This window comes from Mycoplasmopsis verecunda, from assembly GCF_033546915.1.
Taxonomy (GTDB): domain Bacteria; phylum Bacillota_I; class Bacilli_A; order Mycoplasmatales; family Metamycoplasmataceae; genus Mycoplasmopsis; species Mycoplasmopsis verecunda.
This window is the reverse complement of record NZ_CP137850.1, coordinates 519042-576712: the sequence shown is the minus strand read 5'-3', so window position 1 is coordinate 576712 and position 57671 is coordinate 519042. Positions and strand designations below refer to the sequence as shown.

Genomic DNA, 57671 nt, shown 5'->3' with positions numbered 1-57671 from the left:
GCTTTTTTTGGTTCCGGAACTAAACAATTACCTATTTTTACATCTAGTCGAATCACGAATTTACTAATTGATATGAATACAATTTATAAAATATCCAAAACTGATTTTGATCAGTATTTTAAAAATGTAAATCACGAAATATTAAGAGATAAAATTTCTGAAATCAATGAACTTGAAATATTGGACACATTTGTGCAATGTGTAAATGAAAATTTAATGAATACTAGGCTTATTACCATAAATTCCACATTTAGAAAAAATATAGATTCTAAATAACAAAAATGTTAAAAAATAGAGTTTTTGTATTAAAATTCTATTGATGAATATGGAAAGATGATATAAGAATAGAAATGTAAGAAATGAAATCAATCAGAACTCTAATGTTTGACTGCTTTCTCAAAGAATTAAGTTATTTCATCAGTCTGTTTTCAAGCAACAGGCTGTTATTTTTGCTTCACATTTATTATTACAAAGCATCTTTTTAATATTATTAGTATTAGGTATAGTATTTGGTTCTCAATATTCTTATAATGTTGTACATAAATTAGAATTTACTAGCTACCAATATTACTGATTTATTTTTATAATAGCCTCATTAATAATTTTTGTATATTACAATATATTTATTTACAAACGAAATAAGGAATTTTATTTTCGATTAAAAAATATATATCATATTGATTCTTATTCACTAGAAAAAATTAAAACACTTATAAAAATTGATAAACACCTAAATATTTTTCCAATACTTAGTTTCGCATATAGATATTTTTATATATTAAGAAAAATTAGACCACAGGATCAATATACTGATATATTAAAAAACATATATTCAATTAATCAATTTATTAATACTAAAATAACTGTAAAAGATGCTAAAAAAGGTTTATTTAAACGAAAAAAATCTACCTATCAAGTAGATGAAGTTTGATTCTTATCTAAAAATATGAATCTATTTAAAAAACATTTATTTAAACAGCAATTCTTTATTTCATTGGCTAAATTTATTTATTTTGCTATTTTTGTATCACTGCTTATTGTAGCTATTATAAATGCTAAATATTACTATGAATATGTAGCCTTAAACGATGTTAAGAAATTTAATCCAGCTAATTACTCTGGTTGATACATGTATTTAGTTTCTGCTATATTAGTAGGATTATTCTATTTATTTTGAACCTTTACCACTACAACACAGTTAAATTATCGTTTAACAAACTATTTAACTACTGATATTTATGATAAAAAACAATATTATAAATTACTAAAACTAAATAATGTAATTAGCTATTTTGTATTAATTGATTTCATTTATAGATGATTTTTTATCTTGAAATATACAAGGCCTATTTATAAATATATAAATTCATTAAAAGATATTCAAACAATAAATCACTTTTTAAATTTAACAAGTGATAGTAAATTTTCACAATGATTAAAAATAAACTTTAGTTTCTCAATTATAGATTTAACAATGTCAAGTGCTTTACTTGGTTTATATTTAATAATAACGGCTTTAACCAAGTTTACTGGATTATCGAAATTAGGATTAAGCTTTGAATATGTCTTTTACATAATTTTTGCTATCTTTTTCCCATTTTTCAAAGCTATATTATTAGGATTATTAGCTGACTTTGCTGGATTATTATTTACCGGATCAATTTGAAGTTGATTCTGAATGTATGCAATAGTTCCAATATGTGTCGTTTTAATAGCTAAATTTTTCTTATGAATGTATAAGACAAATACTATTAAAGCTTCCACAACAACTGTCGTATTATTTATAATCATATTTCTTGCTTTAGCTTCAGTAACTATATATGCAGCTTATTTACATAATACAGATCCAAGTGCTGGATTTTTAAAAGATGTCTTCGGAACAGATAAGAAAAATGGTGGAATTCAAGGATTTAGAATAACAAGAACATTTGGAGTTTCGGTACTTTCAGATGCAACTTTATTTGTTATATTATCTCTTTCTGGAATCTTATTAATCATAATTACTGTTTTAGCAATTATGTTAGTTGTACAAGGATTTAGATTAACATCAAAAGAGTTAGAAAGAAATAAGCAACTTTTATTTATTAAAAAATTACTAGTTTCGCTAGGATTAGTTGTTACGGTAATTGTTATAATGAGATGGATATATGGCCCATATGTGTATATTCAATATTTAAATTACTTTAATGGTCGTGGATATTTGACATCAGAGAAATATATCTACTTTATGATGCCAATTGTATTTAGGTCATTAATTTCTATTCCTGTTTATACAGCTTTATTAATTATGATTTCATCACCATTAACTTTCTTTAAAGAGAAAATATTAATCCAAAGAGCCAAATTATCATATTAGTCGCTAAGCGACTTTTTTATATAAAAAAGCAGAATACTTAGATTCTACTTATGATATGTAATATTATTTCGAATTGTAAAAGCACGATAGATTTGTTCAACAAACATTACTCTAAATAATTGATGCGGAAATGTCATTTTTGAAAAATTAATTTGATTAGGAAAATATGATTCAATTACACCATTAGAGCCGCCAATAACAAATGTAACATTATCAATATCAAGAAATAATCCGCCAAATTGTTCACTAGAATATTGTTTGCCTCTTAGTGATAGATAAAATACTTTTGAATTTTTAGGTATTTTTTCTAGTATTAATTCAGTTTCTTTTTGTTTTTTAAGTTCAATGTTTTCAATCTTTTGTTCTTTGATTTCAATTACATTTAGTTTACAAAAGTAATTAATTTTCTTAGCATAATCATCATAAAGAACTTTGAATTCTTTTGATAATGAACCCACACAAATTATGTTTAATTTCATTATTTCTTTCTTGTTTCAATGTGAAACATTAACATTTGAATATCAGCTGGATTAATTCCACTAATTCTTGATGCTTGGCCGATTGTTAATGGTCTAATTTGAGAAAGTTTTTGTTTTGCTTCAGTAGCAATATTAGCAACCTCTTCATAATTAATATCTTGTGGTATTTTGAAGTTTTCTAAACGATTCATTTTATCAGCTTCAGTTTGTTGTTTCTTAATATAACCATCTAATCTAACAGCAATAGTTAATTCATTTTTGAATTCATAATCACCAACTACTTCACTAGCCTCAACATCTGGTCTGGCTAGTACTCTAAGTAGCGAAACTCCATTTTCAATACCTAAACGTTTAGCTAATTCGCTTTTTGAAGATAAATAACTATTTGATAATTCTTTAATTTTATCTTCAATACTTTGGTATTTGTTAATAACTTTTTGATATTGTTCATCAGAAACTAAACCGACTTCATTTCCGTATTTAGATAATCTTAAATCAGGATTATCATTTCTAAGTAGCAATCTATATTCAGCTCTACTTGTTAACATACGATATGGTTCTTTAGTTCCTTTTGTAACTAAATCATCAATTAAAACACCAATATAAGCATCATGTCTTTTTAAAATAAGTGGCTGTTTACCTTGAATTTTTAATCCAGCATTTATACCAGCAATTAATCCTTGAGCAGCAGCTTCTTCATACCCACTTGTTCCGTTAATTTGCCCAGCTGTAAAAATGTTTTCAACAACTTTTGATTCTAATGAAGGAGATATTTGTAAAGGATTTAAGGCATCATATTCAATGGCATATCCTCATTTTTGAACTTTACAGTTTTCAAGCCCTGGAATTGTTCTAAGCATTTTATCTTGAACTTCAACAGGCATAGATGTTGACATACCATTAACATAAATGATTGATCCATCTGCAGTTTCTGGTTCAAAGAAAATTTGATGTCTTGGTTTATCTGCAAAACGCACTACTTTATCTTCGATACTTGGACAATATCTAGGACCAATTCCTTCAATTAGACCTGAATACATAGCTGATCTATTGATGTTTTCATTGATTATTTTATGAGTTTCTGCATTTGTATAAGTCAAATAACAAGAAATTTGTTTATCTAATTTAATATTTGAACGAGATGAGAATGCTAAATAAGTATCTTCAAGATTTTCTTTTTCAACTTTTGAAAAATCAATTGAATCAGCATAAACTCTAGCTGGTGTTCCAGTTTTTAATCTTTGTAATTCAAATCCTAATTTCGCAAGTGATTGTGATAATTTCGGAGTAGTTTTTTGATTATCAGGACCTGAAATAGTTATTTCATCACCACGTAAAATACGAGAGTTCATGTATGTACCAGTAGTAATAACTAATTCTTTAGCATATAAAACATCACCAGTTTCTAGTTTAATTGCTTTAAATGAATTATTTTCAACAATAATATTTTCTGCTACACCTTCAATTAGTGTTACATTTGGATGATTTTGTAATGCTTCAAGAATGATACGAGAATATTTTTCCTTATCAATTTGAGCTCTCATTGCTCTAACTGCTGGGCCTTTAGATTCGTTTAGCATTTTAATTTGAATCATTGCTAGATCAGAAAAATATCCTTGTACACCACCCAAAGCATCAATTTCACGTGTAATAATACCTTTTGCAGGTCCTCCGATCGAAGGGTTGCAAGGCATCATTGCAATACGAGATAAATCAAAACTAATTAAAGCCACTTTATGTCCCATATTTGCTAAAGCAAAAGTGGCTTCAACACCAGCATGCCCTCCACCTATAACAATTGCATCATATTTACTATTTAAAACTGTATTATTCATAGTTTTTATATTTTACTATTTTTAGAAAAAACACTAATTTTTATATATGATGGTAATTATTCTAAAAACAGAGCTTTTAGTTCTAAAATATAGTGGTTAAGAAATTTAACTTCTTAAGCTAAGTAAAATAATTAGATTTTTTTACTTAATAACAAATTTAAATGCTAGAAATTAAATAATAATTTTTAATGATTTTAGTAATTAAAATGCATTGTAATAAATCTATTAAATTTAATCATTATATATAAAGGTTATAAAAGTTCAAATTATATAAAAAGTAATATTTATATATAAAATTAATGCATTTTTTAACTTTTTATATTTTTTATAATAATTAATTTATTGTAAAAGAATTGAAAAAAACATTATATAGTTTCAAAAAACTATTATAATATTACAAACATTATAAATATTAATTTATATAGTTTGTAAACTATATTTGAAAGGAAGATTATGAAAAAAGTAGCAATTAACGGGTTCGGAAGAATCGGAAGATTATTCCTACGTAGATTACTTGAAACAAAATCAACAGATATCGAAGTTGTTGCTGTTAACGATTTAACAGATCCAGCAACATTAGCTCACTTATTAAAATATGATACAGCTTACCACCAATTACCAGTATCAGTTGAAGTTAAAGATGGAGCTATCGTTGTAAACGGAAAAGAAATTAAAGTTCTTTCAGAAAGAGATCCTGAAAACTTACCATGAGCAGAAATGGGAATTGATTTAGTTGTTGAATCAACAGGATTCTTTACAAAACGTGAAGGTGCAGAAAAACACTTAAAAGCAGGAGCTAAAAAAGTTGTTGTTTCAGCACCATCAGACAAAGATGTTAAAACAATCGTTTACAATGTTAACCACGATTTATTAACTTCAGAAGATAAATTAATTTCAGCAGCATCATGTACAACAAACTGTTTAGCACCAGTTGTTAAAGTACTTGTAGACAACTTTGGACTTAAATCAGGATACATGACAACAATTCACTCATATACAGCTGACCAAAGACTACAAGATGCTCCTCACAAAGACTTAAGAAGAGCTAGAGCAGCTGCTCAAAACATGGTACCTACATCTACAGGTGCAGCTAAAGCTATTGGACTTGTAGTGCCAGAAGCAGCAGGTAAATTAGATGGTGTTGCAGTTAGAGTTCCTACAATTACAGGTTCATTAGTAGACTTAACAGTTACATTAGATAAACAACCAACAGTTGAAGAAATTAATGAAGCAATGAGAAAAGCTGCAAACGAAACACTTGAATACTCAACATTACCACTTGTATCATCAGATATTATTGGACAACACCACGGATCAATCTTTGACTCATTAATGACATCAGTTAAAGAAACAGAAGATGGTGTAATGTACAAATTATTCTCATGATATGACAATGAAATGTCATATGTTTCACAACTTGTTAGAACTGTTGAACACTTTGCAAAATTATAATATTTACTTATTCATAAATAATAATTAGTCAGCTTAGTTGCTGACTTTTATTTTAGTCTAAAGCTTAGTAAGTAAATTGATAAGGCAGATAATAATCATTATATTGATATATTGAGTTAAAAATCTATGTATTGTTATAAAGATTTAAATATAAAAAAACTCAATATAATAGTCCTGCATTTAAAAACTGGTTACATTCAAAAAATCGGAAATAGTTTCCAAGAATCATAGGTTGAAATAACTTTTAACCCTTAAATATTGATATTTACTAAAATAATTACACAGAAAATTACATACATAGAAATCGACAAATGAGATAATAAAAAATGGTTTTCCTTACGGAATACCAAATTTTTATTTTCAAATATATAGAAATTATTTTTCTCTAATTTGTAATTTATTATCTTGTACATAATATTCAAAATCATCTAGTTCAACATTATATTCATATTGATCTAATTCAGATTTGAATTTTAATCTAGCTATATACATAATAAGCTCATAAACCATTATCATAGCTTTAACATCATTTTCGCAGTATTTTTTTAAAGCAGGTACTGTTATATTATTTCATAAGTTTTTCCCTATGATTCCTGAATGTCTTTGCATAGCTTTTTCCATTGCCATAGTACCTTTTTGGATTTCTAAATCTTTATAAGGAGTAATTAAAGTTTTTAATTGTAATCCTAGATGTGTAATATATTTTTCTATCTTTTTAATTGAGAAATAATACATCAAATAATCAATATAAATCATATGAGTATTAAAGGATGTAAAGGTTTGGAATTCTTCATAAGAAACATTTTCTAAAACATTTATTCTATGATTTGTTTCATCATTTTCAAAGAAGATATATTCATCAAATCCATTACTTGTAAAATCGCAGGGTAGATTAGTTGAACTATATTTCTTAAAACAATCAGCTAAATCAATGGTATTTCCATTTATATGATGAATAATCATTCTAAATTCACCTAGGCCATTAGGGAATAATTTATTAAATTCTTTTCTAAACTCTAGAGTTTCACTATCCAAACTAGTAGAAGCAAGTTTTTTAGCAACTAAATTTAATACTTCATTATTACGTGTATTTTCATAGTTTTTATTATAAACAACATATCCATCAGCTTTATCACAGTATATAGCTTTAATCATTTTGACTATATCTATTAGTTTAAGATCCATAGTATCAATAACAATATTTTCTTTATGTAATTCTTTACCATTTTGAGTAAGAATTATAGAAACTTGATTAATCACTTGGTTATATGAAGGAACATTATCAATGATTGGATATAGTGCCATAAATCCTTCGTAATCATATCAACAAATACGCGCATTTTTCTTATGGATATCTTTAATGATATTTAAAGCATTAATATTAAAGAAGTTTTTATTATTTTTAATTCGAGCTATTTTGTTTGCCATTTTTTCTAATGATTTTCTTTCTTCATCTCTAAAAGCATTACCAGAATAATAATCATATTTATTACCTAATAAATAATTTAATATTACAGCTTTATCTAAAGTAGCAAAATAATCAGGGAATGATATTAAAAAATCATCTGTAATTGGAACAAAACCATTTTGTATTCATTGTTGAACTTTAGATTCGTCTTGATTATCATTTACTGCATAAAAATATCTAATAGCATTATAATTTAATGAATCTATGTTATTAAATTGTTCATAAGATTTAATCATTACTTCAACATAAAATTCAAATAGTTTTAATTGTCTAATATCAATATCACCTTTTCCTTTGAATTTTAAAGGTAATTTAGTTTGTAAAACACTAGTGTAAGGATTTTTATAAATATTAAACGGAACAGAAATATCAGTTCTTTCTTCATCATCTTCATTAGGAAGCTCTTTTTTATCTATATTAATACCTTGTTGAATTATTAAACCTGATTTAGCAGTTTTTACAAATGAAAACATGTTATTTTTATCATAATAACCACTATAAGCTATTAAAGTAGAATCGCCTGCTCTTTTAAGGATATATTCTAAATCTTTAACATAATCCGGAATCTTTGTCGCTTTTGACTTAGATATACTTTTTAATGTATGAGCAGAATACGATTCATAAAAATCGATTTTATTTTTTTCAACAGTTTTTAAAACAGCACTGGAAGGTTCAATAATAATGGTAGAGCAATCATTTAAAGAAACTCTGTTTCTTTTCAATATTTTTTGTAAATATCAAAAATGATAAAACTCAGTATTTTTTACTTTACTAACATAACTTAAAGTGACCATTTTATTTAATTTTTTATCATATAGTAATCCATCAGAAATAAATTCGTAAGTATTTCCGTTAGAAACAACTCGATATGATCAACTTGGATCAATGATTAAATCTATATTGCTATCTTGTATCATTAAATCTGTAGCATTTAATTTATTTTCTAATTTATCTGTAGCTCTAATAAATCCAATTTTATCTATATCGATGTTGTATTTTTTTATATACCAATTAATTGCATCTTGCTTGTATTTAACATATGAATCAAGCTTAATATTAATATATGATTCAGATAATGATTCAAAATCAATTTCTTGAGAGACATTAGCTTCAACTTGACCATTATTTATACTGAAGAAAACATCTGCTTCATCAATTTCGTCCACTTCGACTTCTTCGTATGGATTTTCATCTTCCTCTACTTCTTTAGTTTCATTAAATATAGCTTGATGGTCTTCAGGACTATATCCTCAGTATTTTTTGTATTCGGTTTGGATGATTCTATCTTGTATATCATTAGTATTAAATATCATTGCAGGATTGTTATAAAACACCTTTTTAAATGTATTTCATCTAATGATAATGGGTTCTTTTTTGTCCATGTTTTACTCCTGTTCTGTATAGTGTTCTAAAATTTTCATTTTAAAAAAGATATAATAATTATAGATATAAAACTTATATTTTTTTAGAAACAAGAAATAAAATATGACGGGTATTTAATAACTAAAATAGAAACTGAATGAATAATATGAAATCAAAATTACTTAAATGAACCTTAATTATTGGAATTCCTATTATTGTATCATCATCAGCTGTAGGAATATATTATGCAGTAAAGATAAAAATGATAAGAATAATAAATTTTTTGATTTAAATCAAAAACTATCACCATTAGGAATCAATGCAAAAATCAGCAATAATGTTTCAAATTTATATAATGTAAAGAAACTGGATGAATTTATTAGCGAATTATTAAATAGTAACTATGAACTTTTATATGATAAATTAAAATTGCTTAAGCCGATTATCGATGATATTAAGGTAAAAAATACTTTTTTGGAATCAAATAATATTGACTAAAAGAGTTCAAATTGAGCCAATATAAATATAGTTAATAACGCAATTGAGAAGCTTAATAAATACGATTTTATAGATCCTAAATCGTTAACTTTACATGTAGCAACAATAGATAAACTACAAAAGAAGTTATATACACAAATGTACCTACAGTTAGCAGATATCATACTGTTTCAGAAGAACAATTTACTTCGTCACAGAAACAAACAATAAGTGATTATTAGATTTATCTAAATATAGCGATAAATATTTAATAGAATTAGCTAATAATCATTATGAGCCAATATCAAAATATAAAAAGCAATTCTATTTACAAAATTACCCCGAGCTACAACTTGACAATTTAATTTCATTATATTTAGAGTACTTTGATTTAAAAAAGAAAAAGAACGAAAAGTAATTCTATATAAAAAATTCTGAGAAGCTGAAAATAACCATTACAAAACAATATTTAAAGATTACCAAAATATCGGTTTTAATCCGTTTTACAATTCTAATAATAATTTGCTAAACGGAATATTACAACAAGAAAAATATTTAGTTCCATTAAAATATGAAGACTCATTATCTAATAAAACGAATGCTATAAATAATATTGAAATTTCAAAAGTAAATTACAATGGTAAAAATGATTATACTTTAGATGAATTATTAAATAATACTGATACTAAATCAAGCATAAAGACACGGTAATGAATATTTTAGTCAAAAATATACAAATAATGACTTCGTTTATTTTGTTGAAAAGAATGAATGGTATCATGCTTTTACCAATGAACAAAGTTTTAAGAATTTTGTTGAGCAAAATGAAAATGAAATAATTGATTTCTACAAAATTAAAATTCCTTTAAATGTTTATAATGGTGCAAAACCACAATTAAATATTGCATTTGGACAAGCAAATAATTTAATTATTAATTATCTTCCTGAAAAATTCAATAGAAGTGAATTTAATAAACTGAAAGAATTTAAGCCACAGAATGATTATGAATGATAGAAACAAAATTTCACTCCATTATTTAAAGAACAGGCATTAAGAGTTTTAAGCTTAAAAGAACAATCTACAAAGCAAACATATATAAATAAAATTATTGATTCATTTTCTTCAACATTTAATAAATGAAAATCAAACTTAACAATTGATGTTCTAAACCCTGTTAAAACTTTTGAATTTATTGTTCTATTCATTAGAAAGGATGGAGAAATAAAAGTTTTTCTAAATACTTTTAACTTTGATTCTAATTTATATCATTGAATAATCAGTGGTGAATTTGATTTTATTGATAATCAATTTAAAAGTAAAAAAGATTTATCTTTAGACAATTTAGCAAGCAATGATCAGTCTAATAAGAACATATTATGGTATTGATATAATAGAGATGTCAAAAATATATTTGATGTTACATATGATTGAAATATAGAAATTTCCAATGACTTTTCTAACTCTACTTATTACAAAAATATTCTTAGTAAAATAAACAAATAATATATTTTAATATTGAGTCACATAGAGCTAGAAATACTTACAATTAGTTAGTTTTACCATATGAAAAGGCTAAATATTCATTTCATTATTTATTAAAAATAAAGCCAATTACAACATGGAGAAAAGATTTTATTTTTAAATATTAATCACCAATTTAAATGGTGATTTTTTTATTAAAAATGAAGAATTCCTTAATAATGAATTAATTACCCTTAAAATAAGCTTTTTTGTTCTATTAAGATAAATATTTTATCTTAATAGTAAAAGATAAAAAATATATATGCTAATGCAAAAAAGTATTAAAATAGAAATATGCAATTCATAAGAAAATTAATCAAAAATCAAAAGTTTACACAACTATATGATATTTTCTTTATCGCAATTTTTTTATTATTAATTTTGATAATGTTGTGTTTAATTCCTGTTAATTTTGGATTAGTTTTTGGATATGCATTAGGTGCTCTATTAATGTATTTCTTTTTTAAAGTAAATTGAATTGTTTCTTACCTGTTTTTAAGAAACAAAAAATTTAAATTGTATGCAATATTTATTTTGAAAACAACATTATATTTAGGAATGGTTGCTTTAATACTTTTTCTTATGTATCAAATCAACTATTCATATTTGGAACATCTAAAGACTAGCAAACCTTTCACTACATTGCAAGTATTTAATAAACCTATTAATATATTCGCGTTTTGTGGTGGTATATTAACAAGTTTTTTTGCTATTTTACTCACTAATTGAGTAATGAATAAAAACTTGAAAAAATAAAAGGAAGGAGGCTTGTTATGAAAAAATTCGACTTTATGGCTTGAAATCAACCTCAGCTACTTTCATTATTGGTAACTGTTCTTGTTATTTTAATAATAAGTATCGTGGTTTATATCAAAGTCAGCAAAGTTAAAGAAAATGAAGCTCCTAAAGGTATAGCTCAAATAGCTGAAGCCTATGTCGGAATGATTGATAATACATTTGAGGATACAACAGGTGGAGATAAAGTTCAAAAATCAAGACTATATATTTTCACATTAGCTACCTTTATTTTAATTGGTAACTTAACTGCCGTATTTGGATTAGAACCGATTGTTACTTCATATTCAGTTCCATTTACTCTTGCAATAGCAAGTTGACTTGGAATTTTCATTGTTGGAGCTATTTATCAAAGAACTAAATACTTAAAATCTTTCTTAAATCCATTAGATTTACCTGGAAAAGTTTCGCCTCTTGTTTCCTTAAGTTTCCGTATTTATGGGAATGTTATAGGTGGAACTACAGTTATTTTCTTAGTCTACTCATTATTTGGTTATTTCTGAACCAAAATCCCTGGAATAGGAGCAAATAATCATGAATGATATTTCCTTGCAATGGTAATATCTCCGGTATTACACTTCTATTTCGATATATTTGGATCAACGCTGCAAGCTTATATATTCACGTTACTTACAACTGTTTACTGAGTAGTAGAAGCTTCTACACCTGAAAAATCAACTGATTTAAGTAATAAGACAGACAAGAAAAAACTTATTCAAAAAGCTGAGGAATGAACTTCAGCTCAAGCTATATATTAGAAGGAGAATAAAATGATTGAACCAATTGTTAAATTATTAGAAAATACAGCATCATCAGCTACTGAACAAGTAACACAAGCCGCTAACAGTGGTAGCATATCTATAAATGGATTAGCTGCAATAGGGGCAGGTTTAGCTGCTGTTGGTGTTATTGGAACAGGTATCGGTCAAGGTTTTGCAGCTGGTAAAGCTGCTGAAGCTGTTGGAAGAAACCCTGAAGCTGAATCAAAAATCCGTTTAATGTTAATTATCGGTGCTGGTATCGCTGAAACTGCTAGTATTTATGCTTTCATTATTGCTTTATTATTACTATTCACTAAATAATAAATCTAATGACATATTTACTTACAAATGTTGCTTATGAAGTAGGCAAAGCAATTGATGCTCCAACTTCTGCAAAAGATGGGATTACTGACAAATTCTCTAATTTAGTTCCAAGTGTCCCAATGATGATAGCAACAATACTTGCCTTTGCTATTGTTTTCGCAATTTTAACTTGATTGTTATACAAACCAGTTAAAAAGATGATGAAGAAAAGAGCAGACTTTGTTCAAGGCAATATTGATGATTCTATCAAAGAGAAAGAATTAAGTCAAAAAGCTAAACTTGAAGCGAATGATAAACTTCAAGATGCACATAAGCAAGCTGATATTATAATAACTAAAGCAAAAATAAAAGCTAGTGAAGTATCACGCTCATATACTGAGAAAGCAAAGGCTGAATCAAAACGTTTATTAGAAGAAACGTCTCAAGATATTGCTTCACAAAAACGTCAATTTGATTCAAATGCCAAACAATATATTGTGACAGTTGCCACAGACTTAGCAGAAAAGATTTTAAAGAGAGAAATTACTCCTGAAACGCAAACCGAAATTATTGATCAATTTTTAAATTCAAATAAAACCCCTGAGGAACTTTAATTAAATGTATGTAAAAAGAAATGTTTCAGCTTATGCTGTTGCGATTTACGACTTAGTTAAAGAACAAGATAAATTTAAGCAAGTACAATCTCAATTCGAGGATGTAAAAGCTTTATTTGTTCAACATCCTGAATTTGCTTCCTATTTAGGAAACGATTTAATTCCTGAAGAAGAAAGATTTAAAACAATCGATCTTGCTTTTAAAAATTTTGACATTATTATTCAAAATTTATTAAAAGTCATAGTTCAAAGAAGAATGACTTCTTACATTGTTAAAATCATTGTTGAATACTTAAAATTGTCTAACAACGAATTAAAAATTCGGTTCGCTATCGTCCAATCTGCTTTTCCACTTAGTGAACAACAACTTGATGCAATTAGACAAAAAGTTCAAAGTGTTACACGTAGAACTGTTGTACTAAAAAACGAAGTTGTTCCTAACTTAATTAGTGGAATAAAAATAGTTTCTAAAACAGAAGTTTTAGAAATGAATTTACTTCATGATTTAAATAAAATCAAAAACGAAATTATTAGAACAGAAAAAGAAAAGGAGGTGTAATAAATGGCTATTAGATTAGATGACATATCTGCAATTATTAAAGACCGTATTGAAAATATCGGTAAAACATCAGATAGATCAGAAATTGGTCAAGTTATCTCAATTGGTGATGGTATCGCTGTTGTTTCAGGGTTAAACAAAGTTAAAAACAGTGAGATTGTTGAATTCCAAAACGGAGTTTATGGTCTTGCTTTAAACCTTGAAGAAGAAACAGTTGGGGTTGCTTTATTCGGTGATGCTAACTCTGTATCAGAAGGATACACAGTTAAAAGAACTGGACAAGTTATCTCGGTAAATGTTGGTGATGCTTTATTAGGACGTGTTGTTAATGCGCTAGGTCAACCAATTGATGGTAAAGGTCAAATTACTAATACAGTAACTAGCGAAATCTTTAAAGTTGCTCCCGGTGTTATGACCCGTGAAGAAGTTAATCAACCACTTGCAACAGGAATTATTGCAATCGATACTATGATTCCTATTGGTAAAGGTCAACGTGAATTAATCATCGGTGATAGACAAACTGGTAAAACTGCTATTGCAATTGACACAATTATCAACCAAAAAGATAAAAATGTTAAGTGTGTTTATGTAGCTATTGGTCAAAAGAATTCAACAGTTGCACAAATCGTTAACAAATTAAATGAGTTCGGTGCTTTATCATATACAACTATTGTTGTTGCTGGAGCTAGCGAACTTGCACCTCAACAATACATTGCTCCATATACAGGAGCAACTATTGCTGAATACTGAATGTCACGTGGTGAGGACGTATTAATAGTGTATGATGACTTATCTAAACATGCTATCGCATATAGAACACTTTCACTATTATTACGTAGACCACCTGGACGTGAAGCTTATCCTGGGGATGTTTTCTATCTACACTCTCAATTACTTGAGCGTGCAGCTAGATTAAACAAGGAGAATGGTGGAGGATCAATTACCGCTCTACCTATTATCGAAACTCAACAAGGGGATATTTCTGCTTATATTCCTACAAATGTTATCTCTATTACAGATGGACAAATCTTTACGAAGGAATCATTATTTAACTCAGGACAAAGACCTGCTGTTGATATTGGATTCTCAGTTTCTCGTGTTGGTTCAGCTGCACAAATTAAAGCTATGAAGCAAGTTGTTGGTTCATTAAAACTTGAACTTGCTCAATACAATGAAATGCAAGCATTTGCTCAATTTGGATCAGATCTTGATGATTCAACTAAAACAATTCTAGATCACGGTGCTAAAGTATACGAATTGTTAAAACAAGAACAATACTTTGCTATTTCACAACCAGCACAAGCTATTATTTTAGTAGGGGTTAAAGAAAGAATTATTAACCCACTTCCTGCACAATACATTCACGAATACCGTGATAATGTATTATCATTCCTAAAAAATGATTCTGAAGGAATCAGAATTTATGCCGATGTTGCAAACAATGGAGTTATTAATGATGAAAACTTTAAAGCCATTGAACAAGCATTAGTTAAGATAGTTAAAAATATTATTGCAGGTATCCCTAACTATGATCCAAAAATGTACAAAGCATTTCCATCAAAATACTTAAACGAAGAAACAACTAATTAAAAATGGCTAATTTAAATAGTTTAAAAAATAGAATCTCAGTAGTTAGAAATACAAGAAAAATTACCAACGCAATGCAATTAGTTTCTACAGCTAAATTAAGAAAAATTAGAACTGAATTTGCTAGTGTTGATGCTTATTTAAACTTATTACAAGATACTTTTACAGAACTTATGGCCCATGTTGAGCCAAGAGATTTCTTTAATATCTTCCCTGAAAATAAAGATGTAGATTGTCACCTCCATATTGTAATGACTAGTGACCTAGGGCTATGTGGGTCATATAACCACAACATAATTAAATTGCTTAAGACCAAATTAAGAAAGCAAGACAAAATTATTGTTATTGGATTAAAAGGTTATTCAATGATAAGCTCAATTGGGGCTGGCGAACAAATTATTGCTAAATACACTGAAATTGGTGAAAAAGTTTCATATGAAATCGGATCACTTATTTCTAGAAAAGCTTTAGAACTTTATTTAGATAAGAAAATTTCAAAAGTATATTTCTATTACACAGAATTTATTAACAATATTTTACAAGAAGCTGTGGTATTAAAATTATTCCCATTTGATATCCCTGAAATGAAGGATTCAAAACCAGAATTAAGTGCCACAATTGAATTTGAACCTAACTCTGAAGTTGTTCTAAAAAACTCAATACCTCTTTATTTAGGAAGTATGATTTTTGGACTAGGTACAAGTTCTAAAATTTCTGAAATGGCTTCTCGTAGAAATGCTATGGAAAATGCAACAAAAAATGCAGATGACTTAGTAAAAGACTTGATGTTACAGTTCAACCGTAAACGTCAAAGCAATATTACTCAAGAAATCAATGAGATCGTAGCTGGAGCAGATGCTACATAATAAAAAGGAGGATAATTATGGTTAAAAACGAAGGTACAATAGTACAAATTCTAGGGCCTGTTGTCGACGTTAGATTCGACGAAGGTAAATTACCTCACTTACTTAATGCTTTAACATTGGAACACGATGGGCAAAAATTCACATTTGAGGTTGCTCAACACATTGGTGATGATACCGCTAGAACAATTTCTATGGTTTCAACTAATGGATTACAAAGAGGGATGAAAGTTTTAGATACAGGAGCTCCAATTGAAGTACCTGTTGGAAACGAAGTTTTAGGAAGAATGTTTGACGTTTTAGGTGATGTTATTGATAATAAACCATTCCCTAAAAAAGTTGAAAAAGCTCCTATTCATGCACCATCTCCATCATATGAAGAACAAAAAACTTCTTCAGAAATTCTAGAAACAGGAATTAAAGTTATCGACTTATTAATTCCTTATGCAAAAGGTGGAAAAATCGGTCTATTTGGTGGAGCCGGAGTTGGTAAAACAGTTCTTGTTCAAGAGCTTATTAACAATATTGCTACACAACATAACGGACTTTCAGTTTTTGCTGGAGTTGGAGAAAGAACGCGTGAAGGTAATGACCTTTACCATGAAATGAAAGCAGCTGGTGTTTTAGATAAAACAGCACTAGTATTCGGTCAAATGAACGAACCTCCTGGGGCTCGTATGCGGGTAGCTTTAACTGGACTAACAATGGCAGAATACTTCCGTGATAAACAAAATCAAGATGTGCTTTTATTCATTGATAACATTTTTAGATTTACACAAGCTGGATCTGAGGTTTCCGCCCTTTTAGGACGTATGCCTTCTGCTGTTGGATATCAACCAACATTAGCAACAGAAATGGGTGCTTTACAAGAAAGAATTACTTCTACACGTAGAGGATCAATTACTTCAGTTCAAGCAGTTTATGTTCCTGCTGACGACTTAACTGATCCAGCTCCTGCTACAACATTCACTCACCTTGATGCTAAAACAGTTCTTGATCGGTCAATTGCTTCACTTGGAATTTATCCTGCTATTGACCCACTTAACTCATCTTCAAGATTACTTGACCCATTAATCGTTGGTCAAGAACACTATAACGTTGCACAAGATGTTGTTGTTATCTTACAAAGATTTAAAGAACTTCAAGATATTATTGCTATTCTTGGTATGGGTGAATTATCTGAAGAAGATAAGAAAATTGTTGCCCGTGCAAGAAGAATTAGAAACTTCTTATCACAACCATTTACAGTTGCTGAAAAATTCTCAGGTATTAAAGGTACATATGTTCCTTTAAGTGAAAATATAAGAAGTTTTAAACTTATTTTATCAGGAGAACTTGATGAATACCCTGAAGATATCTTTAGATATGCGGGAAGCATAGATGATGTTATCGAAAGATACAAAAAGCTTCATAAAGAATCTGCTTTAAGTAAACAAGAAGAAGAACAAGTAGATGCTGATGAAGCTCAAGCAGAAGCAGTAGAAGATACAGTGGAAGCTAATTAATGAGCGACAATAATGTTCATTTAACAATTACAATACCTAGTGGAATCTTTTACGAAGGTAATGTAAACATAGTTACACTAAAAACTGCTTCAGGTTACATCGGATTACAAGCAGGTAGAACTCCATTATTTTCAAACATTGAAATTGGAAATCTAACTATTGGATGAAGTGGAAAACCTGATACAATGACTTGTTATATCGGTGGTGGCCTTGTTTATGCTGATGCCAATAAAATCAATATTATTACTGATGATATTATCAATGTAAAAAATATTGATATTCAAAGAGCTTTACGCGATAGAGATGATTTCTTACGTCGTTTAGAAGAAGCTGTGCATAATAATTCAGTTTTAAAATTAAAACTTGAAACCAAGCTTAAGAAAGCTCTTCTCAAAATTGATGCATACAATAATTTTAATAAATAATAATAGCGGTCGCAAGACTGCTTTTATTATGCCTCTAGTAACTTGCATACTAGAGGCCTCAGGGCATAATAAAACCTAGAGCTAGGACTCTAGGAATTTTTATTATTTGTTCTTAAAATTTCAACCATGTGGTTTTAAGTATCCGTTTTCTAATGCTTTAAAGTATATATCTAGAATTTTTGTAGGCTTATTGTGACGATCAATATTTGTGTCATTTCCTCAATAAATATATGCTAGTAATTGATCAGTTCAATAATTGCTTGCACTTGTACCATTACTTGTATTACCAAATACATATTCTTTATTATATCCACGACCACCATCTGAACCTATTGCTTTTTTCTGGTTGTAATTTAGTTTTGAATATTGTGCATTAAATTTAGACATCATTGCTAAGTAAGCATCCCCAGTTCCATCATTAACCATTCTTTCGATTGTAACAGGACTATATCCTCAGAATAAACTATTACTATTTACTTTATGTTTAATAATTGATAATAACATACCACTCATTCTAAACATAGCTTTAAATCCTTCTGAACGGTAGTATTCTTTACCATCTGGATCAATTTTACCATCTGAAACTTGTTGTAATTGATATACAAACATTGGGTAAAAGATTTCTTTAATTAATCCTTTGAATTTACCTACAACATCAAAAATACTTACATCAAATTTAAATCCTAATTTAATTTCATTTTGAAGTTGTTTTCCATCATCAACTGCGGGTTGAGAAGCATTATTATTAGGTTTATTTTCTTGACCTGGAATTGGAATATCTAAAATAGATTTTAAGGCAGCATACATTCCGGTATTTTTTTCTAATGAAGAAGATTCAAATAATCTATTGATAAATTTAACATAAGTTACAGGTTGAATATTGATTAATAATTTTTGTAAGAAAACATTTTTGTTAAGAATCTTAATTAGAGAAATATCTCTACCATCAGGTGTTGTGATAACACTTAATATACCTTTAATAATTGCATTTGTTAAATCTTTTGAAGTATTAGAACTTTGCTCAAAGTTAGTAGCTTGAATTGTTTTATAAATACCATCAATAATCTCTTCTAATTCAGTTGTTGAAGCTAAAGTTTTCATTAATCCAGCAATAATTTCTTGAATGATTTTTAAATCATCACCTGTATTGAAATTAAATCCTGATTTCATAAGCATACTTTGTAAGATTTCAGCCGCACCGTTTGAAATTATGTTATCAGTATTAGCTAATATTAAAGTAAATCATTCCTTAATACTTGCTTTAATATCTCTTTCTGAAGGAGATTTAAATAATTCATTTAACATAGAAGAATATGATGTGTGATTATCATTTGTATAAACATCAATTCTATCAAAGATATCTTTTAATAATGTTGTTAATAATTTAGCTAATGAAGGCTGTCCAATAGCTTCCACTAACATAGCATTAATATTATTAATAATTGATTGTTTCTTGCTTGAATCAATTGTATTTAATCTTTCAGCAGGAACAAGAGCTTTCATTAATATAGAACTAACATTAAAGGTGTAGATTAATTCCTTGATTTTGCCTTTTTCACCTTGAATTCCAGTGTTAAATATCTTATCAATCAATTCACTTACTATAGTAAATATATCATTCTTATTATCTTTAATAATTGAAGTTTTTAGGAATTTTTTAGCTGTAGCAAATTCAGTAAATCCTAATCCCTTAAAGATAGCTCCACTTACTTGCGATAAGAATTCATCTAAATTATTAGTTTTCTTAATTGTATCCACTATTGAAGTGAAAATAGATTTAAATGTTTCTGTTTCATCTAATAATGTACCAGTATTATTAACAAATAAATCAACAATTTTATCTAATCTAGCTTTACTTTCAGCATCATTGCTATAATCAAGACCTAAGAATTTAAGTGATTTATTTACAATAAAGTGAGCAATTGTTCTTGCATATTTATTATCATTAAAGATTGATTTAGCTAATTCAGTAATGTTTTGAGTAATAAATTGTGAGTTATCATAAACATTTAAGAATTTCTTTAATCCTGTGTAAATGTCATTAACACCATCTATTTCATTAGGGTTAGCTAAATATCATTCAGATAATTTATTAATTAATTCAGGCACTTTTGGGTGATTTACAAATTGATCAATTAAATAAATAAAGTTAACACCAAGTCCAACAAGATCGTTTTCACTTAATTGAAGTTTTTCAATAAGCTGTTTCATTCAATTTGCTTCTTTAGGTACAGCTTTTCAAATTAAGCTTCCAAAGGAAATGTTTGAAGTAACAAATTTAGTTAGATTTGTAAAGAAACTTTTAACATCATTATTTAACTTATGTTCATTAACATAATTAATATTTGATTTCATTGCTTGAATTAATTTCGCTTGGAAATTAGGTTTAAATGCAATTTCTTTAAGTACTGAAAGTAATTTTGAAGCTATTTTACTTCCATTTGTATCTATACCATTTTGTGATACTGTTTCAATTAATCCTTCAAATAATTGAGGTATTAAATCTAAAGCTGCATCAATTTCATTAAAGTTTTTAATTAATGTTGTTATTAAAGCTTCTGGATTTGATATTCCTTTAAATAAATCTTTAATTGGGAATGTCGTAATATCTGGAGCACTTGTTGCTAATTCACCATCAGCTAAAGGAATTCCGGGCAAAGTAGCTTTCATTTTATCAAAATCAATATTAATAATTACTTTATGAGCTATTTTTGCTAGAACTTTAGCGAAATTATCACTCTTATTAATTTGATAAATTCATTTTCTAATTGATGAAATTAAACTTTGTTTAAATTCGTTATCTGAAACTAATACTTTAATTAATTTAGAATAAGCTTCTTTATCAGCTGCACTAGATTCAGAATCATTATCATCTGTAGTTACTTTTATAGCTTCATATTTAGCTCAATTATTTTGTTCTAAAACATGTTGAAGAACAATATGAAGAGTGTTTTTAGCATCTGGAAGATTTAAGATTTCTTTAATTAATTCAATAGCCTCACCAGAAGTATCAAGTGGATTGTTTTCTAAATTAGCTACTTGGTATGAAATATCAAATTTATCTAAAATATTTCCTAAACCAGAAACGGTAATTATTTTATTAATAACTTCATCACGTTGTGAAATATCATCATATATCACATCAACAACTTTAATTAAGTCTGTTTTATTTGTAACTAGACTATGTGCATTTTCGAATATTGCTTGTACATATTTATATTTCTTGAAGTTAATTAATTTCTTCATTTCTTGACCAAATAGTTCAAGAGCTAATTGAAGTTTTTCTCTAAACCCTTTATCTTGATGTTCAGATTGTGAAACTTCAAGAATAGATAATAAGATATTTTGAATTGTGCTTTCTAGTATATGAGTATTGTGTAGATATGAAACTAGATCTGTCATTAATTCTTTAGTTAATTTAGTTCTATCAACATCTCCTAAATCAATTCTAAAGATTTTAGCTAAATTATTTGTTACATCAGTAACTACATCGCTAAATTCATTTGACTTAATTACTCTATCAATAATTGAACTAATGTTCTTGGTAAATGTATTTCTTAAGGCTTCATTATCATTAATAATTGAAATGAATTTAATAGGTTGATATGTTGAGATATTTTCAACATGTAATTGATTAAAGAATTCAGGTTTCTTAATTTCATCTAGATATGTATTTAATAAAGTATCGAAATCAGATGGTTTATCAACTGAAACTGTATCACCATTTTTACTTACTTTACCAATAATTAAATTAATTAGTGAAACTAAGTTGTCTTTAGATATATAGTTAAATACTGCATTATTACCAAGTGAATTAATTAGATTAGAAACTAATTCTTGAAGTTGTCCGCTGTTTCTTAATGCATAGAAGACATCTTGGACAATTTCTATGTAGCTGGTGTAATTATTCTTAACAAACTGAATGTTAAGCATTCTTGAAATAAATTTCTTAGGATTTGCTTTAACATTGGTATCAACCAATTTAGCAATTTGTTGTGGAATTAAGCTTAAACTTGCTAATAATTGTTCTTGGTTTTCTTGTGCTGAAGCAGTTTTAATTCCATTAAAGATTATTTCGATAATAGGTGTTAATAATTCTAAATTATCAACAATAGCTTTAGCATTTTGTGAAAGAGCCTTAATAGCTGCTTTTTTAGCTTCTGAATATGAATCTACATTTACACCAATATTTCTTAAAGCTCTATAAATAGTATCTTCTAAGAGATCTTTTAATGTTGAATTAGATAATAAATCATTACTAAATCCAATAATACTTTGTTTTAAAGTATCTAGATCAACCATTGAAACAGTTGTTTTAATAATATCAGCATAAGAAGTTACAGAAGAGTATTGATTAATGTTTTCAACTACATTTCTAACTCCTTGAGTAACTGCTGTTTGGAAATTATTATTAGTTAAAATGAAAACAAGAATTTTTTCAAAATTACTTTGTGTTACATTGTTAAATATCTTATCTCTAGTTCCTTGTGGAATTAACTTGATAATTGAATTAGCTAATTCAATTGCTTTTCTAGGACCATTAGTTCCATATCTTTGTACTCATTCAGGTACTGAAGATAAGTCTTCTGATTTAGATAAGTTTCCAAATACATTATCAAGAATTTTAGATATTTGTGGTTTATTTGTTGTAAATAATTCTGAACTTGCTATTGAAGCTAGCGTTTTAGCAACTTTTGCTTCAAATTCTGGATTATTTGCATTATCAGTAAATAGCGATTTTAATACACCAAAGATATTTAATTTAGTGAAGTTAGTTCCATTAACTCTAATGTGACTAATTAAAGTTTCAAATATTAGATCAGAAACTCCAAAGTTTTTATCAATTACATCATAGATTCCGATGATATTTTTAATTAATGATTGTAATTCTTCTGAAGAAATACCATTAAAGATAAATGCTAAATCTTCTTTTTGTAAAGCTTGAGAAATTACTTTTTGAATAATTTCTAATAATCCTGATTCTTTAATTCCGATGTTAACAAGATTAATAACATAGGGTTTAATTGTTCTAACATATGTATTATTTTTAACTAATGCTTTTACTAAATCATTGTAGCTATCAGCTTTTGCTAATGATAATTCATTATTATCGTTATTTACACTATTTACAATAGCTTTTAGAGATTCATGAGCAATTGCTTTAAAATCACTTGAAGAAATAATTTGGTTAATAACATTGCTTACTTGCTCTTTATTTTGAATTTGTAATGCATTAGCAAGCTTATCAACAGGAATTAAAGTTTGCAACTTAGGAAGAATTGAATCATATAATCCATTGTGCTTATCAAATAACTTATCTACTATAGCAAGTAATTGTTCTTTATAATTTCAAATATTTGAATTTAATAATAATTTAACTAGTGAGTAATCACTTAAGTTAAATAATGATGGAATTTTAGCTGCGAATTTATTTGCAAATTCTGCAAAATTATTTGAGGCTAAAATTGATTCTTTAGCTAATGAAATAATTTGAGATAAGAATTTAGGATTATCAAAGATAAAGTCGTTTAAGCTTTTTCTTATTGCATCGAAAAATCCGATTGGTAATTTATTTTCGTCAGTTAAAAATCCTTGATTAATTAAGTATTTATTAACATAAGTTTGTAATAAATCACTGATTGCATTATGTTGTAAAGCTAGTTTTATTAAAGCAACAATTTCATTATTACTATTTAGAATTTCTGAAGATTTTAACACATTAAATATTGTATTTAATGGATTATTTACTAGTGATTTTAAGTCTTGAATGCTTAATACACTATCAATTGCTTTAGAAATTAAATTAGCTGTATTTGCATTTTGTACTATATCTAATATAAGTGATTTAATATGCTCTGTATTTGCATATTTTTCAATTTCTTTAGATTTAGAATCGATTAAATTAGAAATTAAATTCTTAACTGCAGGAGTAGCAATATATTTATTTAATAATGCTTTAGCAACTACTTTTAAGTATTCTTTATTATTTACAATAATTGGACTATCTAAAACTTTAATAATAAATTCTTTAGGATTATTATTAAATTTACTTTTTACAATATTTAGAATTTCATTTGGAATTGTTTTAACAAATTCAATAATATTTTCTGATTCTTTTGCCTTATTTAATGCCGTAAAAATATATGAAAGAATTGGATTATATAAATCCAAATCTTTACCCAAAGGTAAAATGTTATCAATCACATCAGAAACAAATTGTTCTGTGTAATTTAATTCACTACCTTGTGCTTTTTGATTTACATAAATATCTCTAAATTGACGTTTAATAATGTTAATAGTAACATCTTTAATGTGCTGTTTGATTGCAGCATCATTTAAAGTCGCTTGAATAAAGTTTTGGATTTGTTGATGAATAGAATCAAAATCTATTTTCTTGATAACAACTTTTAATAAGTCTTCGAAACTATTGATTGCTTTAAATTCATTTAAAGTTGAAAGAACAATTTTTAATTCTTTATTAAATACATCTTTGAAATCTTTATTGTTTAAAAGGAATTTAACAAAATCATTAATTTGTTCATATGTAATGTATTTAGCTATATTATCTCTAGTTTTTAATGGGATTACTTCATAAATTTGTTTTACAAATTTTTCATCTGTAGCAAGTTTATTGTATAGGTTTTGAATAATTTCTTCAATATAACTTCCGTGTTTAGAAATTAATGTTTTTCCAAATAAGTGAAGTAATTTAATAATGTTTGTTTCTAAATGTTGTTTATCAAATAATTTCTTAAATTCAGCTATAACCTTTTGACCTAAAGCTTCAAAAGTTGTTGCATTACCATCTTTAGCGAATTCCTCTAATCCAACAAATAATGTGTCAATAATATTTAATTCAGTTTCATATTGCATTACTAAGTCGTATAAGCTACTTAGTAATTCTTTTAACTTAGCTGCATCAGGAGATGATTTTGATTTAAATAATCATGATATAGATTCGTTATTTAATAAGTATTCATTTCCATAAGCAACAAGAGTCTTTTTAATCACACCAAATTCGCTTTGGTTTTTAGCTTTATTTATAGCTGAAACAGCAATTGGTTTAATTGTTTTAATAAATTCAACATCAGATAATGGGATTAAAACAAAATCGCTTCAGTTTTGAGCTTGTTTAAATTTGTCTTGATTATCAATAACAAATTGAGTAAATGATTTACCAAATTTGTTTAATGAATCAGATTGTAGGATTCTAAGGGCTAATACTTGAATTTCTTGTGCAGTAACTTGATACTTTGCAATTTGTGATGGAACAGGTATTTTCTCAACCAACCTGGATACAAATGTATCTTTATTTCTTGCTAAAGTTTGTAATTGATTTAATAATGAATCAAGAAATTCTTTATATAACTTATATTCATTCTTTTCTAATGGTAATGTAAATAGACCTTTAGTTAATAAGAATGCATCAATATTTATGTTACTTAAAACAACACTTGGTAATTTAGCAATTAATTCTTCTAAATTATAGTTATTATCAGCAACAAAATCAACTACAGCATTAATAACATTAATTGCACCTTGTTTGTTTCAAAGTACATTATTTCATGTGTGTGAAACTAGTTTATTAAATACAGGTAGATAGTTATCTTCAATGTTAATTCAATTATCTGTAGCTAATTTTCTAATAACTTTAGCTAATGTTTTATTAATTTGTAAATCACTTGTTAAATTAATTAAAATAGGTTTAATGTTTTGATTTAATATTTGTTTAAAGGCTTTATTTTGAAGTAATTTAGCCACTAATTCTTTCGGATTTTGTGCAAGTTTTACAATATCTAAATTATCAACTAAGAAATCAATTGCTATAGGAAGTAATTTAGTTGTTTGTTGATTATCTAAAATTTTTCCTAAAACTGTAATAACTTCATCTTTATCAATTAAATCATCTAATTTAGCTGCTGAAATAGCATTAATAAGTAATGATTTAATTTGTTTAATTAAAGCATTATCTTGGTTAGCTTGTATAATGAAGAATTTAGCTAATTTCTTAACGAATTCTTTATTGTGAGTTATTAAATTAGAATCTAATACCTTATTAATTAAAGATCAAGGATCTGTGAAAACAGCTTTTTTGGCAACTTCAATTAATTCACTAGGTAATTTATTGAAATCAACTAAAGGATTTGTTGAGTTTTTAATTGCTTCTAGTAATTCAAATAATTTATCAATAATTGGATTTAAAGTATTTAGCTGTTTAATAATTGGGAAAGCTTCAGCTTTGAAATCGGTCAAGAAACTTGATATTTCACTATCTGTGATTCTGGTTTGTTCTTTTAGATTTTCCAGTATTTTACGTAATAAAGTAATAATAGTATCTTTAATTGTATCTTGTGTTAATAAATCATTTGCAAGTGAAGTTACATTAGTTTTAATAGTATCTAGATTAATTGATTTGAGTAATTTTTGGAATAATTCACCGAAATCTTTTGAGCCTTGGAATGTATCAAAACTATCAATAACACCATTTAAAATTTCGCGTAAGATAGCACGAGAATTTTCATTTGAAACAAGAATATTGAATAGTATTTTAACACCATCAGCTGGTACATATTGAGAAACACTAGGTGGTAATAATTTAACAATAACATCAGCTAGATTAAGATTTGGAGCTTGATCAATAATGTTTTGTACTAGTTGCTTAATAAAAGCAACATTATTTGAAATGATTTTAGTATCTGCAAAAATATCAATAACTTTTAATGGAGATAATGAAATACCATCACCATCAGTAACTAAAGTATTAAATGCTTGGTTTAGCGCATTTACAAGAGCTATATCAAGTTTATTAAATTCAGTTTCTCTCATGTTTAAGAAGAAGAATTTAATAAAGTCTGAAATAAACTTATCGGTTTTTTCACCTCTAAAATTAATTACATTATCAAGTACTGAATCAACTAATTTATCTGAACCTTGTTCAGTTAAATTATGATCTAAATGATGTTTAGTAATTTGTTCTCAAGCAATTTTTCTAAGTGCTGATTTTAATGCTGGATTATTTAGTGTAGTTCAAACAAAATCTGATAATGAGTTAGATAATTTTTCAATCATTTCATCATCTGAAATGAAAGCTTTTACTAATTCAGGGTAATTACTTACTGTTTGGAATCTTTCGGATTGTCTGATAAATGTAGTAACTAAAGCATTTAAAATATTATTCAAGTTTGATGAATTAATAATATCAATGAGTAATAGTTTAACATCACCAGGATTAATTCCAAATTTTTCTAAATTAGTGTTTAATGCAGAAACAATGCCATTTGCAATGGTATCTTGGAATTTCTTGAATAAATTATTAATTACAGTAGTAATTCCATCTGATAATCTTTCTTTATTGTGATTAATGAATTTACTTTTAGCCAATGCATTAATTAGCTTGAATAAGTTTTCTTCATTAATAACATGTTTAATAAGAATTTTAGGAATATCAGTTAAAACAAGTTCGCCTTTTTTGTTCTTTTCGGTTAATTCAGCTTGGAAATCACCAATAATTTTTTGTAGTATTTTTTCATTAATAATTTCTTGAACAATAGAACCAAATCCATTAGCTCCATCATTTTCAGGATCTAAGATAACATTAGTTAATTTACCTTCTGGATCTAATTCTTTATAAATTGATGTATTTGTTACTGCTTGAATAACTTCAGTAGAAATGTTTTTAAATGTTTGAGACATTCTAAGTACTCTTTCTCCATAGTTATATGGTGAACGAGTTTTATTAATTTCAGTTAAAAATGCATCATTATTATCAAGATATTGTTTGGTATTTGCACCAATTACTTCGGCAGGAGTTTTATCTACTTCAATTTGGTATTTTAAAATAGTAGCATCTGTTTCGAGGAAGTCTTGAGTGAAATCAAAATTAGGATCATAGTTTTTTAATAAAATAGAAGGATTTGTTAATTTTAGATACATATCCATTGCAAGTTTTTTGTATCCATAAGTATTTGGGTGGATATCAAAATACACATCTGATAAATCAGCTGAGTGTGCAGATCAATAAGTTGGATTATAAGCGTTAACTACACTAATTCTATTATCTTTACCATACTTTTGAGTAAAAGCACTAGCAATTTGTTTATAAGGGAGATTTATTTGTTCAAGTAATAACACAACTGGATCAATTGGTAAATCTGCTTTAACTAGATTACGGATGAAATCATCCAATGCTTTCTTAATACCAGACATAGGCATTGGATACATAACTATGTTAATATTAGCTTTTGGTGCTAATTCAGCAATTTTTTCAGCTAAAACTTGTACACGGTTAGCTAGTTCAGGAATAGTAAGATCTAAAGCATCATGCACAAATTTATAGATTTTTAAGTAATCTGGATGTGGTTTCTTCAATTCATTAATAATTTCCATTGGTTTATTTTGGGAAACATGTTTGATTAATAAGAAGAAGAAATCATTCGCACCTAGAGAAAATGTAACTAAGTTAGCATCAGCTAAAGCTTGCTTACTTTGTTGAGCTATTTCTTGTGCATAACCTGATTTAAATTTACCAAAACCTAATCTTCCAGCAAAAGTATGGTCAAGTTTGTCTCATGATGGTTCATCACTAAATGGATTTTGATATTGAGCATCAAACATCTTAATTCAGTCAATTGCTCTTGAACCACTAGCCGCAAAGTTTTGGAAACTTTCAACACGTCCATCTTGATTAAGAAGTTGAGATAAAAATGCAGGATATGAAGCTCCTTCAATTTTTCCATCTTTTAATGAACCTGGGTAATCTTGTAATAATCCGCCATCAAAACCAGCGGTAATTGAATCGCCTAAAGCAACATATTTAATTTTTTGGTCCTTTGCAATAAAGTTAGGTGATTTTGCTCTTAATGTAATTACATCATCACCTTGAACTGGCAATGGTAATTCAATTGGTTTGTCGCCTGGTAATATTTTTGATGGTTCTTTTGGTTTAATTGGGTTTATAGAACCAGGTTTAGTTAAATGATGATTTAATGGATCGCTAGATGAAATAGCTGGTGATGAACCTGGTGCTTTACATGAAGCACTTAGCAGTGCGCTAGCTCCAATAAAAGCAAGTAGTCCAGTTGATACTAATAGTTTATTTTTTTTCATAATATCTCCTATGTATCTATTTATTTAATAAATAAATAGTACCATAAAATAAGCTTTATTTCTGTTTGCTATATGGAAACATTTCTATATTTAAAATAACTATATTTTAGCGCTTTTAGTCAATTTAAAAGAAAAGTCGCAATACTTTTTCTTGTAATGCGACTAAAAATTAATAATTTTTAATTATTTGAATGCATCTAGATCATTCATTATGCAATAAAATATTTTACTTCAGTAAGCTAATGAAATCAATTCACCTAAAGCTTCTTCAGAATTGTTTTCAATTTGTATTTCAATTGATTTAACATCATCATTAAAGCTTGTTAAATAGTTTTGAAAAACATCATATGATTTCTCATTAAATTGATTCATAGTATAGTTTTTTAATTGATCGATTAAGTCATCATTATCAATATTTGAAGATAATTGATAATCAAAATATCTCTGTTTTAAAATTCAAAAAATAACGAATTTATTTCTATTACCCGAAAGAATATTTTCTGATTGAGCCGGGATATCATTCGGGAATAATGCCGAAGTATTTAAAATACTTTGAATTAAACTAATTTGATTTAAATTTGAACTATAAAATTCAACATATTTTTGTAAAAATAAGTCATAAGCAATATTGATATTATTAAATCCTTCAAGTTGATTTTGCATATCATTTTCATTTAAATATAAGGCTAATTTTAATGCATTATTAAAATAAATATCAGGATTCAGCACATTTTTGTTTGCTTCAGTATATCCATTAATTAATTTTTCAATATTAATACCTTGAGTTGCTAATAATATCAATCCGATTTCGCTTAATAGTGAAAAATTCGGATGAATATCATTTGAAACGAAAAAAGCATTTTCTCTTGGGATTGAGATATTATCAACATTTCCGAAAATATTTTTTCTGCCTATAAAATACACCGATTTTTTAATTAAGAATTCACTAGATTGGTAATTGAATTTCGAAATAAAGTTTTTAATAGATTGCTGTTGATTATCGTCATGCCCTAAGGAATCTAAAAATAGCAAAGCAATGTTATCTTGATTATTTTTATTTAAGTAATAATTAATTATATTAACAACATTTTGTTCAGGTAATTGTTCATTAATAAAAACTAATTCAATTTTTTGTTTCTTGTGATAATCACTTTTACCAAAAATAAACTGTAAACAAGATTCAATAGCTAATTGATTTTGTTTTTGAGTCCAAATTATAAGAGTATTAGTTTGTCTACGATATAATTTGTTACAAAATTCAACTATTTTTTCAATACCATTGATTTTAAAATTTAATGCAATATCATCAAATCCTAAAAATGATGAACCTTTAAAATTTAATGATTTAACTTTATTTATAATCTCGTTTGAAATATTATTTTCATTCTCTAGTTGTGATTTTTCTTGATAATATTTTGTTTTTATTGTTATTAAGGACATAAAAAAATTCCTTTATTAATTATTTTGTTCAGGTTTTTCTATTTCACTATTGTTATCTAAATCGCCATTATCATTATTATTTTCTTCATTAGGTAAAATATAACTTAAAGTAAATTTAATTAGATTATTAAAACCATTTTTTGTTTCTTTAAGCTCGTTTTTAGGACTTCTAGCTAATGAATAATATCTTTCACTTCTTAAAAAATTAGGGTGATTTTTCTTAAATGAACCTATATATTGTTTTGTATCTTGATCATAACCAATTACTACAAAATTTACTATATCTCGAATTTGTAAAATATCATTTATTTGTATATTTCTAAAATCAGTTATTTCATTTTTATATATGATGAATTTATTTTTATCTTTATCTTCTAGTAATGTGAATTTTGATCCAGTTCTAATAACTTTTGCAGTTACGATTTGACCATTATAGTATGTTAATTTATTTTCCATATTATTTGCGAAATCACTTCGCACCTTTCAATCAAATTAAATATATAATTTAATTATATCTATTAATATAATATATATACCAAAATAAATCCAGACATATTTATAGTGCAAATATTCGAGTAAAAAATGCTATGTAATAGAGCTAAAAGTATTTTTGTGTTAAAAATCGCCTTATTTTTTTATTTTTTTTCACATTTTAAATACTTTTAACTCTTATATATAGAGTTAAAAGTAAATTATGAAAATTTTAACTAAATCGTGTTAAATAGTTATAATTTTTTATATATAAAATAATTAATCACTTAATATACTGATTAAATAGTTATTCAATAAATATTTAACTTATCAGAAAGAGGAAAAATGAAACGTTTACAATGTTTATATAGACCTAATAAGGATAAAAACTATCCATGAATGTTAAAACACCCAAAAGTAGATAGTGCATTAGCTTTATTTAAATCTCGTAGAGATGCTATGACATGATTCTTATCATTAGAATATGATTCAGCAACTTGATTCCAAACAGATAAAAAAATCTGAGGTGGATTAGTTATTGCTGAAAAAGAATTAAATAAAGATGGTAAAGAAGTAATGATGTATGAATTCAACGTTGATAAATTTGACGGTGAATTAGATTACGATGCAACAGCTGAAGAACTTGCGATTGATGGAAAAACAGGATTAAGAAACGATAAAGAAGCTAAAAAATACTTAAAAGAAATGCAAGATTTCAAAATTTTAAAAGACCCTGAAACATATTTCCCAGTTGACGATGATTTTAAAATTGAAAGAAAGAAATCAGCAAAAGACCTAGAAATTGAAAAGCTTAACAAAAAATTAGCAGAATTATCATTATTACTATCATCAAAACATTCTGATGACTATGCAAGAGAATTAGAAGAACTTTATAAGAAATTACAAGATTCAAACTCAGATAAAGAACAATTACTTAAAGAAATCGAAGAATTAAAAGAAAAATCAGAAAGATTAGAAAAAGAAGTAACTAAAGAAGTTATTCTTGAAAAAGAAGAAGTTGTTTTACCCGTTGTAACAGTTGTAGAAGATAAAATTATAGAATATGCATATGTAAGAGACTTACCATTAGAAGAACAAATTAAAGTTTTAGCTATTTATGCAAGAAAAATGCACATTACATCTTCAAAATTAGAAAAATCAGAAACATCAGTTGAAGATTTAAAAGATATTGAAGAAAACTTTGCAAATGTATTAGAATGTATTAAAGCAGTTGAAAAAGATTTACACAATGAAGAATTAAAAGAATTATTAGCATCTATTACATATTCATTAACAAAATCTGTTCAAATATTTGATGAAAACATTGTTGGAAATCCTGAAATTGCTAATACAGCAGAAAATGCATTATACTCAGTATGTACATTAAATGGAAACATTAAATTATCACAAAAAACATCATATGTTTTATTTAATGATAAACATGTTGGATTTGTACCAAAAGATAAATATCACTATGCTGTATTTATTGGACATGATGCTCAAAGACAACACTTTATGGTCTTCCAAAATCCTGCAGAAGAAAAACATGTAGAAGTAGTAAAAGAAGTTGAAGCACCAGCAAGAACTGAAAGTACAGCTAACTGATTTGCCATCTTCTTACTATCATTATCATTCGGAATTCTAATTACATTATGTATCCTTTTAGGAATCAATGTAATTCCTCACTAATACTAAAAATTAAGCACTTTTGTGCTTTTTTTGTCGCGATTTAAAAGAAAATTAAAAATTTACTTTACTTTTTGAAAATATATGCTATTAAAAAATATTATTTTTTAATAATGTGGTAAAATTCCATTATGCTAAATAATAAAGACTCCATGCAAACAATCGTAAATCATTTAAAAAATAGTGGATTTGTATTTCAAGGAAGTGAAATCTATGGTGGATTATCTAACACCTGAGATTATGGACCGCTTGGATCATTACTCAAAGATAACATTATGAATGCTTGAAAAAGAGAATTTGTTATCAAGGAAGGAAATAACTTCTTAATTGATTCTAAAATTTTAATGAATCCAAATGTTTGAGTGACTTCAGGACATGTATCTAACTTTTCAGATCCATTAATCGAAAATAAAATAAATGGAAAAAGATATAGAGCTGATAAATTAATTCAAGAATTTGATGAAAGCATTATTCCTGAAAAAATGTCATTTGAAGAAATGGCACAATTTGTTAAAGATCACATTTTTGAATATGATGGCGAAAAAACTAATTGATCAGAAATTAAAAAATTCAACTTAATGTTTGAAACATCACAAGGTGTAATCGAAGGAGCTAAATCAAAAGTTTATTTAAGACCGGAAACTGCTCAAGGGATTTTTATCAATTTCAAAAATGTGCAAAGAACTATGAGAACAAAGTTACCATTTGGAATTGCACAAGTTGGAAAAAGTTTTAGAAATGAAGTAACACCAGGAAATTTCATTTTTAGAACTAGAGAATTTGAACAAATGGAATTAGAATTTTTCTCAAAACCAGAAGAAGCTAACGAATGATTTAATTACTACATAAATAAAGCTTATGCTTTTGTTCAAAAATTAGGTATTAAATCTGAAAGCATTCGAATCAGAGCACATGAAAAAGAAGAATTAGCTCATTATTCAGATGCTACAAGCGATATTGAATTTAAATTCCCATTTGGATGAGGTGAATTATTAGGGGTTGCTAATCGTACTGACTATGACTTAAAATCTCATATGAATGCAACTGGTGAATCATTGGATTATTTAGAACCAGAAACTAATACCAAAATTGTTCCTTATGTAATTGAACCAAGTATGGGACTTGATCGTTTAATGTTAGCTATAGTTTCTGATGCATATGCTGAAGAACGATTATCAGAAAACGATTCAAGAGTAGTCTTAAAATTCACATATGATTTAGCCCCATATAAAGTAGCTGTTTTACCACTTGTTAAAAAGCTATCAACAACATCTAAAGAAATTTTTGATAACTTAATTAACCAAGGAATCTCAGTCACTTATGATGAAGCTGGTTCAATCGGAAAAAGATATCGTCGTCAAGATGCTATCGGAACATATTGATGTTTAACTGTTGATTATGACACTTTAGAAGATAATTGTGTAACTTTAAGAAATAGAGACACAATGGAACAAGTAAGAATAGAAATATCAAAACTTGCAGAATTTTTAAAAAACAATAAATAGTGGAGTAAAAATGGAGAATAAGAGAATACCAAGTGAATTAGTGAATCAAATTATTTCTAATTCAAATATAGTAGAAATTATTTCTGAATTTATTTCTTTAAGTAAAAAAGGAAATAACTATATTGGATTATGTCCATTTCACGAAGATTCATCTCCAAGTTTTACTATATCTCCACAAAAACAAATATTTAAATGCTTCCCATGTGGAGCTTCAGGAAATGTAATAAGTTTCCTTGAAAAAATAAAAAATTGAAACTTTATTCAATCACTAGAGTTTCTTGCTCAAAAACAAGGTATTGAGTTTGATTTTACATCTTTTAAAAATGATGATAAGACTAAATACTATTCACAAGAAACAGTTGAATTAGTTGATATTTTATCTATAGCAAATTATTTCTACAAAGTTGAGGTTTTAAAATCGACATCTGCTAATGAATATTTAAAAAAGCGTAAATTAGATGATTTAAATATAAGAGAAAAATTTGATATAGGATATGCACCAAAAAATAAAATTGTCGATTATTTAAAAAAACTTGGGTATGATTCAAATTTAATGTTAAAAGCTGGTTTGATTAATAGTGAACTTAATGAGTTATTTTGAGATAGAATAACTTTTGGGATTAGAAATGAATATGGTGATTTAGTTGGATTTTCAGGTAGAACTTTAGATTCTAGTTCAACTAGCAAATATGTGAATTCGCCAGCAACACATTTATTTAATAAGTCTAAAATTCTATATAACTTCAATAATGCTAAAGATAATATTAATAGCAAAAAAGAAGTTATTATTGTTGAAGGTTTTATGGATGCAATAGCTTTAGATAAAGCAGGTATTCATAATGTAGTTGCCTTAATGGGAACTGCTTTAACTAAAGAACATCTCAATCTAATCAAACGAAATAAAGTAATATTATTCCTAGATAATGATACAGCTGGAATAGAAGCTACTTTAAGAACATTAAAATTATTATTGGAAAATGGTTTTTCAGCTTCAGTTATAAATAATACTTATTTAAAAGATGCTGATGAAATATTAAATAATTATGGTAAAGAAACATTAATTGATTTAATTAATAATAATCAAGTTTCGAGTGTCAACTTTATTTATGAAAAGTTAAAAGCTAAACATAAAGTTGATCAAATACAGGATTATGAGTCATTTTCTAAATTTATTCAAATATTACAAGCTTATATTAATTTATTTAACGATGAGCAAAAAGAATATATATCTAGCTTATTAAGTAAAGAATTTAATTATTCATTAAAATATCAACTGAAAGAAAATCAAAATATTTATCATGAGATACCTCAGAAACAAAACATAGATTTTAGAAATACTCAATGATATCGAAACAAAATTGAACTATTAGCAAATCAAAACCGTTTAAGCTTACTTATAAGAGCTATGAGTAATCAATATATCTTAGAAATAATTAAAGCAACTAATGATGTTTCTTTATTATTCACTAAGCCAGATAGTATTAAAAATTTATATGAATATACTATTCAATTAAATGAAGTAAAAGACCCAAATGAGATATATAAAATGATATATCCTGAATTAAATATAATGCTTAATTCAATTGATTACAATGATGAAATCAATGCAAAAATAATAAAAGAGTATGTAAATGATACAGTTTTAGAAGCCAATAAATTAAGCTCTTTTACCATTCCACTTCAGCCATATGCAATAGAGCAAGTAGCTGAGTGAGAAAAATACAAAAATATCTTATATGCAGGAGCTAATGCAAATGCTGTACCACCATTTATACAAGATCAAATTAGCTTGCTAATTAACAAATACAAAAATAGAAAATTAATATTTAAAAACAATAAATAAAGGAGGTTGTAATGGATAAACAATTCGACTATAACACAGTAATCACTTATCTAAAACAACAATTAAAACATAAGCATAAGGATTATTTTACACAAGATGAATTACTTGAAGTCCTTGCAGCCAAAAATCTTTTTATTGAAGATGCTGAATTCGATGACTTCCTAGAAGAATTAAAAGATAATAGCATTATTGCAGATGATGAAGATGATTATTCAAATGTAGATGTTACTGAAGAAGATTTCTTAGAAGAGCTTCAAGCAGATAAATCTAATGGCAAAAAGAAATCTAAAAAGAATGAAATAGAACTTGAAGAAGATGATAAAGAACTTCCTAACTTAGATGATATGGATATTGACTTTGAAACAGCAGATGATGAAGACGAATTCGGTGATGATGAATTTTCAGAAGAAGACGAAATCGATGAAGAATACTACAAAATTCCAGACGAAGAAATAGAAGAGGAAGAACCTGAGGAAGAAGAAGACGAAGAGGAAGAACAAAAACTTAATGAATCATTTTTTGATGATTCAGATGAATTAGATCTTAATCTTGATGCCTTATCATTTGATTATGTAGAAGCAGTTGATTTAAACGATGCTCCTAAGAAAAAAGCTGATTTATCAAATAAGTTAACTGAAACAAATGATATTGTTAAGTGATATATGCGTTGAATTGGTAAGTATGGTGAATTACTTACAGTAGAAGAAGAACGTAAATTAGCTGAACAAATGGAAAAAGGTGGATTTAGAGGAAAACGTGCAAGAGACAAACTAATCCAAAGAAACCTTCGTCTTGTTATTAATAATGCTAAAAAATACAAAAACAGAGGTCTTTCATTTATTGATTTAATTTCTGAAGGTAACTCAGGTATTTTAAAAGCTGTTCAAAAATATGATGTTAATAAAGGATTTAAATTCTCAACTTATGCCACTTGATGAATTCGTCAAGCTATCACACGTGCTGTAGCTGACCAAGCTAGAACAATTAGAGTACCAGTGCATATGGTAGAAACAATTAATAAAATTTCTAAAATTGAACGTGAATTACAACAAGAATTAGGTAGAGAACCTAGTGATGATGAAATTGCACAAAAATATGGGAATGGATTTGATGCAGCTAAAGTTCGTTACATTAGAAAAATTAATATCGATCCAATTTCACTTGATAAACAAGTTGGGAAAGAAAATGACTCATCATTTAGTGACTTTGTTAAAGACGAAAACATAGTTAACCCAGTTGATTATGCTTCACATGAAGAATTAAGTAAAATTCTTGAGGATATGATTAACGAATTAGATCCTGAAGATAAAAAATTAATCTGTAAACGTTTCGGAGTTGGGACAGATGAAAACGGTGAAAGATATAAAGTTCACTCATTAGAAGAATTATCTAAAGATCGTGGCGGTGTTTCAAAAGAACGTGTAAGACAAATCGAAAACAAAATTTTACGTAAGCTAAAAAGCAATGTAAAACATGGTAAAAACTTAAAGGATTATTTAAAAAATTAAATATGAAACAAAAAAGTTTGAAAATAAAAGACTTTATAGCGGTTGTTAACTCAATGTATCCAAATGAAAATAAAGAAATTTGAGATCCATCAGGTTACAGTGTTAAAACTGTACAAGCTAAAAAATTTAAAGGTGCAGTTTTAGCAATTGATTTAACTAAAGAAGTTTTACAAGAAGCAATTGACAATGATTGTAATGTTATTCTAACTCATCATCCATTTAAATTTGAAGCTAGATGAATTGATGAAGATAATAAAGCTCCTTATAAAAGAGAAATATTAAATTTATTAAGAAAACATCAAATTACTGCATATTCTATGCATACTAATTATGACTGCGATCCTTATGGAACTTCATATCAAATTGTAAAAGCTCTAGGGCTTGAAAACACAATGGATTGAAATGCATCGCAAATATTTAGTGCAGTATTTCAACCAAATAAATCTTTAAATGAATTAAAAGAGTTATTTATAGATAAATTAAAATTTAATTCATTTAGAACAAATATAAATCCACAAGATTATGATAAGAAAGTTAATAAAGTAGCTGTTTTATCTGGAAGCGGATATATAGGCCAAATAGTAGATTTATCTAAAAATGTTGATTTAATAATTTCAAGTGATTTTAGATGAAGTGATTGAATAGTCTTTGATCAAAATAATATAAACATCTTAGAAGTGCCTCATTTAGATGAGCAAGTATTTGCATATCATATGTATCTAATGTTGGTTCAAATGTTTCCTGAGTATCGCTTTATTGTCAAAGAATTAGACGAGCCATATCACAATTTATAAGCACCTTGAGTGCTTTTTATTTGCAAAATTAAGTGAATTTCAATCTAATATATTAAAATTAATATAGTGTAAATTAATTAAAATATAAAAAAGAATATGAATGGAAAATATGAAGAACTTATTTTTAAAACTAGGAGAACCAATTAATGCCGTAGGAAACTTTGGCGCTGGTATTGTTGGGACAACAAATAATAATCAAATAATCGAAAACAAAGTAATAAAAAGTAATTCCAATGAATTAAATGAACTAGAAATAATTTTCCGCGATTTATTAATTCCTGAATTTATTCAGCAAAATGAAGAATTATTTCAAAAGTTATCTAATTTAATTCAAAATACAAATAACTCATCTCTTAAGATAATGCGTGATGAGATTTCAGACTCTGAAATCAAGTTATTGCTAACTAATTTTCTAAAGTTAGCAAAAGATAAAAAAGTTATAAATGATGAACAATATAATAAAGCAATATCTAAACTAGATAAATATGTGGCTTCATTTAAGGCTAAATTTAGAACAACTATTAGAGAACAACAAGCAAAATTAAAAGAAGAGAAAAAACAAGAAAAAATCATTAAGCAAGAATTAAGTAAAAAATATCAACAAATAGTTACTGACCAAAAAAAGGGTTATTCAGTAAATATAAGTGTTGATAAAGATAAATTAGAAGAAAATTCTAAAGTAATTGGTATTAAATACTTAGCATTAGAAAAACAATTAGATTCATTGAAGAAAATTTCAATAAATAATTTAGAAATTTTAAAATCATATGAGCAAACTATTATAAAGCTAAATCGTGCAATAATAGGAATGTCAGCTGTATCAATAATTTCAACTATTTTTGTGTTCTTTTGACCACCTGCTGCTATCGGAAGCATTGCAGCAGGAGCAACAGTAATAGGACTTACGATAACACTAGAAAACTTTAAAAAGGAATACGAAATATTTGTAAGCAGAAATAAAGTCTTTGAAAATGTATCAAAAGCAATAGAAGAAGCAAAAATAACTAAAACACCATTACTTGATAATTTACTAACATTTGGTGTTGGTGTAATAGTTGGAAAAATTGATCTTTTGAATAATTTATATTCATTACCTAAAGGGGGTGTAAAGGAATTTGCTAAATTCAAAAAAGATATTATAAAGAACTTTAAAACTCCATCTGGCTCTTTATCTCTTGTTTTAGGTGCGGCAGGAATTGCTTTAGACGGTTATACTATATACACCTCTGCCGCAGATATAAATAGAGCTGATATAATGATTAATGAAATAAATAATTTCACTTCTAATCTAAGAAATACAATGAGTGAGATTATTGATGGAATGAAATCACTTGGATGAGTGAGATGAGTTGTTATAAACGAAACACCTATTTATGGAGATGATTATGATACTTGTGCAACCGGTGGTAAAAATCTTATATTTAAAAATTTAATTACAGGAGAAATAAAAACACTTAATGAATTGCTAAGTTTAAGTTATGAGCAACTTCATATCCAAGGATTAACAAAGGTATACAATTCAAAAACAAATGAATGATATATTAAAACATTACCTAATAATACTAAGAAAGATAATTTAGGATAAAATGCATTATACAAGTAATATACAATCTCCATTTTTCTGATTTGCTCTGTTTTTATGTATTTTATTTCTTATTAAGGACTTTTATTTCGTTGGTATATGAACAAACAAAATGCACAGATTCTATGCTTTTTCTTTAGCAGCTAAAGAATCAGATATGAAATTTAATTATCCAATTACTTGTAATATTAAAAAATACAATGAAGGATATGAAATAATTAGAAGATGTTTTAAAAGAAAATTTTATTCTATTTTAACATTTGACACAAGTTTTAGGTTATTATATGCAGTAATGCAATCAACATCTTTTGCGTTAGCTATTATTGATGGTTACATATCATATATTAATGTTTTTTGCTGAATAGGTTTTTATCTTATCCTTGGATACATCGGAGATATATATCGTGTATGACTTTGATCTAAAAAATATCTTCCTAATCAAGAATTAATAGAAGGAAAAAATCAAATAGAAACATTTTCAAATGAAATTATCTCGCAAGTTAATGAGGAGAAAAAATATTCGTTTGTAATTAAAATTTATGAACCATACTTTGAATTTTATAAAAGAAATAAACTAGAATGTCAAAAATTATCTTTCAACACTAAAACATGAAAAAAATTAGGTGTAAAAGATGATGAAATGACAAAAGTATTTTATTTTCTTTTTTCATTTAGCTATAAACTACATCCATTTTTTGAAAACCCTGATCAAGGATTAAGCACTATAAGATATGTTTATCATAACCTTCAACAAAAATATAATTCAAACTAGTTTTAATTAGAAATTGATAATGCTTAGTTTCTTATACTAAGCATTTTAATTTGAAAATAAGTGTTTTTACTAAGTTGTGAACCTAGAAAAAAGTAATTTGATATTAGATAAATATGCACAATTCTACTTATCTAATATCCACTATCCATTAATGACTTAAAATACATTTAGCTCTATGTAGTAGATGTAAAACTCTCAATGCATATATACCTGATTTTATAATGTATAACCTTATATAGTGTATAATTTAATTAAATATTTATATTTAATTAAATGGGGTATTTAATGATAAAACAAAATCTTGCTAATGCTTTAAGACCGGAAACTTTAAATGATATAGTTGGCCAAAAACATGTTATTAATTTACTAAATAAAGTTGTAAAAAATAAAGTAACCTCTAGTTTTCTATTTTTTGGAGAGGCTGGAACAGGAAAAACATCCACAGCCATAGCATTAGCAAATGATTTAGCTTTGAAATATGATTACTTTAATGCCTCTGTTGATTCGAAAGCAAAATTAGTAGAAATTTTGGAAAATAATGATTGTATTATTATTGATGAAATACATCGTTTAAATAAGGATAAGCAAGATATTTTGCTTTCATATTTAGAATTTGACAAAATAATTGTCTATGCAACAACTACTGAAAATCCTTACTTTAGAGTTGTTCCCGCTGTTAGAAGCAGAATGCAAATTTTACAATTTCATAAAATATCTGAAGCTGATATTGTTGAAAAATTAAGAAGCATAGTTAATCAAAATTTTAGTAATTTAAAAATAACTAGTGCTCAGTTACTAGCATTAGCAAAATTATCAGCTGGTGATTTACGTTCTAGTATTAATAATTTACAAATGTTAGCAACTTGTGTTGATGAAAATGATGAAATAACGGATGAAGTTATAAAAACAGTAGTACCAAATGTTAATTTTTATAGTGATTTAAATTCAACAGCTCATTATAATAATCTTTCAGCATTTCACAAGTCACTTCGTGGAAGTGATCCTAATGCAGCTTTATATTATGGAATGTTAATATTAGAATCAGGTGATATTGATGGGCTATTTCGTAGAATGCTTTGTGTATCATATGAAGATATTGGCCTAGCATCTCCAAATGTATCACTAAGAGTTGCTGAAGCAATCAGATGTTATGAAAGATTAGGGTTACCGGAAGGGAAATTACCTCTAGGCTTTGCGATTTTAGATTTAGCATTAGCACCAAAGAGTAATTCAACATATTTAGCTTTAGAAAGTGCTTCAGAATTAATTGCTTCTGGTGGCATTTATCAAATACCACAGCACTTAAGAGATTCGCATTATGGATCTGCTGTTAAATTAGGAGATGGAATTGGATATAAATATCCGCATGATTTCGAAAATAATTGAACTGAACAACAATATTTACCGGATGAAATAAAAAGCAAGGTATTTTACTGGCCACAAAATAATGAACATGAGAACAAATTACTTAGATACTGAAATTTAATCAAAAAGAAATAGGAGTATATATGGATTTAATATTAGAAAACATAAATACATTAGAAGACTTAAAACAAGCAAAGGCTAAAGTTTTTGGTGCAGATGGAGAAATTGCTAAATTGCAAATAGAATTAAAAAAAGCTCCAGTTGAAGAAAAGAAAAATATCGGTTCACAAATTAATGTATTAAAAACAAAATACAATGATTTCTTTACACAAGCCGAAGATAGAATTAAAAATTTAGAAATACAAGCAAAAGTGAATTCTGAATTTATTGATGTAACAGCTCCATTACCAAAACCAGCTAGCTTACATCCAATTACAATTGTTGAAAACAGATTAAAAGAATGATTCTACCAACATGGATACTATCAACAAGAAGAAGGTGAAATTGTTTCAGATTTATATAATTTTGAAAGATTAAATATTCCACAAGATCACCCAGCTAGAGCAATGCATGATTCTTTATATTTTAATTCAACAACATTATTAAGAACTCATAATACTGGAATAACTGCTAAAGTGCTGGCCGAAAATCCAAATCAAATATTTTCAACATTTGCAATTGGTAAAGTTTACCGTAATGATGAAGATGATGCTACTCACTCACATCAATTTACACAAGTTGATTTCGTTTCAGTTGGAAAAAACATTTCGTTTGGTAACTTAATTTGAACATTAAAAGATTTACTTTCATATGTACTAGAAGAACAAGTTGAAATTAGATTAAGACCAAGTTATTTCCCATTTACCGAACCTAGCGTTGAAGTTGATGTGCTATACAAAAATAAATGAATTGAGATTTTAGGTGCAGGTATGTTACATCCAAATGTGTTAAAAATGGCTGGATTCGACAATTCATTTAATGGTTTAGCTGCTGGATTAGGAATTGAACGTATCACAATGATTAAATATGGATTCAATGATATAAGAGATTTATATAGAAATGATTTAAGAATAATGGAGCAATTTAGAAATGAAAGATAGTTTTTTAAATATTTTGCAACAAGAAGGTAAGAAACCTTATTTTGAATTAATAATCAATAAACTTCAAATTGCTGAAAAAGAAGCACATGTTTTACCACATCAAATGGATATGTTTAAAGCTTTTGATTATTTTCAAGTTCACGAAACTAAAGTTGTTTTATTAGGTCAAGATCCATATCATACAGTTGGCTATGCAGATGGATTAGCTTTTTCAACTGGCAATGGTAAAATCACTCCTTCATTAAGAAATATCTTTAATGAAATTAAAAAAGATTATCCAGATGCAAAATTAGATGATACTTCATTAATATCATGAGCAAAACAAGGAGTGTTACTTTTAAATACAGTTTTAACAGTTTCAGAAGGTAAAGCAAATTCTCATAAAGATTTTGGATGAGAAAAATTTACTACTGAAGTGTTAAATCAAGTAGTTAGACAAAATCCAGATGTAATTGTAGTAGTATTAGGTAAACAAGCTGAATCATTTGTGAAAAAATTAGATATTAATAAAGATAATTTAATTGTTACATCACACCCAAGTCCTTATAGTTATAAAAAAGGTTTTGAAAATTCTCATATCTTTGCTCGAATTAATGATAAGTTAATTGAAAAGGGAATTACTGCTATTAACTGAGATACATCTAAAAAGGAGGCATAATGTTATTATCATTAAATCATTTAAATAAATTATTAAAAGGAAAAGACTTAAGTACAGCAGAAGTAGAAACTGCTTTAAATAACATTGGTTTTGAAGTAGAAGAAGTTAAACCTTTTAGTGCTGTTAAAGGATTATTATTTGCTGAAGTTATTTCAGTTACACAAAATCCTAACTCTGATAGATTAGATGTAGTAGAAGTTAAAACAAAAAACGGTAATTACACAATTCAAACTAATAATAGAATTCTAAAACCGGGTGATTTAACTATATGTTTTCCAGTAGGAGCTTCAAAAGATGGTATTGTCTTTAATGAAGTTAAATTAAAAGGTTTACCATCACAAGGAATGTTTGCTTCATGATCTGAAATTGGATATGATTGAACATTATTAAGTGAAAAAGATGAAATAGCTAGATTTTCACAGCAATGAGCAACATTAGAAGATGATCCAATTGTTAAATTAGGATTAGACGATTATATTATTGATATTTCTATTACTGCAAATAGAAATGATGCAAATTCATATTATGTTTTAGCTAATGAATTAGCTGCTTATTTTAATACAGAAGTTACTGATTTATTAGATATTCATGATGTTAAATCTAATCTAAGTTACGACATTGAAATTGATTCAAAGAATGAAGTGATTAAAGATGTTCTTTTTATAGCTTCACAAAACAAAGGTGTTACATCTCTAGAAGAAAAAATGCTACTAGCTAAACATGGAATTGATGCTAAATTACCTTGAGCAGTAAATTTAACTAATTTATTATTAATTACAATGGGTACTCCTACTCATGTTTATGATTTAGATAAATTACCTAAAGGAGAATTATCTGTTGAAAAATTCAGCGGAAAAGTATCTATTTTAGGTGATAAAGAAATTGAAATCCAAGATACATTATGTATTTGTATTGATAGCAAACCTATTTCAATCGCTGCTACTATGGGATTAGAAAAATATAAAGTTACTGAAGTAAGTAATAATTTCTTATTTGAAATTGGATCATTTAATCCAAGTGAAATTAGGCATTCTGCTCGTGAAGTTAAAATGAATACTAATTCTTCTTCACAAGCATCTAGACCAATATCAAAATATATTGTTAAGCAAGCTGCTAAATATTTAGTAACTCATTATTTATCTAATTTACCACATAGTACTATATTAAATGATTTTGATTGTCATGAAGCTAAATTAATTAATTGAGACATAAATAAATTAGCTACATATAGTGGAGCATTAAATCACGAACAATTTAATAAAGCAATTAAATCACTAGACGCTTTAGGATTTAAGTTAGATACTAAAAATAATGTTATTTCTATTCCACAATATAGATATGATGTTGAATTATTTGAAGATATTATTGAAGAAGTATTGAGATTTTATTCTTATGATAGTATACAAGAACAAAAATTAGCTTCAATACCTTTAAAAACAATGCAAGCAAATACAATTCCTAATCGTTTTGTTGCTCAAGGATATAGTGAAGTTAGAACATTTAGTCTAGTATCAAAAGAAAAAGCAAAATTTAATCCTTTTGATTTTAAAACAAATCAAGTATTGCAAACTTATGTTTCAAAAGAAAGAGAAGTTGTTAGAAATTCAATCATAACTTCATTATCTGATGTTGCCGAGTACAATATGAAACGCAAAATGAGTAACATTAATATTTTTGAAAAAGGAATGATAAATAATAATGTTATGGTATATGGAGTTGCCTCAAGTACAAAATCATTCAGACAAATGCAAATTGACTTAATTAACTTAATAGGAAAAGAATTAAAATTTGTTCCATTCAGCGATAATGAAATGATTCATCCTAATGCTTCTGCTGAAATTATTTATAATGATAATGTAGTTGGTTGAATTGGAAAACTACACCCTAAATTCGATAATACTAATGGAACAATTTATGCTGAAATTTTCACATCAATCTTTGATAAAGATTCTAAGGAACTTAAATTTAGTACAATTGATCTAGAACCTCTTAAATTTATTGATTTAACATTTGAATTAGACAATAATGATTACTTAGTTGAAAAAATCAATCAAATCAAGAATACTGCAGAAGTATTTGACATTATTCAAATTGATGATTATAAAAAAGAAAATTCACATAATGTTACATTAAGAATAACAGCAAGCGATGCTAATATCGAAAAAATAATTAAGAAGTTTAATTAATGTATTCTTAAGTTGAAACTATACTTAAAGATAAGCATTTTTTAAGAAACATGCTTATAATATTATTAATTCTATCTGTTGTAGCTTATATTTGCGCTATGACTATTCAAACTCAAAAAAATCAAATTTATGTTTATCTAGGTACTCAACGTGCATCAGATATTAACAGTGAATTAGGTTATCCATACTACAATAATATTGGCCCAAATGTAGAAAAAGAATTATATGTAATTAATCCATATGCTGGTACATTACTTTCCTTAGTTATGATAATAATTTTTTCATATCAAATTTTAGGTATAGTAGCAGTATCATTATCAATTAAAAAATTAAATGAAAGTATTTATGCCGATTCTTATAATAGTAGTGATATAACAAATATAACCAAAATGAATGATATTGTAAATCTATTTACTAAAGAAGTAAGTAATTACGAACAATTAGAAAAATCTGCAAATGATTTAAGTGCTAAATTACAAGATTTAGATATGGAATCATTATATTTTGTTGCTAATGCATTAAAAATAAAAGCTAAAACCTTAAAACTAAATCGTAAAGCATTATTTATTACCTAGTACAAAAATACCTTAATGATGAAAGCCTAGTATTAAATTCTGAAGATGAAGTAACCGGCGAATAATTAAAAACGGAGATTAAAATGTATTCAAATATAAAATTAAATGACAAAATTATCCAAGATGCAATTAATAATGAATTACAGCGTCAAGAAGATCATATTGAATTAATTGCTTCTGAAAATTATGTATCAGAAGATGTGCTCAAAGCACAAGGATCTGTGCTAACAAATAAATACGGTGAGGGATATCCTTACAAAAGATATTATGGTAGCTGTGAAAATGTAGATATTGTTGAACAAACTGCAATTGATAGATTAAAAGCTATTTTCGGTGTTAAATATGCTAATGTGCAACCATATTCAGGATCTGTAGCTAATGCGGCTGCTATTGCTTCAGTTGTTCCTTCAGGCGGAAAAATTATGGGGCTAGCTTTAAATTGTGGTGGGCATTTAACACACGGTTATAAAATAAGCTTTAGTGGAATATTTTATAATTCAGTTTCATACGAATTATCTAAAGATGGTTATTTAGATTATGATGCAATATTACTCCAAGCAATGCAAGAAAAACCTGATTTAATAATATGTGGTTATTCAGCATATTCGAGAATTGTTGATTTTGCTAAATTTAGAGAAATTGCTGATAAATGTGGTGCTAAATTAATGGCTGATATTGCTCATATTGCTGGATTAATTGCAGCTGGATTACATCCTTCTCCAGTTGGATATGCTGATATTATTACTTCTACTACACATAAAACACTTCGTGGTGGTCGTGGCGGAATTATCATGACTAATGATGAAGAAATAGCTAAAAAAATAGATCGATGAGTATTTCCTGGATATCAAGGTGGTCCATTATTCCATGCAATCGCAGGAAAAGCTGTTGCATTTTATGAAGTAATGCAACCTATGTTTAAAAAATATGCTACTGATATAGTGCAAAATGCTCAAACATTTTGTCAAGCTTTTAAAGATAAAGGTGCAAAAATCATTTCTGATGGTACTGATAATCACTTATTTATGGTTAATGTGCTAGAAACATATAATATCAATGGAAAAGAAGCAGAAACATTATTAGAAAAAATCAATATTACAATTAATAAAAACACCATTCCATTTGACACATTATCTCCTACCTTAGGTAGCGGAATTCGTTTAGGAACAGCTGCTATGACTAGTCGTGGATTTAGTAAATGAAATGAATTATGTGACATTATTGATTATGCATTAAGAAATCATGATTTCCTTGCATCACCACAAGGAGAAAGTAAATTATCAGAACTTAAAGCTCAAGTATTACAATTAACTAAGGAATTTCCGATTAAGAAATCATATTTATAATTTAAGGAGTAAAAATGATAAGTATTGCTGTTATTTGAGCAGTTGGATTATTACCGCTTATTTTATTCTTAGTAATTGTTTTATCTCAATCAAGTTTTATTAATCATGTTAAAATGATTAGACTTCATTTACATAATAATGAAAAAATATTTCAAAAAGTTATTTTAAATAGCTATATGATGAAATATTGAAAACTTAGATATTGAATCTTTACAGCTTTAACAATCTTATTGGTTGTAATAACTACTGCTTATATTCCGATTGCAATTCTATTTGTTTATCAAACATTTAAATTTGTTAATGAAGATATTGATAATATTGGTAAAGTAGTTAATACTGGTATTCCTTTAGTGTTACTTATCTTATCTTGCTTCTTTTCTGGTGTAGTCGTATGAACAATATTCCGCGAAATATATGCTTGAAATAAAGATATGCAAGGATGAGAATTAGTAGAAAATGAAAATCAAGTTTCATATCATCAATATTTACTTAATAATGTTTCTAAAAGAGAATTTCCGGCTAAAATCAAATTACATAAAATTCAAATTAATAACCGTCAAACAACACTAGCTTATCGTACAAGTGATTTAATGAAATTATCTAGTTCAAAACGCTCACTTTGATACAAAGAAGGTAAGATATTATTCGATACTTTTGTTGATTATAATCAAGTTGTAATTCAAGATAAAATAATTGATGAAACTGATTTTGTCTCAAAATTGTTATCTTTAGTCAAATTATTAGATAAGGATTTTGAAACTAAAACTAGATAGTATTTTTAATACTATTTACAAGTGCAAAGAGTAATTATTTGCAAATATTTAAAATTTGCATTATTATATATTTAATTTATAATTTAAATACATTTCAGAAACAAGGGAAACCTTGTTTTTATAACCTAATAAAGGAGAATTATATGAGAAAACTATTTACTAGTGAATCTGTTGGAAGAGGACACCCAGATAAGGTATGTGATCAACTTTCTGATGCAATATTAGATGCATATTTAACACTTGATCCAAATTCTAAAGTAGCTGTTGAATGTATGGCTTCAGGGCACAACATTTTTATTGCAGGAGAAGTTAAATCATCAGCCGATATTGATGTAATTGAAATTGCTAAAAATATCCTTAAACAACTAGGATACTATACAACTGAAACAAGTTTTATTACCGATATTAAACGCCAAAGTGAAGATATTGCAATGGGTGTAGAGCTTGATAATGATGAAATTGGAGCAGGAGACCAAGGACTAATGTTTGGTTATGCTACAAATGAAACACCTGAATATATGCCTTTAGGTATTACTTTAGCTCATGCTTTAGTTAGAAGAGCTGAAAAATTAAGAACTACTTTAGAATTTAAATATGCTAAAGCTGATATGAAATCGCAAGTTACTCTTGATTATACAGATCCTAAACATGTCTTTGTTGATACTGTGCTTATGAGTATTCAACATTCTAAAAATTACAATGAAGAAGAATTTAAATCATTTATCAAGAATCATATAATTCTTCCTGTATTAAAAGAATATAACTTAGAAGAACCTAAAAATATTTTAATTAATCCAACTGGAAACTTTGTAATTGGTGGTCCGATTGGAGATACTGGACTAACCGGTAGAAAAATAATAGTTGATACTTATGGTGGAGCTGCTCGTCATGGTGGAGGAGCATTTAGTGGTAAGGATGCTACCAAAGTAGATAGATCTGCTGCTTATGCTGCTAGATGAATTGCTAAAAATATCGTAGCTGCTGGATTAGCTGATAAAGCTGAAATCCAAATAGCTTATGCAATCGGAATTGCTAAACCAGTTTCAATTATGTTAGATACTTTTGGAACAAATAAAATTGATGAAGATATCATTGAACAAGCTGTATCACAAATTTTCAATTTAACTCCTAAAGGAATTATTAAAGCACTAGAATTACAAAAACCAATCTTCTTACAAACTTCATATTTTGGCCACTTTGGTAGAAGTGATTTAAATCTTCCTTGAGAAAGATTAAATAAAGTTGAAGAATTAAAAAACAAAGTTAAAGAGTTATCTAAATAATGCTTGAAAAGTCCTGTGGTGCAATAATATTTAGAAAATTTAGATTCCAAACTAAAGTACTTCTAGTCAAACAATTAAATAACATTTGAATATTTCCGAAAGGCCATATAGAAGGAAATGAAACTCCTGTTGAAACAGCACATCGCGAAGTAATGGAAGAAACAAAAATTAAAAACTTTCATATTATTCCAGATATAAAATATGTAGATAATTATGTTATTACATCAACTGGAAATGATAAGGAAGTAACTTACTTTCTTGCTTATACACATGATAATGAAGTACCTAAACATGTAAGTGGTGAATCTAAAAAAGCAAAGTATTTCTCTATTAAGCGTGCTTATAAGATAATAAAAAATCAAGCACCTAGAGAATTCCTACTAGATGCTTATGAGAAATATCAAAATTTAAATATTTCAACACATAAATAATATTTCTGCTATCAAATTATGTTTGATAGCGGATTTTATTTACTTTAATTTAATGCTTGAATTCGCTAAATCCTTAAGCACTTTAGCCCAATATGCTGATTGCTGTGGATTTGCAATATCATCTTGATTTAATGCAAAAAAGAAATTTGACATTTGGTTATTTCCTGCTACAACATATACACCTTTATTTTCTTTTGATATTTTACCAATATGAATTAAATTAGAATCTATATCAATTGAAGTTATCTTATTATTAGAATCAATGTGGTATAGTTTGTAATTGTTTTTTACTATATCTTGGTTAGATAATAGTGGTAATTGTAATGTAATATCAGTTTGCATTCAATTATTTTTATTAGCATAATTTGAATTTAAATAAGTTCCATTTAAATATAGTTTAAGTTTATTATCATCTCCAAATTTATCAGTAGATAAATCTAATTTAAATACATTACTTTCATAATAATCATTTAATTTAGTGTCTTTATTGTATTTGTATCTTAATTTAATGTATGTTAAATCATTAGTTATTACATCACTAGTTAATTTTAATCTATCAATAGGTTGATTTTGCATTATTGTTTCGAAATTATTATTATCTTGTGATGCTAAGACATCTACATAAACTAATGAAGTTTTATAGTGAGTAATTTGTGATAAGTTTTCATATAAAATTGGAGATAATGTTAGCCCGTGCTTGATGAAATTATCTTTTGGTAATTTTGCATCACGAAGGAAATCGCCGATAATTAATTGATTAATATTTGTAGCATTATTTACTAGATATTCATATGATTTAGTAATTAATTCATTATAGGCATTAAAATCAAAATCCTTATTTTGATAATTTAAGATAGCATAATCAACTGTTTTATTAAATTCAACTTTATCCTGGAATGAAATTTGACCATTTGAACTTCCTGTTTCAAATGAATTAATTCTAATTTGCATTCATTTTCAATTATTAATCATTAAATTATGTTCATATGATTGTGAAAATGTATTGTAAAACTTCAATTGTTCATCATTTAATAATAATTTATGATATTTATTTTCATAGTTAAAATCATAAAATATACCATCTCTAGTTGCGTAAAAATTAGTAATTAATTTATTTCCTGAATCTGGAATTTCAATATTTATAACTTCATTATTTTCATTTAATACATAAAAGACTTTAGGATTAGCTCTATTTTTATAGTTGAAATTTCTTCCGATGAAAATCAATTTATCTTGATATGAAGTTAATAAGTTATATAGTCTAGTTGGATTATTTGAAACCATTGATAATGTTATATCACTAATAATATTTTGATCATAAAATAGAGAATATCAATCAACTACATTAGGGGTATCAGAATTTAAATCTTGAGATAATAATACTTTTTCAATATTATTATCTTTATTAATTCTAGTGGCTAAAGAATAGTATTTTCCTTTTCAAAATTCAAATGAAGATCTTTCATCGCTTTTAATTCCTTGTTGTCTACGAAGTAAATAATCATACATAAATCCTTTTTTAAATACTGGCGAAATAACCTTATGATTTTCATCATCTATTTTAAATATATCAGATGCTGTAAAGTATTCGTTATTATCATTTCTAGAATTAAAGAAATCATGTCAATCTAAATCAAAGAATTTTCTTGAGTGATATTGTACATCAATTAATGGTTCATTATATGATTTTGATACCGGAAATAAGAAGCTAGTGAATGAAATTTCATTTTTTGGAGTATAAGCTAATTGACTATTTTTATATCTTAATGAAGCATCATTTCCTTTTGCATATGTTGGATCCGAAGCAAATCACATGGCTTTATTATGACCTGGTAATTGTAGTTTTAAGTATGCTACTTCATGAGTTTCTTGATTTAATTCAACTCCTTCAACATCTTGTCCTGTAATCATTGGAAAAGCTTCAATCCCAGCGAAATTAAGCATTAAAGAGTATAAATGAGCATATGTTGCACACACTCCTGTACGATATAATACTGCTAGATTAGCTGGTATTAAAACATCTTTTAAATTGTAGTCTAAATAATACATTACATATCTTCAAAGCACAAGTGCTTTATCGTAATCATTCATTCCTGGTTTTATTAAATTTAATCCATCATTAATAAATGAATCTAAACTTTCAAAAAATGTTGAATTTCCTTGCCAATCAAAAACATAAAGTGGTTTTTCAATTGATTTAACATATTGTTTATCATCACTCATAACAAATCTTAATGCAAGGTTTGAAACGGAGAATGATGGGAAGTATTTTCAATATTTTCTAAATCATATGTTATAAGCATTTGCAAGTAAGTTTGAACTTATTTTTCTATTTCCAAATGAAAATGTTGTTTGTTTATTCGTGCCAATGATATATGTCATCATTTCTATTAAATCTTCGTGTGTGATTTTATCATCAGATTTTTTTACAAGTGGTACATCTCCTCAATTAGTATCAATGCTTGAATTTATCTTATCTTTTGGATTAATAAATGTAGAATATTTGCTTACACTAATAGGTGGATTGTAAAAGTTCATATTAGAATTATTAATGATATTTAATATATTTATTTCACTATCTGTTAATGTTAAATCTTTTAAAAATGATTGAGAGATATCAAAAGTTGGCTGTATTGGTTTAGATATAACTTTAGACTCGTTATCTTTATTATTATCCTTTGGTTTCGATTCTGAATTATCATTTAATGTATTTTCAGATAAAGAAGCATCTGGTTTCTTATTCCTATCATTACCAGTATCAAATAATTCTTTATCATTAGTATTATTGTTTTGATCTTGATTTTTTTCATCATTAGATATATCAGAAGGTTTTGATGCAATATCATCATCTAATTGCTTATTAATTTCACTTGAATCTTTAGATTCCGTTTTATTATCTTTTGAATGTGTTAATGATATATTTGTATCAGTTTTTTTATCTGGATGACTTATTGGTTCAGTTGATATATTATTAGGATTTTCTATTTCGCCATCAGTAGGTTGTAAAACTTCATTATTTGATTCAGATGTTGAATTATTTGGAACATTATTTTCATTATTATTGTTATCACTGGTAGGATTATTATTTTTACTATCTGATTTTGATTGTTGTTTATCTGATGAAATTGGATTTACTGTATTATCATCTTTTTCTTCAGATGTTATTTCATCTGAGCTAGTAGGATTATTTATTTCATCATCTTTTTTATTATCATTTTGAATATTTGTAGGAGCAGATTGTTTATTATCGTTTTGATTTTGTTGCGTTGAATCTGATGTTTGTAAATCATTATTGTTGCTATTTGAATCGGATTCATTTTCTTGCTTTTTATCTTCGAAATCTGATGAGCTATTGTTATCGTCATTTGGCTTTTCAGTCGGATCATCTGATACCATTTGATTAGGATTATACGATGTTTCTGAAGAAGGCTCTTTACTATCTTCTGTCTCTGTTTTTTCTATACTTGCTAATATTTGTTCATATTTATTAGTTACATCATTACGTATTTGATTAAAATCTAAATCAGATTCATAATTAAGATTATTTAAATAGTTTGTAATATTTTGTAATTCAGATTCAACTTCTGTGTATTTAACATTATTTTGATATTTTGAAATTAATTCAGATACATTGTTTCACAATTTATCTATTTTTAATAATTCATCACTTGCTAAATTATGTTGAACTTTTTTAATTTCTTCTAAGAAAATAGAAATTTCATTCATTGATTTCTCTGTTAAATTAAATACACTAAATTTATTAATTTGCCCCAATAAATATTGTGTAGTAAAATGATTTTTATTGCTTTCTTTTAGATATTTATCTTTTAATTCATTAAGCTCTTTCAAGTGATTATTAAATTCACGATAATATTTTTTTAATTTTTCACTTGTTTCATTTATTTGCTGAATCAACTTATTACTTTTTATGATAAATTCGCTTAATTGTGTTTTATCATTATCTGTATTTTGATAAGTTTGTGATAGCTGATTTAAATTATTAGTTAGTGTTTTTAATTCATTTATTTTAGAACTTATTTCAACAATAACATTAGGATTATTAATTAATGATTCAAACTCTTTGGTTAATAATGAATTTACAAGAGCTAGTTGTTCATTAATTTCATTGAATGTATCACTAGTAAGTAGTTTTATAACAGCCTCGATTTTTTCAATTAATTTATTAATATCAGACAATTGTAAGAAATCAATATCTTGATTTTTATTATTTAATTTGCCAATTGCATATTGCTTGCTAAAAGGTTTATTATTACTGTAATTATTTGATATTTCTCTTAATTGTTGGTAATAATCATTATATTTCCGAATTAAAATAATCCTTTGGTTTTCATCCGGATCTTTTTTAGGAACAATATCATCAGCCTTATGATTACATTGAGTTGCGATAATTGGCAAAGCTGATGCTAATATACATAAAGGTCATAATAGTTTTTTCATAAATTCTCCTATATTTCAATTTTACCATTTAGTAATTCAACTATTTGAATGATAAAAAAATTAAATATTAATTAAAAAGTTGAAAGTCCACCTAAGTGGTAAATTGAGTAGTTCCTCAATATTGCTGTATAAATTTTACAAAAATGTTCCAAAAGCGTGAAGAAAAATAAAGCCTGAGCTTAAAATTCTTTGTTATTTAGACGAAACTGTTGAAATATTTAGAAGTTTTTAACCTGATTATTCTGCCTGTTTTATCATCAATAAAATCACGATATTGATCATTTATTGCGTTGAACATTTGTGAAATATATTCAAAATTAACATATCTCGGAAACTTGCCTTTTGGTAGAAAGTTTCTGATTTTTTATGAGCATTTTCTATGCTTCCTTTTGTAATGATGAATATGTATCGCACTTGTAAATAACAGGAATTTCTCTTATTTCATTTAACTTCACATTTTCCGAACCATTGTCTATGGTTAGAGATAAAATGGTTAAATTGTGATGATTAATCAATTTAAGAAGTGATTCTTTTATTGAATCTGCATCTCGCCGAGTTAATATCCCAAATAACATTCTTGTCTTTCTTTCTAGCAAGGTAAGAATGCAATATTTAGCTCTTAAATTAAGAATTACTGTGTCCATTTCATAATGTCCAAATTCTTCTCTGTTTCTAATTGTTAATGGTGCGAGATGAATAGAAATACCAAAGTTAATTTTTCTTAGATTGCACTCCTTTAGGCTTTTTCTTCTTGCCACGTAGTTTATCTCAATTAGATTTTTGAAATACCTCTTTTGATTTCAAAATAAAAATAGAGAAATCAACATCTTTAACATATTCTTAATCCATAAAGTAATAAAAAAAGCTTGTGGCGTAGGTATAAAAGCATTTTTATCCTTCAATTGTTCTTTATAGTAATCCAAGAATGTCGTTACTGATATTAGTGGTTCAAATTTCTTTTCATTATCTGAAAGTAAAATACCTTTAGATAATTTTCTCTTAACGATTCTGTGTTGTTTACTTCAAAACCTTCAGAAGCGAACAATATCATCTCATTTTGAAATTGTGTTTTCATGAATTTGTTGAACTGGATTTTGAACATTTTGCATTTTGAGCTGAACTCATTCACGATGTGAAACTTTAAAAATTGTTGTTAGTCTATTTTTACAATTACTGCAAAATTTGTATGAGTCTTCTGCTGTGTGATCTCACATAGCTAGTTTTAAATTTTGCTTGAGAACTTTAGCTGATACGTTCATTGTTTTTGAAATATCATTCAGTGTTTCATGTGTTGCGAAATTTTTAAACATAATAGCTAGCTTTTCCATGTTGAAATGAGTTATATTTTGCTCTCTGAGTTTGTTTATGTCCTTATGGATTTTGTTTATTTCGTTATCATTTAGTGAATCCATTATTGCAAAATGATAATATGCTTCTCTTTGAGTTTTTGATATAACCGTTTGATATACTTTTTCCTCAATTTTTATGCAAAATACTCTTTTTTTGTTATACTTCAAATCTATTAACATTATAATTAAGTTAGTTCCTTCCTTTAGATTTGCAATTTTATTATACAAGGAACTACAAAAAAAGCTGTTAGCTCACGATTAGGTGGATTGACAGCTTTTTAATTTATATAAAAAAATTAAAAATTAATATTTTTGATTTTATGCAGCTTAAAAATTGCTTAATTACATTGATATTAAATTTTGTTAATTAATTATTAAATAATAAAGCAGTTCATCTTATAAGATAACAACATTATTATCTGTGTTGGATTATGAATCTTTAATTATTTTTATATTTAGTAAAAAAGTGAAATAAATATATTCTATTAATTAAAATTAATAAAAATATTTTTTGTTATAAGTAGATTCGTTTGTTAAATAATAATAAAAATGTTTATTTAAATTTCATATATATATATATATATCCCTATACTGTAGTGATGAATGTTTTATTTATTATAATACATTCAAATAAGAATACCATAAATAGATTTTTATATAATTAATATAAATAATTATATTAATTTTAATTATCAAAATATTTTTTTGAAATTTGTTAGTTATTAATTTGGATTTCTAGAATAAAATTTATGCCCTAATTTTTATTTATCGAATTCGCTTTAATAAAAAATCGAAAGGATTTATTATGCAAAAAAATCGCAAAAGTCTAAATAGAAGTAAATTGATTTTAACAGTGGTTGCTTCATCTCCGATTTTAGCAATACCATTATTGGTATCTGCTTCATCCACATTAGAAAATAGAATCTTTATGTTTAATCCTGACAAAACTTATGATGTTAACAATGATTTTCAACATAGAACAGAATATGAACATTTACCACAAACATTTTTTGGTTTTGCTCACTATAAGTATAAAACAATGCCGAATAATCAAACATCTAAATTGGTTAAATTTAT

At 26.7% G+C, this 57671-nt stretch carries 40 protein-coding genes (2 of these 40 cut by a window edge); 31 read left to right on the top strand and 9 right to left on the bottom strand.

The window, feature by feature from the left end:
* Together SAM46_RS02205 and SAM46_RS02200 are read left to right on the top strand one after the other, a co-directional pair.
* On the top strand, positions 1 to 276 hold the 3' portion of the coding sequence (locus SAM46_RS02205) for a hypothetical protein (protein ID WP_078746848.1). The gene continues 156 nt to the left of window position 1, outside the view; the window shows 276 of its 432 coding nt (coding positions 157-432); the start codon falls outside the window, past its left edge; its stop codon occupies positions 274 to 276.
* Positions 277 to 325: 49 nt separating this feature from the next.
* Positions 326 to 2356 carry a hypothetical protein gene (locus SAM46_RS02200; RefSeq protein ID WP_078746847.1) on the top strand — a complete coding sequence of 677 codons (2031 nt, stop codon included), beginning with the start codon at positions 326 to 328 and terminating at the stop codon, positions 2354 to 2356.
* Positions 2357 to 2400: 44 nt separating this feature from the next.
* Here the strand turns inward: SAM46_RS02200 and SAM46_RS02195 are convergent, their stop codons facing one another.
* Both SAM46_RS02195 and mnmG read right to left on the bottom strand, forming a co-directional pair.
* Positions 2401 to 2835 carry a 23S rRNA (pseudouridine(1915)-N(3))-methyltransferase RlmH gene (locus tag SAM46_RS02195; RefSeq protein WP_078746846.1) on the bottom strand — a complete coding sequence of 145 codons (435 nt, stop codon included), beginning with the start codon at positions 2833 to 2835 and terminating at the stop codon, positions 2401 to 2403.
* Entirely contained in the window at positions 2835 to 4670 is a 1836-nt protein-coding gene (mnmG, locus tag SAM46_RS02190) for a tRNA uridine-5-carboxymethylaminomethyl(34) synthesis enzyme MnmG (RefSeq protein WP_078746845.1), read from the bottom strand. The genes SAM46_RS02195 and mnmG overlap by 1 nt, the downstream gene beginning before the upstream one ends.
* 453 nt (positions 4671 to 5123) lie before the next feature.
* Between mnmG and gap the strand changes: the two genes are divergently transcribed.
* A complete protein-coding gene (gene gap, locus SAM46_RS02185) occupies positions 5124 to 6122 on the top strand; it encodes a type I glyceraldehyde-3-phosphate dehydrogenase (protein ID WP_078746844.1) in 999 nt (332 codons plus the stop codon).
* Between the two features lie 375 nt (positions 6123 to 6497).
* Here the strand turns inward: gap and SAM46_RS02180 are convergent, their stop codons facing one another.
* Positions 6498 to 8972, bottom strand: a complete 2475-nt coding sequence (locus SAM46_RS02180; RefSeq protein WP_078746843.1) for a UU173 family protein — start codon at positions 8970 to 8972, stop codon at positions 6498 to 6500.
* Between the two features lie 166 nt (positions 8973 to 9138).
* On the opposite strand from SAM46_RS02180, the gene SAM46_RS02175 reads away from it, so the two are divergent.
* Positions 9139 to 9450, top strand: coding sequence for a hypothetical protein (locus SAM46_RS02175; RefSeq protein WP_143826102.1), 312 nt, complete (start codon positions 9139 to 9141; stop codon positions 9448 to 9450).
* Between the two features lie 501 nt (positions 9451 to 9951).
* Positions 9952 to 10140, top strand: a complete 189-nt coding sequence (locus SAM46_RS02170) for a hypothetical protein (RefSeq protein ID WP_078746842.1) — start codon at positions 9952 to 9954, stop codon at positions 10138 to 10140.
* Positions 10141 to 10431: 291 nt separating this feature from the next.
* Here the strand turns inward: SAM46_RS02170 and SAM46_RS02165 are convergent, their stop codons facing one another.
* Positions 10432 to 10803: a hypothetical protein gene (locus SAM46_RS02165; RefSeq protein WP_143826101.1), complete on the bottom strand. Its 372-nt coding sequence runs from the start codon at positions 10801 to 10803 to the stop codon at positions 10432 to 10434.
* A 442-nt stretch (positions 10804 to 11245) separates the two neighbouring features.
* Between SAM46_RS02165 and SAM46_RS02160 the strand changes: the two genes are divergently transcribed.
* Genes SAM46_RS02160 through SAM46_RS02120 form a run of 9 tightly spaced genes read left to right on the top strand, consistent with a single transcriptional unit; the run spans position 11246 to position 18363 of the window.
* The gene (locus tag SAM46_RS02160; RefSeq protein ID WP_078746840.1) at positions 11246 to 11707 is read left to right on the top strand and encodes a hypothetical protein; all 462 of its coding nucleotides are present in this window, start codon (positions 11246 to 11248) and stop codon (positions 11705 to 11707) included.
* A 17-nt stretch (positions 11708 to 11724) separates the two neighbouring features.
* On the top strand, positions 11725 to 12504 hold the full coding sequence (locus SAM46_RS02155) for a F0F1 ATP synthase subunit A (RefSeq protein WP_078746839.1): 780 nt from the start codon (positions 11725 to 11727) through the stop codon (positions 12502 to 12504).
* A gap of 12 nt (positions 12505 to 12516) precedes the next feature.
* Positions 12517 to 12828, top strand: a complete 312-nt coding sequence (gene atpE, locus SAM46_RS02150; protein ID WP_078746838.1) for an ATP synthase F0 subunit C — start codon at positions 12517 to 12519, stop codon at positions 12826 to 12828.
* Positions 12829 to 12836: 8 nt separating this feature from the next.
* Complete coding sequence (gene atpF, locus SAM46_RS02145) at positions 12837 to 13424, top strand: F0F1 ATP synthase subunit B (RefSeq protein WP_143826100.1); 588 nt, start codon at positions 12837 to 12839, stop codon at positions 13422 to 13424.
* A gap of 4 nt (positions 13425 to 13428) precedes the next feature.
* On the top strand, positions 13429 to 13983 hold the full coding sequence (gene atpH, locus SAM46_RS02140) for an ATP synthase F1 subunit delta (RefSeq protein ID WP_078746836.1): 555 nt from the start codon (positions 13429 to 13431) through the stop codon (positions 13981 to 13983).
* Positions 13984 to 13986: 3 nt separating this feature from the next.
* Positions 13987 to 15573, top strand: coding sequence for a F0F1 ATP synthase subunit alpha (gene atpA, locus SAM46_RS02135; protein WP_078746835.1), 1587 nt, complete (start codon positions 13987 to 13989; stop codon positions 15571 to 15573).
* A gap of 2 nt (positions 15574 to 15575) precedes the next feature.
* Complete coding sequence (atpG, locus tag SAM46_RS02130; RefSeq protein ID WP_078746834.1) at positions 15576 to 16436, top strand: ATP synthase F1 subunit gamma; 861 nt, start codon at positions 15576 to 15578, stop codon at positions 16434 to 16436.
* A gap of 17 nt (positions 16437 to 16453) precedes the next feature.
* Positions 16454 to 17938 (top strand): F0F1 ATP synthase subunit beta, encoded by a 1485-nt coding sequence (gene atpD, locus SAM46_RS02125; RefSeq protein WP_078746833.1) that lies wholly within the window; start codon positions 16454 to 16456, stop codon positions 17936 to 17938.
* Positions 17938 to 18363, top strand: a complete 426-nt coding sequence (locus tag SAM46_RS02120; protein ID WP_078746832.1) for a F0F1 ATP synthase subunit delta/epsilon — start codon at positions 17938 to 17940, stop codon at positions 18361 to 18363. Before atpD ends, SAM46_RS02120 begins: the two co-directional genes overlap by 1 nt.
* Positions 18364 to 18465: 102 nt before the next feature.
* On the opposite strand, the gene SAM46_RS02115 is transcribed toward SAM46_RS02120, so the two are convergent.
* From SAM46_RS02115 to SAM46_RS02105, 3 genes are all read right to left on the bottom strand, one after another.
* On the bottom strand, positions 18466 to 29469 hold the full coding sequence (locus SAM46_RS02115) for an SGNH/GDSL hydrolase family protein (RefSeq protein ID WP_078746831.1): 11004 nt from the start codon (positions 29467 to 29469) through the stop codon (positions 18466 to 18468).
* Positions 29470 to 29652: 183 nt separating this feature from the next.
* The gene (locus SAM46_RS02110; RefSeq protein ID WP_078746830.1) at positions 29653 to 30909 is read right to left on the bottom strand and encodes a hypothetical protein; all 1257 of its coding nucleotides are present in this window, start codon (positions 30907 to 30909) and stop codon (positions 29653 to 29655) included.
* A 15-nt stretch (positions 30910 to 30924) separates the two neighbouring features.
* Complete coding sequence (locus SAM46_RS02105; protein WP_078746829.1) at positions 30925 to 31365, bottom strand: S1 domain-containing protein; 441 nt, start codon at positions 31363 to 31365, stop codon at positions 30925 to 30927.
* 360 nt (positions 31366 to 31725) lie between these two features.
* Between SAM46_RS02105 and SAM46_RS02100 the strand changes: the two genes are divergently transcribed.
* The 16 genes from SAM46_RS02100 (at position 31726) to SAM46_RS02025 (ending at position 50787) form a co-directional block, all read left to right on the top strand.
* The gene (locus SAM46_RS02100; protein ID WP_078746828.1) at positions 31726 to 33069 is read left to right on the top strand and encodes an MAG3090 family protein; all 1344 of its coding nucleotides are present in this window, start codon (positions 31726 to 31728) and stop codon (positions 33067 to 33069) included.
* A gap of 149 nt (positions 33070 to 33218) precedes the next feature.
* Complete coding sequence (locus SAM46_RS02095; protein WP_078746878.1) at positions 33219 to 34571, top strand: glycine--tRNA ligase; 1353 nt, start codon at positions 33219 to 33221, stop codon at positions 34569 to 34571.
* A 10-nt stretch (positions 34572 to 34581) separates the two neighbouring features.
* A complete protein-coding gene (gene dnaG, locus SAM46_RS02090) occupies positions 34582 to 36414 on the top strand; it encodes a DNA primase (protein ID WP_078746827.1) in 1833 nt (610 codons plus the stop codon).
* 11 nt (positions 36415 to 36425) lie between these two features.
* A complete protein-coding gene (locus SAM46_RS02085) occupies positions 36426 to 37922 on the top strand; it encodes an RNA polymerase sigma factor (RefSeq protein ID WP_078746826.1) in 1497 nt (498 codons plus the stop codon).
* Between the two features lie 2 nt (positions 37923 to 37924).
* On the top strand, positions 37925 to 38716 hold the full coding sequence (locus tag SAM46_RS02080) for a Nif3-like dinuclear metal center hexameric protein (protein ID WP_078746825.1): 792 nt from the start codon (positions 37925 to 37927) through the stop codon (positions 38714 to 38716).
* Between the two features lie 100 nt (positions 38717 to 38816).
* On the top strand, positions 38817 to 40301 hold the full coding sequence (locus SAM46_RS02075; RefSeq protein WP_078746824.1) for a hypothetical protein: 1485 nt from the start codon (positions 38817 to 38819) through the stop codon (positions 40299 to 40301).
* Between the two features lie 109 nt (positions 40302 to 40410).
* Positions 40411 to 41070: a hypothetical protein gene (locus SAM46_RS02070; RefSeq protein WP_078746823.1), complete on the top strand. Its 660-nt coding sequence runs from the start codon at positions 40411 to 40413 to the stop codon at positions 41068 to 41070.
* Between the two features lie 285 nt (positions 41071 to 41355).
* Entirely contained in the window at positions 41356 to 42570 is a 1215-nt protein-coding gene (locus SAM46_RS02065) for a replication-associated recombination protein A (RefSeq protein WP_078746822.1), read from the top strand.
* Positions 42571 to 42578: 8 nt separating this feature from the next.
* Complete coding sequence (pheS, locus tag SAM46_RS02060) at positions 42579 to 43535, top strand: phenylalanine--tRNA ligase subunit alpha (RefSeq protein WP_078746821.1); 957 nt, start codon at positions 42579 to 42581, stop codon at positions 43533 to 43535.
* Entirely contained in the window at positions 43525 to 44193 is a 669-nt protein-coding gene (locus SAM46_RS02055) for a uracil-DNA glycosylase (protein ID WP_078746820.1), read from the top strand. Before pheS ends, SAM46_RS02055 begins: the two co-directional genes overlap by 11 nt.
* Complete coding sequence (locus tag SAM46_RS02050; protein ID WP_078746819.1) at positions 44193 to 46379, top strand: phenylalanine--tRNA ligase subunit beta; 2187 nt, start codon at positions 44193 to 44195, stop codon at positions 46377 to 46379. The genes SAM46_RS02055 and SAM46_RS02050 overlap by 1 nt, the downstream gene beginning before the upstream one ends.
* 98 nt (positions 46380 to 46477) lie before the next feature.
* Positions 46478 to 46954, top strand: a complete 477-nt coding sequence (locus SAM46_RS02045; RefSeq protein WP_143826099.1) for a hypothetical protein — start codon at positions 46478 to 46480, stop codon at positions 46952 to 46954.
* 83 nt (positions 46955 to 47037) lie between these two features.
* Positions 47038 to 48300: a serine hydroxymethyltransferase gene (gene glyA, locus SAM46_RS02040; RefSeq protein ID WP_078746817.1), complete on the top strand. Its 1263-nt coding sequence runs from the start codon at positions 47038 to 47040 to the stop codon at positions 48298 to 48300.
* 14 nt (positions 48301 to 48314) lie between these two features.
* Positions 48315 to 49073: a hypothetical protein gene (locus SAM46_RS02035; protein WP_078746816.1), complete on the top strand. Its 759-nt coding sequence runs from the start codon at positions 48315 to 48317 to the stop codon at positions 49071 to 49073.
* Positions 49074 to 49216: 143 nt separating this feature from the next.
* Entirely contained in the window at positions 49217 to 50356 is a 1140-nt protein-coding gene (gene metK / locus SAM46_RS02030; RefSeq protein WP_078746815.1) for a methionine adenosyltransferase, read from the top strand.
* Complete coding sequence (locus tag SAM46_RS02025; protein WP_078746814.1) at positions 50356 to 50787, top strand: NUDIX domain-containing protein; 432 nt, start codon at positions 50356 to 50358, stop codon at positions 50785 to 50787. Before metK ends, SAM46_RS02025 begins: the two co-directional genes overlap by 1 nt.
* A gap of 39 nt (positions 50788 to 50826) precedes the next feature.
* Here SAM46_RS02025 and SAM46_RS02020 read toward each other — a convergent pair whose 3' ends face one another.
* Both SAM46_RS02020 and SAM46_RS02015 read right to left on the bottom strand, forming a co-directional pair.
* The gene (locus SAM46_RS02020; protein ID WP_078746813.1) at positions 50827 to 55245 is read right to left on the bottom strand and encodes a hypothetical protein; all 4419 of its coding nucleotides are present in this window, start codon (positions 55243 to 55245) and stop codon (positions 50827 to 50829) included.
* 377 nt (positions 55246 to 55622) lie between these two features.
* Positions 55623 to 56657 (bottom strand): IS30 family transposase, encoded by a 1035-nt coding sequence (locus SAM46_RS02015; protein ID WP_318635558.1) that lies wholly within the window; start codon positions 56655 to 56657, stop codon positions 55623 to 55625.
* Between the two features lie 742 nt (positions 56658 to 57399).
* Here SAM46_RS02015 and SAM46_RS02010 point away from each other — a divergent pair.
* A protein-coding gene (locus SAM46_RS02010) for a GA module-containing protein (protein WP_078746812.1) crosses the window boundary here: on the top strand, positions 57400 to 57671 show its 5' end (the start). Its footprint extends 10123 nt past the window's final position; 272 of the gene's 10395 nt are visible here — the first part of the coding sequence; it begins with the start codon at positions 57400 to 57402; the stop codon falls past the right edge of the window.